The 55315-nt window shown below is 71.5% G+C and carries 54 protein-coding genes and 1 pseudogene (1 of these 55 cut by a window edge); 33 read left to right on the top strand and 22 right to left on the bottom strand.

What is annotated here, in order from left to right; genetic code table 11:
• Positions 1-426, top strand: a pseudogene (locus AB0P24_RS18615) (glucose-6-phosphate isomerase); the annotation flags it as partial.
• 60 nt (positions 427-486) lie between these two features.
• Here the strand turns inward: AB0P24_RS18615 and pgl are convergent.
• Genes pgl through tkt form a run of 5 tightly spaced genes read right to left on the bottom strand, consistent with a single transcriptional unit; the run spans position 487 to position 7151 of the window.
• Positions 487-1269, bottom strand: a complete 783-nt coding sequence (pgl, locus tag AB0P24_RS18620; protein WP_365795226.1) for a 6-phosphogluconolactonase — start codon at positions 1267-1269, stop codon at positions 487-489.
• Positions 1266-2372 carry a glucose-6-phosphate dehydrogenase assembly protein OpcA gene (gene opcA / locus AB0P24_RS18625; RefSeq protein ID WP_365795228.1) on the bottom strand — a complete coding sequence of 369 codons (1107 nt, stop codon included), beginning with the start codon at positions 2370-2372 and terminating at the stop codon, positions 1266-1268. Before opcA ends, pgl begins: the two co-directional genes overlap by 4 nt.
• Positions 2369-3907: a glucose-6-phosphate dehydrogenase gene (gene zwf / locus AB0P24_RS18630; RefSeq protein WP_365795230.1), complete on the bottom strand. Its 1539-nt coding sequence runs from the start codon at positions 3905-3907 to the stop codon at positions 2369-2371. The genes opcA and zwf overlap by 4 nt, the downstream gene beginning before the upstream one ends.
• Positions 3908-3911: 4 nt before the next feature.
• The gene (gene tal, locus AB0P24_RS18635) at positions 3912-5030 is read right to left on the bottom strand and encodes a transaldolase (RefSeq protein WP_365795232.1); all 1119 of its coding nucleotides are present in this window, start codon (positions 5028-5030) and stop codon (positions 3912-3914) included.
• 33 nt (positions 5031-5063) lie between these two features.
• Complete coding sequence (tkt, locus tag AB0P24_RS18640) at positions 5064-7151, bottom strand: transketolase (RefSeq protein ID WP_365795234.1); 2088 nt, start codon at positions 7149-7151, stop codon at positions 5064-5066.
• Positions 7152-7528: 377 nt separating this feature from the next.
• On the opposite strand from tkt, the gene AB0P24_RS18645 reads away from it, so the two are divergent.
• The 4 genes from AB0P24_RS18645 (at position 7529) to AB0P24_RS18660 (ending at position 10905) form a co-directional block, all read left to right on the top strand.
• Positions 7529-8482, top strand: a complete 954-nt coding sequence (locus tag AB0P24_RS18645; RefSeq protein WP_365795236.1) for a heme o synthase — start codon at positions 7529-7531, stop codon at positions 8480-8482.
• 60 nt (positions 8483-8542) lie between these two features.
• The gene (locus tag AB0P24_RS18650; RefSeq protein ID WP_365795237.1) at positions 8543-8869 is read left to right on the top strand and encodes a hypothetical protein; all 327 of its coding nucleotides are present in this window, start codon (positions 8543-8545) and stop codon (positions 8867-8869) included.
• Positions 8870-9036: 167 nt separating this feature from the next.
• Positions 9037-10143 carry an amidohydrolase family protein gene (locus AB0P24_RS18655; protein WP_365795238.1) on the top strand — a complete coding sequence of 369 codons (1107 nt, stop codon included), beginning with the start codon at positions 9037-9039 and terminating at the stop codon, positions 10141-10143.
• Between the two features lie 18 nt (positions 10144-10161).
• A complete protein-coding gene (locus AB0P24_RS18660) occupies positions 10162-10905 on the top strand; it encodes a nucleotidyltransferase (RefSeq protein ID WP_365795239.1) in 744 nt (247 codons plus the stop codon).
• Here AB0P24_RS18660 and AB0P24_RS18665 read toward each other — a convergent pair.
• The 4 genes from AB0P24_RS18665 to AB0P24_RS18680 form a co-directional block, all read right to left on the bottom strand.
• Positions 10860-11879: a COX15/CtaA family protein gene (locus AB0P24_RS18665; protein WP_365795240.1), complete on the bottom strand. Its 1020-nt coding sequence runs from the start codon at positions 11877-11879 to the stop codon at positions 10860-10862. The genes AB0P24_RS18660 and AB0P24_RS18665 overlap by 46 nt on opposite strands.
• Positions 11880-11970: 91 nt before the next feature.
• The gene (locus AB0P24_RS18670; RefSeq protein WP_365795241.1) at positions 11971-12747 is read right to left on the bottom strand and encodes an ABC transporter permease; all 777 of its coding nucleotides are present in this window, start codon (positions 12745-12747) and stop codon (positions 11971-11973) included.
• An 88-nt stretch (positions 12748-12835) separates the two neighbouring features.
• On the bottom strand, positions 12836-13759 hold the full coding sequence (locus AB0P24_RS18675) for an ABC transporter ATP-binding protein (RefSeq protein WP_365795242.1): 924 nt from the start codon (positions 13757-13759) through the stop codon (positions 12836-12838).
• A 46-nt stretch (positions 13760-13805) separates the two neighbouring features.
• Entirely contained in the window at positions 13806-14609 is an 804-nt protein-coding gene (locus AB0P24_RS18680; RefSeq protein WP_365795244.1) for an AAC(3) family N-acetyltransferase, read from the bottom strand.
• Positions 14610-14815: 206 nt separating this feature from the next.
• Here AB0P24_RS18680 and AB0P24_RS18685 point away from each other — a divergent pair, with 206 nt between their 5' ends.
• From AB0P24_RS18685 to AB0P24_RS18720, 8 genes are read left to right on the top strand one after another with little or no spacing between them, the layout of a single operon-like run.
• Positions 14816-15550, top strand: a complete 735-nt coding sequence (locus tag AB0P24_RS18685; protein ID WP_365795246.1) for a metalloregulator ArsR/SmtB family transcription factor — start codon at positions 14816-14818, stop codon at positions 15548-15550.
• Positions 15547-16968, top strand: coding sequence for a Fe-S cluster assembly protein SufB (sufB, locus tag AB0P24_RS18690; RefSeq protein ID WP_181804579.1), 1422 nt, complete (start codon positions 15547-15549; stop codon positions 16966-16968). Before AB0P24_RS18685 ends, sufB begins: the two co-directional genes overlap by 4 nt.
• 55 nt (positions 16969-17023) lie before the next feature.
• On the top strand, positions 17024-18208 hold the full coding sequence (gene sufD / locus AB0P24_RS18695; RefSeq protein ID WP_365795248.1) for a Fe-S cluster assembly protein SufD: 1185 nt from the start codon (positions 17024-17026) through the stop codon (positions 18206-18208).
• The gene (locus AB0P24_RS18700) at positions 18205-18531 is read left to right on the top strand and encodes a non-heme iron oxygenase ferredoxin subunit (protein ID WP_234539748.1); all 327 of its coding nucleotides are present in this window, start codon (positions 18205-18207) and stop codon (positions 18529-18531) included. Before sufD ends, AB0P24_RS18700 begins: the two co-directional genes overlap by 4 nt.
• 7 nt (positions 18532-18538) lie before the next feature.
• A complete protein-coding gene (sufC, locus tag AB0P24_RS18705) occupies positions 18539-19303 on the top strand; it encodes a Fe-S cluster assembly ATPase SufC (RefSeq protein WP_365795251.1) in 765 nt (254 codons plus the stop codon).
• Positions 19300-20556, top strand: coding sequence for a cysteine desulfurase (locus AB0P24_RS18710; protein ID WP_365795253.1), 1257 nt, complete (start codon positions 19300-19302; stop codon positions 20554-20556). The genes sufC and AB0P24_RS18710 overlap by 4 nt, the downstream gene beginning before the upstream one ends.
• A 50-nt stretch (positions 20557-20606) precedes the next feature.
• Complete coding sequence (gene sufU / locus AB0P24_RS18715; protein WP_234539743.1) at positions 20607-21077, top strand: Fe-S cluster assembly sulfur transfer protein SufU; 471 nt, start codon at positions 20607-20609, stop codon at positions 21075-21077.
• Complete coding sequence (locus tag AB0P24_RS18720) at positions 21074-21406, top strand: metal-sulfur cluster assembly factor (protein WP_181804573.1); 333 nt, start codon at positions 21074-21076, stop codon at positions 21404-21406. Before sufU ends, AB0P24_RS18720 begins: the two co-directional genes overlap by 4 nt.
• Before the next feature lie 60 nt (positions 21407-21466).
• On the opposite strand, the gene AB0P24_RS18725 is transcribed toward AB0P24_RS18720, so the two are convergent.
• The gene (locus AB0P24_RS18725) at positions 21467-22315 is read right to left on the bottom strand and encodes an AbfB domain-containing protein (protein WP_365795256.1); all 849 of its coding nucleotides are present in this window, start codon (positions 22313-22315) and stop codon (positions 21467-21469) included.
• 240 nt (positions 22316-22555) lie between these two features.
• Here AB0P24_RS18725 and AB0P24_RS18730 point away from each other — a divergent pair, with 240 nt between their 5' ends.
• The 4 genes from AB0P24_RS18730 to dapD all read left to right on the top strand — a co-directional run bounded on the left by AB0P24_RS18730 (position 22556) and on the right by dapD (position 25578).
• Positions 22556-23557: a sulfotransferase gene (locus tag AB0P24_RS18730; RefSeq protein WP_365795258.1), complete on the top strand. Its 1002-nt coding sequence runs from the start codon at positions 22556-22558 to the stop codon at positions 23555-23557.
• Between the two features lie 61 nt (positions 23558-23618).
• Positions 23619-23939: a multidrug efflux SMR transporter gene (locus AB0P24_RS18735; protein ID WP_365795260.1), complete on the top strand. Its 321-nt coding sequence runs from the start codon at positions 23619-23621 to the stop codon at positions 23937-23939.
• Positions 23939-24475: a TetR family transcriptional regulator gene (locus AB0P24_RS18740; protein ID WP_365795262.1), complete on the top strand. Its 537-nt coding sequence runs from the start codon at positions 23939-23941 to the stop codon at positions 24473-24475. Before AB0P24_RS18735 ends, AB0P24_RS18740 begins: the two co-directional genes overlap by 1 nt.
• Positions 24476-24588: 113 nt before the next feature.
• Positions 24589-25578, top strand: a complete 990-nt coding sequence (dapD, locus tag AB0P24_RS18745; RefSeq protein ID WP_365795264.1) for a 2,3,4,5-tetrahydropyridine-2,6-dicarboxylate N-succinyltransferase — start codon at positions 24589-24591, stop codon at positions 25576-25578.
• Positions 25579-25628: 50 nt separating this feature from the next.
• Here the strand turns inward: dapD and AB0P24_RS18750 are convergent, their stop codons facing one another.
• A complete protein-coding gene (locus AB0P24_RS18750) occupies positions 25629-26138 on the bottom strand; it encodes a hypothetical protein (RefSeq protein ID WP_365795265.1) in 510 nt (169 codons plus the stop codon).
• A gap of 140 nt (positions 26139-26278) precedes the next feature.
• Between AB0P24_RS18750 and AB0P24_RS18755 the strand changes: the two genes are divergently transcribed.
• Positions 26279-26839: a SigE family RNA polymerase sigma factor gene (locus AB0P24_RS18755; RefSeq protein ID WP_365795529.1), complete on the top strand. Its 561-nt coding sequence runs from the start codon at positions 26279-26281 to the stop codon at positions 26837-26839.
• The gene (locus AB0P24_RS18760) at positions 26836-28056 is read left to right on the top strand and encodes a WD40 repeat domain-containing protein (protein WP_365795267.1); all 1221 of its coding nucleotides are present in this window, start codon (positions 26836-26838) and stop codon (positions 28054-28056) included. The genes AB0P24_RS18755 and AB0P24_RS18760 overlap by 4 nt, the downstream gene beginning before the upstream one ends.
• Here AB0P24_RS18760 and dapA read toward each other — a convergent pair whose 3' ends face one another.
• Positions 28057-28968: a 4-hydroxy-tetrahydrodipicolinate synthase gene (gene dapA / locus AB0P24_RS18765; RefSeq protein WP_365795269.1), complete on the bottom strand. Its 912-nt coding sequence runs from the start codon at positions 28966-28968 to the stop codon at positions 28057-28059.
• Positions 28969-29472: 504 nt separating this feature from the next.
• Here dapA and AB0P24_RS18770 point away from each other — a divergent pair.
• From AB0P24_RS18770 to AB0P24_RS18780, 3 genes are all read left to right on the top strand, one after another.
• Entirely contained in the window at positions 29473-29922 is a 450-nt protein-coding gene (locus AB0P24_RS18770; protein WP_365795271.1) for a circumsporozoite protein, read from the top strand.
• Positions 29923-30017: 95 nt separating this feature from the next.
• Positions 30018-30626: a helix-turn-helix domain-containing protein gene (locus tag AB0P24_RS18775; RefSeq protein ID WP_365795273.1), complete on the top strand. Its 609-nt coding sequence runs from the start codon at positions 30018-30020 to the stop codon at positions 30624-30626.
• Between the two features lie 17 nt (positions 30627-30643).
• Positions 30644-31381: an SRPBCC domain-containing protein gene (locus AB0P24_RS18780; RefSeq protein WP_365795275.1), complete on the top strand. Its 738-nt coding sequence runs from the start codon at positions 30644-30646 to the stop codon at positions 31379-31381.
• A 39-nt stretch (positions 31382-31420) separates the two neighbouring features.
• On the opposite strand, the gene AB0P24_RS18785 is transcribed toward AB0P24_RS18780, so the two are convergent.
• The gene (locus AB0P24_RS18785; protein ID WP_365795277.1) at positions 31421-33247 is read right to left on the bottom strand and encodes an endonuclease/exonuclease/phosphatase family protein; all 1827 of its coding nucleotides are present in this window, start codon (positions 33245-33247) and stop codon (positions 31421-31423) included.
• Between the two features lie 342 nt (positions 33248-33589).
• Here AB0P24_RS18785 and AB0P24_RS18790 point away from each other — a divergent pair, with 342 nt between their 5' ends.
• From AB0P24_RS18790 to AB0P24_RS18805, 4 genes are all read left to right on the top strand, one after another.
• Entirely contained in the window at positions 33590-35020 is a 1431-nt protein-coding gene (locus AB0P24_RS18790) for a hypothetical protein (protein ID WP_365795279.1), read from the top strand.
• 494 nt (positions 35021-35514) lie between these two features.
• On the top strand, positions 35515-36954 hold the full coding sequence (locus AB0P24_RS18795; RefSeq protein WP_365795281.1) for an alkaline phosphatase PhoX: 1440 nt from the start codon (positions 35515-35517) through the stop codon (positions 36952-36954).
• Positions 36955-37109: 155 nt separating this feature from the next.
• Positions 37110-37766: a GntR family transcriptional regulator gene (locus tag AB0P24_RS18800; protein WP_365795283.1), complete on the top strand. Its 657-nt coding sequence runs from the start codon at positions 37110-37112 to the stop codon at positions 37764-37766.
• Between the two features lie 23 nt (positions 37767-37789).
• Positions 37790-38797: a 1-aminocyclopropane-1-carboxylate deaminase gene (locus tag AB0P24_RS18805; RefSeq protein ID WP_365795285.1), complete on the top strand. Its 1008-nt coding sequence runs from the start codon at positions 37790-37792 to the stop codon at positions 38795-38797.
• A gap of 182 nt (positions 38798-38979) precedes the next feature.
• Here AB0P24_RS18805 and AB0P24_RS18810 read toward each other — a convergent pair whose 3' ends face one another.
• Positions 38980-40428 carry an MFS transporter gene (locus AB0P24_RS18810; RefSeq protein ID WP_365795287.1) on the bottom strand — a complete coding sequence of 483 codons (1449 nt, stop codon included), beginning with the start codon at positions 40426-40428 and terminating at the stop codon, positions 38980-38982.
• A gap of 152 nt (positions 40429-40580) precedes the next feature.
• Between AB0P24_RS18810 and AB0P24_RS18815 the strand changes: the two genes are divergently transcribed.
• Complete coding sequence (locus tag AB0P24_RS18815) at positions 40581-41147, top strand: helix-turn-helix domain-containing protein (protein ID WP_365795289.1); 567 nt, start codon at positions 40581-40583, stop codon at positions 41145-41147.
• Positions 41148-41180: 33 nt separating this feature from the next.
• Here AB0P24_RS18815 and AB0P24_RS18820 read toward each other — a convergent pair whose 3' ends face one another.
• The 7 genes from AB0P24_RS18820 to AB0P24_RS18850 all read right to left on the bottom strand — a co-directional run bounded on the left by AB0P24_RS18820 (position 41181) and on the right by AB0P24_RS18850 (position 48507).
• Positions 41181-42338 carry a TerD family protein gene (locus AB0P24_RS18820; RefSeq protein ID WP_365795291.1) on the bottom strand — a complete coding sequence of 386 codons (1158 nt, stop codon included), beginning with the start codon at positions 42336-42338 and terminating at the stop codon, positions 41181-41183.
• Between the two features lie 71 nt (positions 42339-42409).
• Positions 42410-43399 carry a zinc-dependent alcohol dehydrogenase family protein gene (locus AB0P24_RS18825; protein ID WP_365795293.1) on the bottom strand — a complete coding sequence of 330 codons (990 nt, stop codon included), beginning with the start codon at positions 43397-43399 and terminating at the stop codon, positions 42410-42412.
• Positions 43396-44232 (bottom strand): carbohydrate ABC transporter permease, encoded by an 837-nt coding sequence (locus AB0P24_RS18830; RefSeq protein WP_365795295.1) that lies wholly within the window; start codon positions 44230-44232, stop codon positions 43396-43398. The genes AB0P24_RS18825 and AB0P24_RS18830 overlap by 4 nt, the downstream gene beginning before the upstream one ends.
• Positions 44229-45170 carry a sugar ABC transporter permease gene (locus AB0P24_RS18835; protein WP_365795297.1) on the bottom strand — a complete coding sequence of 314 codons (942 nt, stop codon included), beginning with the start codon at positions 45168-45170 and terminating at the stop codon, positions 44229-44231. The genes AB0P24_RS18830 and AB0P24_RS18835 overlap by 4 nt, the downstream gene beginning before the upstream one ends.
• The gene (locus AB0P24_RS18840) at positions 45167-46537 is read right to left on the bottom strand and encodes a sugar ABC transporter substrate-binding protein (RefSeq protein ID WP_365795299.1); all 1371 of its coding nucleotides are present in this window, start codon (positions 46535-46537) and stop codon (positions 45167-45169) included. Before AB0P24_RS18840 ends, AB0P24_RS18835 begins: the two co-directional genes overlap by 4 nt.
• A 105-nt stretch (positions 46538-46642) precedes the next feature.
• Positions 46643-47413 carry a DeoR/GlpR family DNA-binding transcription regulator gene (locus AB0P24_RS18845; protein WP_365795301.1) on the bottom strand — a complete coding sequence of 257 codons (771 nt, stop codon included), beginning with the start codon at positions 47411-47413 and terminating at the stop codon, positions 46643-46645.
• Positions 47414-47697: 284 nt separating this feature from the next.
• The gene (locus tag AB0P24_RS18850) at positions 47698-48507 is read right to left on the bottom strand and encodes an NAD(P)-dependent oxidoreductase (protein ID WP_365795303.1); all 810 of its coding nucleotides are present in this window, start codon (positions 48505-48507) and stop codon (positions 47698-47700) included.
• 255 nt (positions 48508-48762) lie between these two features.
• Between AB0P24_RS18850 and AB0P24_RS18855 the strand changes: the two genes are divergently transcribed.
• Positions 48763-49704: a 5-dehydro-4-deoxyglucarate dehydratase gene (locus AB0P24_RS18855; RefSeq protein WP_365795305.1), complete on the top strand. Its 942-nt coding sequence runs from the start codon at positions 48763-48765 to the stop codon at positions 49702-49704.
• Positions 49705-49733: 29 nt separating this feature from the next.
• Entirely contained in the window at positions 49734-50891 is a 1158-nt protein-coding gene (locus tag AB0P24_RS18860; RefSeq protein WP_365795531.1) for a hypothetical protein, read from the top strand.
• Here the strand turns inward: AB0P24_RS18860 and AB0P24_RS18865 are convergent.
• Complete coding sequence (locus tag AB0P24_RS18865) at positions 50834-52063, bottom strand: MFS transporter (RefSeq protein WP_365795307.1); 1230 nt, start codon at positions 52061-52063, stop codon at positions 50834-50836. The genes AB0P24_RS18860 and AB0P24_RS18865 overlap by 58 nt on opposite strands.
• A 205-nt stretch (positions 52064-52268) precedes the next feature.
• Here AB0P24_RS18865 and AB0P24_RS18870 point away from each other — a divergent pair, with 205 nt between their 5' ends.
• The 4 genes from AB0P24_RS18870 to araD all read left to right on the top strand — a co-directional run.
• Positions 52269-53021, top strand: a complete 753-nt coding sequence (locus AB0P24_RS18870; RefSeq protein WP_365795309.1) for an MBL fold metallo-hydrolase — start codon at positions 52269-52271, stop codon at positions 53019-53021.
• Between the two features lie 325 nt (positions 53022-53346).
• Positions 53347-54003: a GntR family transcriptional regulator gene (locus AB0P24_RS18875; RefSeq protein WP_365795310.1), complete on the top strand. Its 657-nt coding sequence runs from the start codon at positions 53347-53349 to the stop codon at positions 54001-54003.
• On the top strand, positions 54000-54911 hold the full coding sequence (locus tag AB0P24_RS18880) for a dihydrodipicolinate synthase family protein (RefSeq protein ID WP_365795312.1): 912 nt from the start codon (positions 54000-54002) through the stop codon (positions 54909-54911). Before AB0P24_RS18875 ends, AB0P24_RS18880 begins: the two co-directional genes overlap by 4 nt.
• Positions 54899-55315, top strand: partial view of an L-arabinonate dehydratase gene (gene araD / locus AB0P24_RS18885; RefSeq protein ID WP_365795314.1) — the start only. The gene runs 1314 nt beyond the window's last position; only the first 417 of its 1731 coding nucleotides appear in the window; its start codon is at positions 54899-54901; its stop codon lies beyond the right edge, outside the window. Before AB0P24_RS18880 ends, araD begins: the two co-directional genes overlap by 13 nt.

Raw genomic sequence — 55315 nt, forward strand, 5'->3', positions numbered from 1 at the left:
AGCGGCGAACTCAGGGCGCAGCACGACCTGCTGATGGCGAACTTCTTCGCCCAGACCCAGGCGCTGGCCTTCGGCAAGACCGCCGACGAGGTCCGTGCCGAGGGCGTGGCCGAGGAGCAGGTGGCGCATCGCACCTTCCGGGGCAACCACCCCACGACAACCATCCTCGCGAAGGAACTCACCCCGTCGGTCCTCGGCCAGCTCGTCGCCCTCTACGAGCACAAGGTCTTCACCCAGGGCGCCGTCTGGAACATCGACTCCTTCGACCAGTGGGGCGTGGAACTGGGCAAGGTGCTCGCCAAGCGCATCGAGCCCGCGCTGACCGAGCCCCGTACATCAGCCGCTGCCGCGGCGGGCTCGGTACCCGGCCTGGATGCGTCGACGGCGGCCCTGGTGGCCAAGTACCGGGAGCTGCGCGGTCGTTAGGCCGGTCATGAAAGAACCCGTACGGCCGCCGAGGCCGTACGGGTTGTTTTCAGCACTTCGTCAGGCCGAAGCCGGCGGATACAGCGACCGGGGCAGTTGGGAGGCCGCCGTCGCGTCCAGGAGCCACAGGGTGCGTTGGCGGCCCTGGGCGCCCGCTGCCGGGGCCTGGATCTCGCCCGCGCCCGAGAGGGCGATGGCGACGGCCTCGGCCTTGTCCTCGCCCGCCGCCAGGAGCCAGACCTCGCGGGCCGAGCGGATGGCGGGGAGGGTGAGGGAGACGCGGGTCGGCGGGGGCTTGGGCGCGCCGTGGACGCCGACCACCGTGCGTTCCGTCTCGCGGACCGCGGGAAGCTCCGGGAAGAGCGAGGCCACGTGGGTGTCCGGGCCGACGCCCAGCATCAGGACGTCGAAGGTGGGCACCGAACCGTGGTTCTCGGGGCCGGCCGCGCGGGCCAGTTCCGCCGCGTAGGCCTCGGCCGCCGCGTCCACGTCCGTACCCCAGGGGCCGTCCGAGGCGGGCATGGCGTGCACGCGCTTCGGGTCCACCGGAACCTGGTCGAGCAGGGCGTCGCGAGCCTGGGTGACGTTGCGCTCCGGGTCGCCCTCGGGCAGGAAGCGTTCGTCGCCCCACCACAGGTCGAGCCGGCTCCAGTCGATGGCGTCCCGGGCCGGGGCCGCCGCCAGGGCCGCCAGCAGGCCGTTGCCGTTGCGGCCGCCCGTGAGGACCACGGACGCCTCGCCCCGGGAGGCCTGGGCGTCCACGATCTTCGTGATCAGGCGGGCCGCGGCGGCCTGCGCCATCAGCTCCTTGTCGTGGTGCACGACCAGCTGGGGGGTGCTCATGTCGTCTTCGCCCTCTTCTTCAGCGGCGCCCGTTCCTGCGACGCCGCTTCTGTCGTGGGAGCCTCGGCAGCGGCTTCGGGGGCTGCCGCGTGGGTGACCGGTTCTCCTTTGGGCGCCGGGTCCGCCGTGGCGGCGGCCGGGGCCTGAAGGGGAGCCGGGGCCGGGGCCGGTGCCGACGACGCGTTCAGGCGGTCCACGCCGAAGCGCAGGGCCGACGCGTAGGTGTCGTCCGGGTCGAGCCGGCGCAGCTCCTCCGCGATCAGCTCGGCCGTGTCGCGCCGCTTCAGTGCCACCGCGCGGTCCGGCTGGCCGTCGATGGACAGGGTGGCCAGCGAGCCGTCCGCCCGGCCCAGCGCGATCGCGCCCGCGCTGGTGGCGAGCCGCACCGCGGTCAGACCGGGGCCGGCCGACAGGGAGCGTCTGACGGGGACGTCCAGCCGGTCCGCGAGCCACATCGCCAGCAGCTCGCAGCTCGGGTTGAACTCCTCGCCCTCCACCTCGACGGCCTTGACCTCGCAGGCCACCTGGTCCAGGGCCGCCGCCAGCATCGAGCGCCAGGGCGTGATCCGGGTCCAGGACAGGTCCGTGTCGCCGGGGGTGTAGGCGTTCGCGCGGGCGGACAGCTCCCGTACCGGCTGCTCGGAGGAGTAGGTGTCGGTGACCCGGCGCTGGGCGAGGGCCCCGAGGGGGTCCTTCGCCGGGTCGAGCGGGGCGTTCACCGGCCACCAGACGACCACCGGGGCGTCCGGCAGCAGCAGCGGCAGCACGACCGAGTCGGCGTGGTCGGCGACCTCGCCGTACAGCCGCAGCACCACCGTCTCGCCGGTGCCCGCGTCCGCGCCCACCCGGACCTCGGCGTCGAGGCGGGACGCCGTACGGTCGCGCGGGGAGCGGGAGACGCGCTTGATGACGACCAGGGTGCGCGAGGGGTGCTCGTGCGAGGCGTCGCCGGCGGCCTTGAGGGCGTCGTAGGCGTTCTCCTCGTCGGTGACGACGACGAGGGTGAGCACCATGCCCACGGCGGGAGTGCCGATGGCCCGGCGGCCCTGCACCAGCGCCTTGTTGACCTTGGCGGCCGTGGTGTCCGTGAGGTCTATCTTCATGGCCGGCGCCAGCTCCGTCCGTCTCGTGCCAGCATCTCGTCGGCCTCGGCCGGACCCCAGGTGCCGGACTTGTACTGCGCGGGCCTGCCGTGCTTGTCCCAGTACTCCTCGATCGGGTCGAGGATCTTCCAGGACAGCTCGACCTCCTCCGTGCGCGGGAAGAGGTTGGCGTCGCCGAGCAGCACGTCCAGGATGAGCCGCTCGTACGCCTCCGGCGAGGACTCGGTGAACGACTCGCCGTAGGCGAAGTCCATCGACACGTCCCGGATCTCCATCGAGGTGCCCGGCACCTTGGAACCGAAGCGGACGGTGACGCCCTCGTCGGGCTGGACGCGGATGACGATCGCGTTCTGCCCGAGTTCCTCGGTGGCCGTCGTGTCGAAGGGGGAGTGCGGGGCCCGCTGGAAGACCACCGCGATCTCGGTGACGCGGCGGCCGAGCCGCTTGCCGGTGCGCAGGTAGAAGGGGACGCCCGCCCAGCGGCGGTTGTCGATCCCCAGCTTCACGGCGGCGTAGGTGTCGGTCTTCGACTTGGTGTCGATGCCGTCCTCTTCGAGGTAGCCGATGACCTTCTCGCCGCCCTGCCAGCCGGCCGCGTACTGGCCGCGCACGGTCGACTTGCCCAGGTCCTTCGGCAGCCGTACCGCGCCGAGCACCTTCTCCTTCTCCGCCGCGAGCGCGTCCGCGTCGAAGGAGGCCGGCTCCTCCATGGCGGTCAGGGCCATCAGCTGGAGCAGGTGGTTCTGGATGACGTCCCGGGCCGAGCCGATGCCGTCGTAGTAGCCGGCGCGGCCGCCGATGCCGATGTCCTCGGCCATGGTGATCTGCACGTGGTCGACGAAGGACCGGTTCCAGATCGGCTCGTACATGGTGTTGGCGAAGCGCAGCGCCAGGATGTTCTGGACGGTCTCCTTGCCGAGGTAGTGGTCGATCCGGAACACCTGGTCCGGTTCGAACACCTCGTGGACGACCTTGTTGAGCTCCTCGGCCGACTTCAGGTCGTGACCGAAGGGCTTCTCGATGACCGCGCGCCGCCAGGAGCCGCCGGACTGGTCGGCCAGCCCGTGCTTCTTGAGCTGCTGGATGACCACCGGGAAGGAGCGCGGCGGCACGGAGAGGTAGAAGGCGAAGTTGCCGCCCGTGCCCTGCGCCTTGTCCAGTTCGTCGATGGTGGAGCGCAGCCGCTCGAACGCGTCGTCGTCGTCGAAGGTGCCCTGGACGAAGCGCATCCCCTGGAGGAGCTGCTGCCAGACCTCCTCGCGGAACGGCGTGCGGGCGTGTTCCTTGACGGCGTCGTGGACCTCGGCGGCGAAGTCCTCGTGGGCCCACTCGCGGCGGGCGAAGCCGACCAGGGAGAAGCCCGGCGGCAGCAGACCCCGGTTGGCGAGGTCGTAGACGGCGGGCATGAGCTTCTTACGGGAGAGGTCGCCCGTGACGCCGAAGATGACCAGGCCCGACGGCCCCGCGATGCGCGGGAGCCGTCGGTCTGCGGGGTCACGAAGCGGGTTCGCTCCGGAACCGGAAAGGGGTGACAAGTGATCAGCCCTCCGAGGGGGCCAGGCGCTCCAGCTCCGCCTGGGTCGACTTGAGCAGGTCGTTCCAGGACGCCTCGAACTTCTCGACGCCCTCGTCCTCCAGTACCCGGACCACGTCGTCGTACGAGATCCCGAGCGCCTCGACGGCGTCGAGGTCGGCGCGGGCCTGCTCGTACGTGCCGGTCACGGCGTCGCCGGTGATGTCACCGTGGTCCTCGACCGCGAGGAGGGTGGCCTCCGGCATGGTGTTCACCGTGTTCGGCGCCACCAGGTCGACGACGTACAGGGTGTCCTTGTACGCCGGGTCCTTCACGCCGGTGGAGGCCCACAGCGGACGCTGCTTGCGGGCGCCCGCGCTCTCCAGAGCCTGCCAGCGGTCGGAGGAGAAGACCTTTTCGTACGCCTGGTAGGCGAGCCGGGCGTTGGCGACGGCGGACCTGCCGCGCAGCGCCTTGGCCTCGTCGGTGCCCAGCTCGTTCAGGCGCCGGTCGATCTCGGTGTCCACGCGGGACACGAAGAACGACGCCACCGAACGGATGAGCGACAGGTCCAGGCCGCGCTCCTTGGCCTTCTCCAGGCCGGTCAGGTAGGCGTCCATGACCTTGCCGTACCGCTCCAGCGAGAAGATCAGCGTGACGTTGACGCTGATGCCGAGGCCGATGACCTCGGCGATCGCCGGCAGACCCGCCTCGGTGGCCGGGATCTTGATGAGCGTGTTGGGGCGGTCCACCAGCCAGGCCAGCTGCTTGGCCTCGGCGACCGTCGCCTTGGTGTTGTGCGCGAGGCGCGGGTCGACCTCGATCGACACCCGGCCGTCCTGGCCGTCGGTCGCGTCGAACACCGGGCGCAGGATGTCGGCGGCGTCGCGGACGTCCGCCGTGGTGATCATGCGGATGGCCTCTTCGACGGTGACCTTGCGGGCGGCCAGGTCCGAGACCTGCTGCTCGTAGCCGTCACCGGAGGAGATCGCCTTCTGGAAGATCGTCGGGTTGGTGGTGACGCCCACGACGTGCTGCTGGTCGATCAGCTCGGCGAGGTTGCCGGACGTGATCCGCTTGCGCGACAGGTCGTCCAGCCAGATCGCGACGCCTTCCTCGGAGAGGCGCTTGAGTGCGTCTGTCATGGAATTACATCTCCTACGTGTCGTATATGAGCGTCAGCGCTGGGCGGCGGCGAGGGATTCCCTGGCCTTGGCGGCCACGTTCTCGGCAGTGAAGCCGAACTCCTGGAAGAGCACCTTGCCGTCGGCGGAAGCACCGAAGTGCTCCAGGGAAACGATGCGGCCGGCGTCCCCGACGTACTTGTGCCAGGTGAGGCCGATGCCCGCCTCGACCGACACCCGCGCCCGGACGGACGGCGGCAGGACGCTGTCCCGGTACCCCTGGTCCTGCTCCTCGAACCACTCCACGCACGGCATGGACACGACCCGCGTGGGCACGCCGTCGGCCTCCAGCCGCTCGCGCGCCTCGACGGCCACGTGCACCTCGGAACCGGTCGCGATGAGGATGACCTCGGGGTCCTGGTCCGACGCCTCGAAGAGGACGTATCCGCCCTTGACCGCGTCCTCGTTGGGCTCGTACACCGGCACGCCCTGACGGGTCAGCGCCAGGCCGTGCGGGGCGCCCTTGCCGAAGACCTTCGTGTAGCGCCTGAGGATCTCGCGCCAGGCGATCGCGGTCTCGTTGGCGTCGGCCGGGCGGACCACGTTCAGGCCCGGGATGGCGCGCAGCGAGGCGAGGTGCTCGACCGGCTGGTGGGTGGGGCCGTCCTCACCCAGACCGATGGAGTCGTGGGTCCACACGTACGTCACCGGCAGGTGCATCAGCGCCGACAGCCGCACGGAGTTGCGCATGTAGTCGGAGAAGACGAGGAACGTACCGCCGTAGACACGGGTGTTGCCGTGCAGGGTGATGCCGTTCATCTCCGCGGCCATGGAGTGCTCGCGGATACCGAAGTGGATGGTGCGGCCGTAGGGGTCCGCGCCCGGCAGCGGGTTGTCCGCCGGCAGGAAGGAGCTGTCCTTGTCGATGGTCGTGTTGTTCGACCCCGCCAGGTCGGCGGATCCGCCCCACAGCTCGGGGATGACCGCGCCGAGGGCCTGGAGCACCTTGCCGGAGGCCGCGCGGGTCGCGACGCCCTTGCCGGGCTCGAAGACCGGGACCTTCTCCTCCCAGCCCTTGGGCAGCTCACCCGCGGCGATCCGGTCGAATTCGGCGGCCCGCTCGGCGTTGTTGTCCCGCCACAGCTGGAACGACTTCTCCCACTCGGCCTTCGCCGCCGCACCGCGCTCACCGGCCCGGCGGGTGTGGGCGATGACCTCCTCGGCGACGTCGAAGCTCTTCTCCGGGTCGAAGCCGAGGACGCGCTTGGTGGCCGCGACCTCGTCCGTGCCCAGCGCCGAGCCGTGCGCGGCCTCGGTGTTCTGCGCGTTCGGGGCGGGCCAGGCGATGATCGAGCGCATCGCGATGAAGGACGGCTTGTCCGTCACCTTCTTCGCGGCCTCGATCGCGTTGTAGACGGCGTGCGGGTCCAGGTCGCCGTCCGGCTTCGGGGCGATCCGCTGGACGTGCCAGCCGTACGCCTCGTACCGCTTGACGGTGTCCTCGGAGACGGCCGTCTCGGTGTCGCCCTCGATCGAGATGTGGTTGTCGTCCCACAGCAGGATGAGGTTGCCGAGCTTCTGGTGGCCGGCCATCGAGGACGCCTCGGCGGAGATGCCCTCCTGGAGGCAGCCGTCACCGGCGATGCAGTAGACGTAGTGGTCGAACGGCGACTCGCCCTGCGGCGCGTCCGGGTCGAACAGACCGCGCTCGTAGCGGGCGGCCATGGCCATGCCCACCGCGTTGGCGACACCCTGGCCCAGCGGACCGGTGGTGGTCTCCACGCCCTTGGTGTGGCCGTACTCCGGGTGACCGGGGGTCTTCGAGCCCCAGGTGCGGAAGGCTTCGAGGTCTTCCAGCTCCAGACCGAAACCGGCCAGGTAGAGCTGCGTGTAGAGGGTCAGCGACGAGTGACCGGCGGACAGCACGAAGCGGTCGCGGCCCACCCAGTCGGGGTCGGACGGGTCGTGCCGCATCACCTTCTGGAAGAGGGTGTACGCGGCCGGCGCCAGGCTCATCGCCGTACCCGGATGGCCGTTGCCGACCTTCTGTACGGCGTCGGCGGCCAGGACGCGGGCGGTGTCGACGGCCCGCTGGTCCAACTCGGTCCAGTCGAGGTCTGTGGTGGTCGGCTTGGTGCTCACCCTGGGTCAGGGCTCCTCTCCACATGTTCGGTTACCGGTCCACGGGCACACGCCCACACCGGCTGCCGGTGCACTGGGTGCCCACCGGCCGTTGTCGAGCCTACCCCCGTAAAGACGTGCGTTTTTTCGAGTGTTTCCAGACTGCCGGGACTCTCGGGCATCCGCCTCCCGACTGGCCGAGAAGGCATTCGGCACATGAATACGGAACCGCTCATCTGACTGCTCAACCGAACCCCGTCCCCCTCTTCCGAGACGCCCCCCAACACGACCCCACCCCCGCGAAGGTCGGGGTATGGGCAACGTCTAAAGTGGCGTGGTACGCGCGAGCCTTTACCGTGAGTTCACACGGCGGAGCTCGCTGGGAGTCTCTGTCAGGGGTGTGCGTGACGGCCGTCGAATCCCGTCCAGCGGGGGTACTCGGTGCGAGCGAGAGCCCGAGCCACCGGCCGTTCGGGGCCCGTGTCCAAGCTTTCGTGGCACTGACCAAGCCGCGGATCATCGAGCTGCTGCTCATCACCACGGTCCCGGTGATGTTCCTGGCGCAGCAGGGCGTGCCCGACCTGACGCTGGTGCTGCTCACCTGTGTCGGCGGCTATCTCTCGGCCGGCGGCGCCAACGCGCTGAACATGTACATCGACCGGGACATCGACGCGCTGATGGACCGCACCTCGCAGCGGCCGCTGGTGACCGGCATGGTCAGCCCGCGCGAGTGCCTCGCCTTCGGTGTCACCCTCGCGGTCGTCTCCACGCTGCTGTTCGGGTTCACCGTCAACTGGCTGAGCGCCTGGCTGTCACTCGGAGCGCTGCTCTTCTACGTCGTCGTCTACACGATGCTCCTCAAGCGGCGTACCTCGCAGAACATCGTGTGGGGCGGCATCGCCGGCTGCATGCCGGTGCTGATCGGCTGGTCGGCCGTCACCGACTCGCTCTCCTGGGCACCGCTCGTCCTCTTTCTGGTGATCTTCTTCTGGACGCCGCCGCACTACTGGCCGCTCTCCATGAAGGTGAAGGACGACTACGCGCGCGTGGGCGTGCCGATGCTGCCGGTCATCGCCTCCAACAAGGTGGTCGCCAGGCAGATCGTCATCTACAGCTGGGTGATGGTCGCGGTCTCCCTCCTCCTCACCCCCCTCGGCTACACCGGCTGGTTCTACACCCTGGTCGCTCTCGCGGCGGGCGGCTGGTGGCTGTGGGAGGCGCACGCGCTCCAGCACCGCGCGAAGGCGGAGGTGACGGGCGGGAAGCTCAAGGAGATGCGGCTGTTCCACTGGTCCATCACGTACGTGTCGCTGCTGTTCGTGGCGGTGGCGGTCGACCCCTTCCTGCGCTGACGCCCAGGTCACACCGCCCTGCCCTCGCCAGTCGATCTACCCGTGAGTAGCATCCTGTCCATGGCAGACACGCAGCAGGTTGAGGTGGACCAGAAGGCCGAGCGCAGGGCGGCGCGCCTCGCCAAGCAGATCGGCGCCTTCGCCAAGGCCCACGGCGGTGCCGAGGGGCAGGTGGCCTACATCGGCGAACGCGGCGCCCGCATCGTCCTCGTCGGCGCCGACGGCGGCTGGGGCGACCTGGTGGCCCCGACGTACGGGATCGCCGAGCAGGCGGTCGCCAAGTCCGGCATCACGGTCCACGAGTCCTTCGACGGCGAGTTCGCGGCGAAGGTACGGACGGGCCCGTACGAGTGGAAGCGGATGGCGGGCATCCAGGTGGGCGGCTGAGCGACGCGCCCCCGACGGGGCGCGGGGCGGTATCCGAGAGGCGGCTCCGCCGCGTGGGCGCGATCGACCCCACCGGCCCGGCGGCCGAAGAACGACCGCACACCGCGACCTCAGTCCCGGTTCACCCGTTAAGACGGTCAAGCAACCGTCGTCCACGGGGAGCCCGGATGATCGACACGCCGTCCTTGGTGGACCAGTACTGCCACGGCGTACTCCGTACGGAGCTCGGCCTCGGCACCTTCGAGGCCCAGCTCGCCCGTACCGAAGGCCCCCCGGCCCCCGGCACCACCCTCTTCGACACCCAGACCGGTTTCGCGGTACGGCGCTGGTGCCCCCCGCTCCTCGGCCTGGAGCCCCACTGCGCGCCGGCCCGCTACCTGGCCCGGCGCCGTGAACTCGGCGTCCTGGAGACCGGCCGCCGTCTCCTGCGCGGCAGCGGCATCACCACCTACCTCGTCGACACCGGCCTGCCCGGCGACCTCACCGGCCCCGCCGAGGTCGCCTCGACCGGCGCCGCCGAGGCCCGCGAGATCGTCCGCCTGGAACTCCTCGCCGAGCAAGTTGCCGACACCTCAGGCACCGTCGAGTCCTTCCTCGCCAACCTCGCCGAGTCGGTGCACGGCGCGGCGGCGAACGCGGTCGCCTTCACCTCCGTCGCCGGTCTCCGCCACGGCCTCGCCCTGGCCCCCGAGCCTCCCGGCCCCGGTGAGGTGAGAGGCGCGGCCGGCCGCTGGCTGGCGGCCCGCGGCGTCGGCGGCGAGCTGACCGATCCGGTCCTGCTCCGGCACCTGCTCTGGATCGCCGTGGCCTCCGGCCTCCCCCTCCAGCTGCACGCGGGCCTCGGCGAGCCCGGCGCCCGGATCGACCGCACCGACCCGGTCCTGCTCACCGACTTCGTCCGCGCCACCGCGGGCCTCGGCACCGACCTGGTCCTCCTCCACGGCTACCCCTACCACCGCCACGCCGCCCACCTCGCCGGCGTCTTCCCGCACGTGTACGCCGACTCGGGCGCGGCCCTGGTGCGCACCGGCGCCCGTGCCGCCACGGTCCTCGCCGAGATCCTGGAGCTGGCCCCCTTCGGCAAGATCCTCTTCTCCAGCGGCGCCCATGGCCTCCCCGAGCTGCACGTGGTCGGCGCCCGCCTCTTCCGCGAGTCCCTCGCCCGGGTCCTCGGCGCCTGGGTCGCCGAGGGCGCCTGGTCCCTGGGCGACGCGCAGCGCGTGGCCAAGCTGATCGCGGCGGGGAACGCGACACGGGTGTACGGACTGGACTGACCTGAACAGACTGGGCGCATGGACACCGAGACGTTACTGGCCCGCTTCGTCCGTGAGCTGGCGGCACTGGACCCCGTCGCCGTCTGGGCGCACGGCTCGCTCGCCGGGGGCGAGGACTACCGGGAAGGCCGCAGCGACCTGGACCTGATCGCGGTCCTGCCGGGCCCGGTGACCCCCGCCGTCGTATGGCGGATCGCCGTGGTGCACGCCCGGCTGCGCGCGCTGCCGCTCGCCGCCGTCCTGCACTGCACCTATCTGACCCCGTCGACCGCGGCCGACCCCGCCCGCCGCCACCCGACCTGGGCGCACCAGCAGCTGTTCAGACGGCCGGTCACCCCGGTGACCCGGCGTGAGCTGCACGCCTTCGGACGGGTGCTGCACGGCCGCGCCCCCGCCGGACTGCTGCCACCCGTGACGGACCGGGAACTCGGTGACTTCGTCGTCCGCGACCAGCGGGACTACTGGCGACCCGCCGTCGACAAGGCCGCACTGTGGACGCGGGACGTCTGGGTCGACCTGGGGCTGATCACCTTCGCCCGGGCCACCGTCACCGCCCGGGCGGGCCGCCTGATCACCAAACGCGAGGCGCTGGACCTGCTGCCCGGTCTCGGCGCCCCCGCCGAGGTCGTCGACGACATCCGAAGCCGCCGCTACGACGATCACCCCGCCCCGCCCACCGAGGAGTGGACGGCGCGCCGGGCCCGGCTGACCCGCGACTACTTGGGCCCGGCGATCGACGCGCTCACCGCGTCGTACGACTGAGCGGGCAGGTCGGCCGTCACCTCGGCGCGCTCCCGCAGGGACAGCAGGACACGCAGCACGCCGATCCACATCAGGCAGGAGCCGAACATGTGCAGGCCGACCAGGACCGTGGGCAGGTGCGTGAAGTACTGGACGTACCCGATCACGCCCTGACCGAGCAGGATCAGGAACAGGTCGCGGACGCGGTCCCGTGGCCCCTGGGGCGCGTCGACGCCCTTGAGGAAGAACCACAGCGCGAAGGTCAGCGACACCACGATCCAGGCGAACACCGCGTGCAGCTCGGCGACGCCCGACCAGCTGACGTGGATGCGCTCGACGTCGCCGGAGTCGCCCGGGTGCGGTCCCGCGCCGGTCACCACCGTGCCCGCGGTGATGAGCAGCAGCGACACGGCCACCAAAGCCCACACCAGCTGCTGCACGGCCCTGCCGACCAGCGGGCGCGGCTCCCCGTCGCCCTCGCGGGTGCGCTGCCACATCACGGCGGCGACCGTGATGAGAGCGGTCGCCAGCAGGAAGTGGGCGGCCACGCTGTACGGGTTCAGACCCACGAGCACCACGATGCCGCCGAGCACGGCGTTGCCCATCACGAGCCAGAACTGCGTCCAGCCCAGCCGGGTCAGACTGCGCCGGTGGGGCTTCTGCGACCGGGCGGCGATGATCGCCCACCCGACCGCCGCGCACAGCACGTAGGTCAGCATGCGGTTCGCGAACTCGATGGCGCTGTGGTAGCTCAGCGCGTCGGTCGGGGTCAGCGAGCCGTCGGTGCACTCGGGCCAGGTCGGACAGCCGAGGCCGGAGCCGGTGAGCCGCACCGCGCCGCCGGTGACCACGATGATCACCGACATGGCGAGCGCGGCGAGAGCCGCCCGCTGGACGGTCCGGGGATCCGGAGTCCAGCGTTCGGCGATGAAGGCGAGCGGGTTGCGCAGCGCCGCTACGAGGTCGGCGGGGGTCAGCTTTGGCACGGGCACCATGGTAGGGGGCTGCTTGTGCACGCTTTCACGAGGGTGGGGTCCGCGCCGCCGACGGGGCCGTCCAGCGGGTTGCGCGTGTCGCCGGGACCTGTCACTCCCACCGGAAGAACTTCCCCGCAGCCCCCAGCGCCACCACCGCCCACACCGCGAGAATCCCCAGGTCGCCCCACGGCATGGCCGCTCCGTGCTGGAGTACGTCCCGCAGGCCGCCCGAGAGGGCGGAGATGGGGAGCAGGCCGAGGGTGTGCTGGGCGCCGCCGAACTTGTCCAGCGGGACGATGACCCCGCCGCCCACGAGCAGCAGCAGGAACACCAGGTTGGCGCCCGCCAGGGTCGCCTCCGCCTTGAGGGTGCCCGCCATCAGGAGGCCGAGGCCGGAGAAGGCGGCCGTGCCGAGGATCAGGAGGAGCAGGACGGCGAGGGGGTTGCCGTGCGGGGACCAGCCGAGGGCGAAGGCGATCACCGTCAGGAGGATCACCTGGAGGAACTCGGTGACCAGGACCGACGCGGTCTTGGCCGTCATCAGGGCCCAACGGGGCAGCGGGGAGGCGGCGAGGCGCTTCAGGACGCCGTAGCGGCGCTCGAAGCCGGTCGCGATGGCCTGCCCGGTGAAGGCCGTGGACATGACCGCGAGGGCGAGGATGCCGGGGGCCAGGAAGTCGACCGGCCTGCCCTTGCCGGTGTCGACGATGTCCACCGAGCTGAAGAGCACGAGGAGGAGTGTGGGGATCACCACCGTCAGCAGGAGCTGCTCGCCGTTACGGAGCAGCATCCTCGTCTCCAGGGCCGCCTGCGCCGCGATCATGCGGGGGAGCGGGGCGGCACCCGGCTCGGGGATGTGGACACCGGTGCCGGTCGCGGTGGTCATGAGCGCAACTCCCTACCCGTGAGCTCCAGGCTGTGCCTTCCCGGGGGGCGACCCCCGGACCCCCGGCCGGTTCCCGTGCGAGCCGGAATCATGAGCGCAACTCCCTACCAGTGAGCTCCAGGAACACGTCTTCCAGGGTGTGCCGTTCGACCGAGATGCGGTCCGGCATGACGCCGTGCTGGGCGCACCACGAGGTCACCGTCGCCAGCAGTTGCGGATTGACCTTGCCGACCACCCGGTAGGAGCCCGGGGTCAGTTCGGCGGCCGTGGAGTCGGCCGGCAGTGCCTTGAGGAGGGAGCCGACGTCGAGGCCGGGGCGGCCGCTGAACCGCAGGGTGTTCTCGGCGCCGCCCTTGCACAGCTCCTCGGGGGAGCCCTGGGCGATCACCCGGCCGGCGTCGATGACGGCCACGTCGTCGGCGAGCTGCTCGGCCTCTTCCATGTAGTGGGTGGTGAGGATGACCGAGACACCGTCGGTGCGCAGGTCCCGGACCAGGTCCCAGGTGGCGCGGCGGGCCTGCGGGTCGAGGCCCGCCGTCGGCTCGTCGAGGAAGACCAGTTCCGGGCGCCCGACCACGGCCATGGCGAGCGCCAGGCGCTGCTGCTGGCCGCCGGACAGGCGGCGGTACGACGTCCGTCCGCAGCTGCCGAGACCGAGCCGCTCCATCAGCGCGTCCACGTCCAGCGGATGCGCGTGCAGCTTCGCCACGTGCCGCAGCATCTCGTCGGCGCGGGCACCCGAGTAGACACCCCCGGACTGGAGCATCACGCCGACTCTGGGGCGCAGCTCGGCGGATTGCCGTACCGGATCGAGGCCCAGGACGCGCACCGTGCCGGAATCCGGCTTGCGGTACCCCTCGCAGGTCTCGATCGTGGTCGTCTTGCCCGCCCCGTTGGGGCCGAGTACGGCCGTCACGCCCGCCTCGGCGGTCAGGACGAGGCCGTTCACAGCGGTCTTGGTGCCGTACCGCTTCACCAGGTCCCGCACCTGGACCACCGGCTCACTTCGCATGGTGACAGAGTCTAAGGACGCCGGCCGTCACCCGGACGGCCGGGTGCTAGATCTCCTCCTCACGGGGTCGGTGCACGGCCAGCCACCCCTCGGCGTAGGCCACGGCCTCCGCCACCGGGAAGAGCCGGGCCTCGGCCGCGCCGACCGTGCCGCGGACGACCACGGGGCGGTCGCGTTCGAAGTCGCAGCCGAGTTCGTCGAAGCGGTCGGAGGTGATCGACACCTCGGTGACCTCCTCCCAGCCGCCGCCGGGTGCGGGGCGGCCGACCCGGACGCGCGGGGAGGGGATCCGGTACTCGGCGAGATGGAAGCTGGTGCAGGTGGCGTAGCCGGTGCCGAGCATGAGCACGCGCGCGTGCAACTGCTCCAGCCTGGCCAGCGGGCTCCGCTCGCCGAGCCGGCAGTCGGGGGCGTGGCCGTCCAGGAGCTCCGCGGCGCGGGGGCCGACGGCGGCGAAGGAGGTCTGCGGGTGGGCGCTGCGCAGGGCACCCGGCCAGGTCCGCAGGGTCTCCGGGAGCACGCCGACCCCGCGGCTGGGAGTGGTCCGGGGATCGTACGGCGGCATGGTCGCCCGGATCGTCGCCCACCACTCCTCGGGCACCGGCGGATTTCCCCACACGGCGGGGTCGGAGAGGTCGCCGGTCTGGGTGGGGACCACCAGGGTGCCGTCCGGACCGAGGGCGTCGAGGAGGGCCTGGACGACGGCCACGGCTCCGCCGTTCACCCAGCCGAGGGAACTGAGCGAGGTGTGTGCGAGGAGGATCTCGCCGGTCCTGACACCCAGCAGGCGAAGCTGCTTCGCGAGGACGTCCCGCGTGACAAGAGGGCCGGTCGGAAGGGGCGTGGGCATGATCCTGGAGTGTTCCGGAGGCGGCCGCCGTGCGCCACCCAATTGGGCGCAGGGGTGATCGCGACGGACCGGAGGATGATCGATCAAAGATCGTTTCCGCAGGTCAGGGCAGGCTTCTGGTTAGGTAACCCTAAGTGATGCAGGGCACCGCTTCCTCGCCCGGACGCCGCTTGCCTGGCTCCGAGGAATTACGCAACAATGGTGTTGTGAAAAACGTCGGCGAGGTTCGGGAGACCCCTCCGGGGGCCCCGCAGGAAGAGTTCGCGACCGGAGAGCGCTCGACGCGCAACCGGGTCGCGCGGTCGATCCTGGACCACGGGCCGTCGACCGTCACGGAGCTCGCCGGACGCCTGGGCCTGACTCCGGCGGCAGTACGCCGGCATCTGGACGCGCTGGTCGCCGACGACGTCGTGGAGGCGCGCGAGCAGCGGGTGTACGGCGCCCGGACGCGCGGCCGCCCCGCCAAGATCTTCGCCCTCACCGACTGCGGCCGCGACGCCTTCGACCAGTCGTACGACAAACTCGCCGCCGACGCGCTGCGCTGGATCGCCGAGCAGGGAGGCGGCCAGGAAGCGGTCGCCGCCTTCGCGCGGGCCCGGATCACCGCCCAGGCGAGCGCCTACCGCCAGGCGATCGAGAGCGTGAGCCCCGACGAGCGCGCCGAAGCGCTGGCCAAGGCCCTGAGCCTGGACGGGTACGCTGCGACGGCGCGCAGCGCACCGGTCGGCGAACAGCTGTGCCAGCACCACTGCCCGGTCGCCCATGTCGCGGAGCAGTTCCCCCAGCTGTGCGAGGCGGAGACGGAGATCTTCGCCGAACTGCTCGGAACACACGTCCAGCGACTGGCGACCATCGCGCACGGCGACGGCGTCTGCACGACGTTCATCCCCAAGATTTCAACTGACGCATCTGCTAGCACGGCCGGGAGGAACCCCGCATGACTCTCCCCACGGAGACTGCCCACCCTGAGCTCGAAGGCCTGGGCAAGTACGAATACGGCTGGGCCGACTCCGACGTGGCCGGTGCCTCTGCCAGGCGCGGCCTGAACGAGGAGGTCGTCCTCGACATCTCCGGCAAGAAGTCCGAGCCGGAGTGGATGGCCAAGCTGCGCCTCAAGGGCCTCAAGCTCTTCGAGAAGAAGCCCATGCCGAACTGGGGATCCGACCTCTCCGGCATCGACTTCGACAACATCAAGTACTTCGTGCGCTCCACGGAGAAGCAGGCGGAGTCCTGGGAGGACCTGCCCGAGGACATCAAGAACACCTACGACAAGCTGGGCATCCCGGAGGCCGAGAAGCAGCGCCTCGTCGCCGGTGTCGCCGCCCAGTACGAGTCGGAGGTCGTCTACCACCAGATCCGCGAGGACCTGGAGGAGCAGGGCGTCATCTTCCTCGACACCGACACCGCCCTGAAGGAGCACCCGGAGCTCTTCAAGGAGTACTTCGGCACCGTCATCCCGGCCGGTGACAACAAGTTCGCCGCGCTGAACACCGCCGTGTGGTCCGGCGGCTCCTTCATCTACGTGCCGAAGGGCGTGCACGTCGAGATCCCGCTCCAGGCCTACTTCCGCATCAACACGGAGAACATGGGCCAGTTCGAGCGGACCCTGATCATCGTCGACGAGGGCGCCTACGTGCACTACGTCGAGGGCTGTACCGCTCCGATCTACAAGAGCGACTCCCTGCACTCCGCGGTCGTCGAGATCATCGTCAAGAAGAACGCCCGCTGCCGCTACACGACCATCCAGAACTGGTCGAACAACGTCTACAACCTGGTCACCAAGCGCGCCGTCGCCTACGAGGGCGCCACCATGGAGTGGATCGACGGCAACATCGGCTCCAAGGTGACGATGAAGTACCCGGCCGTCTACCTGATGGGCGAGCACGCCAAGGGCGAGACCCTCTCCATCGCCTTCGCGGGCGAGGGCCAGCACCAGGACGCCGGTTCCAAGATGGTCCACATGGCGCCGAACACGTCGTCCAACATCGTCTCCAAGTCCGTGGCGCGCGGCGGCGGCCGTACCTCCTACCGCGGCCTGGTCGAGATCGGCGAGGGCGCCCACGGTTCCAAGTCGAACGTTCTGTGCGACGCGCTGCTCGTCGACACGATCTCCCGCTCCGACACGTACCCGTACGTGGACGTCCGCGAGGACGACGTGTCCATGGGCCACGAGGCGACCGTCTCCAAGGTCTCCGAGGACCAGCTCTTCTACCTGATGAGCCGTGGTCTCTCCGAGTTCGAGGCGATGGCGATGATCGTGCGCGGCTTCGTCGAGCCGATCGCCAAGGAACTGCCCATGGAGTACGCCCTCGAGCTCAACCGGCTGATCGAGCTCCAGATGGAGGGCGCGGTCGGTTAAGCGACCGCCGTCACCGTCAAGCCACTCACGTAAGAAAGCGAGCAGACCGACAGCCATGGCTGAGGCTCAGAACATCCCCGTGGGGTCGATGACCGCGGGCCAGATCGCGGTGGCCGCCGAGTCGACCGTCGCCACGCGCATGAGCGCGCCCCCGTCCTTCGACGTCGCGGACTTCCCGGTCCCGCACGGCCGCGAGGAGGAGTGGCGGTTCACCCCGCTGGAGCGCCTGCGCGGGCTGCACGACGGCACGGCGGTGGCGTCCGGCGACAGCCTGAAGGTCGCGGTGGAGGCCCCCGAGGGCGTCACCGTCGAGCTGGTCGGCCGCGACGACGCCCGGCTCGGCCGGGCCGGCACCCCGGTGGACCGGGTCGCCGCCCAGGCGTACTCCGCCTTCGAGCAGGCCGGCGTGGTCACCGTCCCCAAGGAGACGGTGCTCACCGAGCCGATCCGGATCAGCGTGCACGGCCAGGGCGGGGTCGCCTACGGCCACCAGGTGATCGAGCTGGGCGCCTTCGCCGAGGCCGTCGTCGTCATCGACCACACCGGTGACGTGGTCACCGCGGCCAACGTCGAGTACGTCCTGGGCGACGGCGCCAAACTGACCGTCGTCTCCGTCCAGGACTGGGACGACAAGGCCGTCCACGTGGCCCAGCACAACGCCCTGGTCGGCCGGGACGCCAGCTTCAAGTCCGTGGTCGTCACCTTCGGCGGCGACCTCGTACGACTGCACCCGCGCGTCTCCTACGCCGGCACCGGCGGCGAGGCCGAGCTGTACGGCCTGTACTTCACCGACGCCGGCCAGCACCAGGAGCACCGCCTGCTGGTCGACCACAACACCCCGCACTGCAAGTCCAACGTCGCCTACAAGGGCGCGCTCCAGGGCGACAACGCGCACGCGGTGTGGATCGGTGACGTCCTCATCGAGGCCAAGGCCGAGGGCACCGACACCTACGAGATGAACCGCAACCTGGTCCTCACGGACGGCGCGCGCGTCGACTCGGTGCCGAACCTGGAGATCGAGACCGGCGAGATCGTCGGCGCCGGCCACGCCTCCGCCACCGGCCGCTTCGACGACGAGCAGCTCTTCTACCTGATGGCCCGCGGCATCCCGGAGCACGAGGCCCGCCGCCTCGTCGTCCGCGGCTTCTTCGCCGAGCTGGTCCAGCAGATCGGTGTCGCCGACATCGAGGAGCGCCTGCTCGCCAAGATCGAGGAGGAGCTGGAGGCCTCGGTCGCATGACCTCGACTGCGTTCGTACGCGCCTGCGGGCTGAGCGAGCTGGAGGAGGGCACCCCGAAGCGGGTGGAACTCGACGGCACGCCGGTCTCGGTCGTGAAGACCGAGGCGGGGGTGTTCGCCATCTACGACATCTGCTCCCACGCCAACGTCTCGCTCTCCGAGGGCGAGGTGGAGGACTGCCAGATCGAGTGCTGGCTGCACGGCTCCAGCTTCGACCTGCGCACCGGCAAGCCGTCCGGCCTGCCGGCCACGCGCCCCGTCCCCGTATACCCCGTAAAGATCGAAGGGGACGACGTGCTCGTCTCCCTCACCCAGGAGTCCTGAGGCACCCATGGCAACGCTTGAAATCCGAGACCTGCACGTCACCGTCGAGGCCGACAACGCCACGAAGGAGATCCTCAAGGGCGTCGACCTCACCGTGAAGCAGGGCGAGACGCACGCCATCATGGGCCCCAACGGCTCCGGCAAGTCGACCCTCGCCTACTCGCTCGCGGGTCACCCCAAGTACACGGTCACCGGCGGCACCGTGCTCCTCGACGGCGAGGACGTCCTGGAGATGTCCGTCGACGAGCGTGCCCGCGCGGGCCTGTTCCTGGCGATGCAGTACCCGGTCGAGGTTCCGGGTGTCTCCGTGTCGAACTTCCTGCGGACCTCCGCCACCGCCGTCCGCGGCGAGGCCCCCAAGCTGCGCACCTGGGTGAAGGAGGTCAAGGAGGCCATGGAGCGGCTCTCCATCGACTCCTCCTTCGCCGAGCGCAACGTGAACGAGGGCTTCTCCGGCGGTGAGAAGAAGCGCCACGAGATCCTCCAGCTCGAACTGCTCAAGCCGAAGATCGCGATCCTCGACGAGACCGACTCCGGCCTCGACGTCGACGCCCTTCGCATCGTCTCCGAGGGCGTCAACCGCGTCCGCGAGACCGGCGAGGTCGGCACCCTGCTGATCACGCACTACACGCGCATCCTGCGCTACATCAAGCCGGACCACGTCCATGTCTTCGCGGGCGGCAGGATCGTCGAGTCGGGTGGCCCCGAGCTCGCCGACAAGCTGGAGGCCGAGGGCTACGAGGCATACACGAAGGGTGGCGCATCCGAGTGACACAGCTGCCGGGCCTCCTCGACACCGAGGCGATCCGCAAGGACTTCCCCGTCCTGGACCGTCTGGTCCACGACGACAAGAAGCTCGTGTACCTGGACAACGCGGCGACCAGCCAGAAGCCGCGCCAGGTACTGGACGTCCTCAGCGAGTACTACGAGCGCCACAACGCCAACGTCCACCGCGGTGTGCATGTGCTCGCCGAAGAGGCCACGGCGATGTACGAGGGCGCGCGCGACAAGGTCGCCGAGTTCATCAACGCGCCCAGCCGCGACGAGGTGATCTTCACCAAGAACGCCTCCGAGTCGCTGAACCTCGTGGCGAACATGCTCGGCTGGGCCGACGAGCCCTACCGGGTGGACCACGAGACCGAGATCGTCATCACGGAGATGGAGCACCACTCCAACATCGTGCCGTGGCAGCTGCTGGCGCAGCGCACCGGCGCGAAGCTGAAGTGGTTCGGTCTCACCGACGACGGCCGCCTCGACCTCACCAACATCGACGAGATCATCACGGAGAAGACGAAGGTCGTCTCGTTCGTGCTGGTGTCGAACATCCTGGGCACGGTCAACCCGGTCGAGGCGATAGTGCGCCGCGCCCAGGAGGTCGGCGCCCTCGTCTGCATCGACGCCTCCCAGGCCGCTCCCCACATGCCGCTGGACGTGCAGGCCCTGCAGGCCGACTTCGTGGCCTTCACCGGCCACAAGATGTGCGGCCCGACCGGCATCGGCGTCCTCTGGGGCCGCCAGGAGCTCCTGGAGGACCTGCCGCCGTTCCTCGGCGGCGGCGAGATGATCGAGACCGTGTCGATGCACTCGTCGACGTACGCCCCGGCGCCCCACAAGTTCGAGGCGGGCACCCCGCCGGTCGCCCAGGCGGTCGGCCTCGGCGCGGCGATCGACTACCTGAACGCCATCGGCATGGACAAGATCCTCGCCCATGAGCACGCGCTGACCGAGTACGCGGTGCGGCGGCTCCAGCAGGTCCCGGATCTGAGGATCATCGGCCCCACCACGGCCGAGGACCGGGGTGCCGCGATCTCCTTCACCCTCGGGGACATCCACCCGCACGACGTGGGCCAGGTCCTCGACGAGCAGGGCATCGCGGTCCGCGTCGGCCACCACTGCGCGCGGCCCGTCTGCCTCCGGTACGGAATTCCTGCGACCACGCGAGCGTCGTTCTATCTGTACTCCACTCCGGCCGAGATCGACGCTCTGGTCGAGGGCCTGGAGCACGTACGGAACTTCTTCGGCTGAAGGGCGTGAGCTGAGACCGTGCTGCGCTATGGAATGCGAGGTTTGTCGTCGTGAAGCTGGATTCGATGTACCAGGAAGTCATCCTGGACCACTACAAGAACCCGCACGGGCGTGGTCTGAGGGACGGTGACGCCGAGGTGCACCACGTGAACCCGACGTGCGGCGACGAGATCACCCTCCGAGTGAAGTACGACGGCACGACGATCGAGGACGTCTCGTACGAGGGCCAGGGCTGCTCCATCAGCCAGGCCTCGGCCTCCGTGCTGAACGAACTGCTGGTCGGCAAGGACCTGGCGGACGCGCAGAAGATCCAGGAGACCTTCCTGGAGCTGATGCAGTCCAAGGGCCGGCTGGAGCCCGACGACGCGATGGAGGACGTCCTGGAGGACGCGGTCGCGTTCGCCGGTGTCTCCAAGTACCCCGCCCGGGTCAAGTGCGCCCTCCTGAGCTGGATGGCGTGGAAGGACGCGACGGCGCAGGCGCTGGGTGGCGCGGCCGACGCCGAGAGGAAGACGGCATGACCGACACCGCTGAGATGAAGCCCGCCTCGGAGGAAGAACTCCGCGAGGCCCTGATGGACGTCGTCGACCCCGAACTCGGCATCGACGTCGTCAACCTCGGCCTGATCTACGGCATCCACATCGACGACGCGAACATCGCCACCGTCGACATGACCCTGACCTCGGCGGCCTGCCCGCTGACCGATGTCATCGAGGACCAGGCCAAGTCCGCCACGGACGGCATCGTCAACGAACTGCGCATCAACTGGGTCTGGATGCCCCCGTGGGGCCCCGACAAGATCACCGACGACGGGCGCGAGCAGTTGCGGGCGCTCGGGTTCAACGTCTGAGCACCCCGCGAACGTGAAAGCGGCGGCACCTTCCGGGTGCCGCCGCTTTCGTCTGCGCGCTCAGGCCAGCGGGTCCACGAACCGGAACGCGGAGTCCGCCCGGTAGAGGTCGCTGTTCTGGTACGGGTCCAGCTTCAGCTGGAAGTTCTGGTGGCGCAGATAGCGGCCGGGGTAGTTCACCGACTCCAGCATGACCGCGCCGGAGTAGGACGAGGTGCGGGCGCAGAAGGTGGCGTCCTGCCGGAAGAGGGACGAGCCGTCGTCGCTGTCGGCGCGCAGCAGGAAGTCGTGGTGCCGCAGGTACTTCCCGTCCGACGTCCGGAACGAGTAGCAGGAGCTGTTCGCCAGGCCCGTGACCACGGTGAACGTGGAGTCCGTGCGGGACTCCGAGCCGCGCGGCGCGTCCAGCTTCACCAGCCCGTCGCTCAGATGCCAGTAGCGGTCCGGGTAGTTGACCGAGCGGACCGACCTCTGGGCGGTGCTGGGCTGCTGCGCCGAACCGCCCGAACTGCCCTTGGTGGGCGCGGCCGTGGAGGGCATCGCGCTGGAGGGCGCGGCCTTCGGGGTGCTGCCGTGCGCCGCGGCGGTCGCCGTGGCGGACGCGGACGGCGAGGTCGCCGACATCCCCGACGTGCCCTTCGGCGGAGCCGTCGTACCCGAGGCCGACGGTGAGGCGAAGGAGAGCAGACCCGGGCCGTTGTCGGTGTTCCCGGTCGCCATGGGACCAGGTGCCGCCTGGTCAGGGGTGTTGTGGCTGACGGCTATCGCCGTGATGCAGGCCGCGATGGTGGCGATGGCGAGCGTGCCCGCCAGCCAGAGTCTTCGGGTGCCGGGGGCCCGGGAGGTGTCGGGGACCCAGCCGTTCTCCCAGGCGGGATGCGGCGGGGGTGCGGGGGTGGTTTCTGGCATGCGCGTTTCCTCCAGCGGCGCCAGGGCAGCGGCCGGGGATGTGAGGGTGGCGTGGGCGAAGTGTGAAGCAAGGGTGGATCACAGAAGTGCACACACTAGTGGAGTGAGGGGCCCACGGGGAGCCCTTTAGCTAGCGGTTTCTGTGAGCATTAAACGTCTGCGGGTGGCGCAAGGGAGTTCAAACGGCGTTCTCAGTGCCCTCCCCGCTCCGGCTCATCGCCCGACGGCACCCTGGCGCCGATGGCTACCTCAGTGCTTCCCTCCGTGCGCCCCGTCTTCGTCCTCGGCTGTCCCCGCTCCGGGACGACCCTGCTCCAGCTGATGCTGCACGCCCACCCGAGGATCGCCCTGCCACCGGAAACGCGGTTCGTCCTGGCCGCCTATGAACGCAGGCTCGGCTCCGGTGACTTGCGTGAACCGGTGAATCGGGCGGCGCTCGCGCACTGGATCACCGGCCGCAGGGAAACCCGTTTCCATGAACTGGGCCTGGACGCCGAGGACGTCGCCGGCCGGATCGCCGACGGCCCGCCCACCCTCGGCTCGGCCCTCGGCATCGCCCTCAAGGCGTACGCGGACAGCCGCGGCAAGGTGCGCTGGGGCGACAAGCGGCCCGCCTACGCCCTGCACGTAGAGGAGATCCTGCGGCTCTTCCCGGACGCCCAGTTCGTGCACCTCGTCCGCGACGGCCGGGACTGCGTGGCCTCGCTCCTCGGTATGCCCTGGTGGCACCGCGGCTTCCACGAGGCCGTCGCCACCTGGGCCCAGGTGGCGGACGTGACCCGGCGCCACGCCCGACGGCTCGGCCCCGGTGCCTGGCACGAGGTCCGCTACGAGGACCTGATCACCGACCCTGAACACCAACTCCGCATGATCTGCACCTACTTGGGCGAGGAGTACGACCTGCGGACGACCGAACCGCACCGTCTGGCGCGCGCCGCCGTACCGGCCCGCAAGACCTGGCACCGCCGTACCCACGGCGCCCTGGACGCCTCCCGGGCCGGCAGCTGGCAGCGGCGGCTGACGCCGGACCAGATCCGGCTCGCCGAGGCCGCGTTGGGCGACCGTCTGGCGCGGTACGGCTACGCGCCGGGCGGGGCGGTCCGGCCCGACCCGGCCGAACTGCTCCGCTACCGCCGCGTCCTCGCCCTGCGCCGCGCGGCCCTCGCCAAGCGCCGGATGCTCGACCGCGTGACACGGCTGCGCGAACCGGGTCCGGTGGCGGCGGGCCGGCCCCTGCACTGAGGCCAGGACGGCCCGGCACGGTTGTGTACGACCGTACGCAACGGTGCGTACACTCGTACACATGGGATATCTGACGCTCGCCGGCGCCATAGCCGCCGAGGTCGCCGCCACGACGGCGATGAAGTACGCGGACGGCTTCAGCAGACTCTGGCCGTCGCTGCTGACGGCACTGGGATACGTCGTCTCGTTCCTGCTGCTGGCCGAGACGCTGAAGACCGTGTCGATCGGCACTGCGTACGCGATCTGGTCCGGGGTCGGCACCGCCGCCGTCGCCGTGCTGGGCCTGCTGCTGTTCGGGGAGACACTGACCCCGGTCAAGGTGGCCGGGATCCTGCTGATCGTCGGCGGAGTAGTGGTCCTGAACCTGGGAGGCGCGCACTGATGCCCCGCCGTTACGACCCCGATCGACGGCAGCGGATCATCGACGCGGCGATCCGGGTCGTCGGCGAGAAGGGGCTCGCGGGGCTGAGCCACCGCACCGTCGCCGCCGAGGCCGACGTCCCGCTCGGCTCCACCACGTACCACTTCAAGACCCTCGACGAGCTGATGGTCGCCGCCCTGCGCCAGGCGAACGAGTGCTTCGCCAAGGCGGTCGCCGCGTACGGAGGCCTGGACGACTCCTCGGCGGACCTCGCCACCGTCCTCGCCCGGATCCTCGGCGACTGGCTGAGCGGTGACCGTACCGCCGTGGAACTGGAGTACGAGCTCTACCTCGCCGCCCTGCGCCGTCCGGCCCTGCGCCCCGTCGCCGCCGAGTGGGCCGACGACCTCGCCGAACGGCTGGCCCGGCGCACCGACCCGGTCACCGCGCGGGCGCTGGTCGCACTGATGGACGGGATCTGCCTCCAGGTGCTGCTGACCGGGACGCCGTACGACGAGAGGTACGCGCGGGAGGCGCTGGGGCGGGTGATTCCCTGAACGGACGCACCACGAGGAAGCGCGGGCCACCCGGCCCGTCGTCACGGCCCGCCCCCTGAGACGCCCCGCACGCTGGTTCGCCTCCCCGGCCCCCGGCCGGTTAGGTTGCCCTCATGACCGACACCACTGCTCCTCGTTCCACCGGTGCCGCCGCCGTGGGCCTCGCCACGATCGCCGCCGACGGCACCGTTCTCGACACCTGGTTCCCCGCCCCCGAACTCCTGGCCGAGCCCGGCCCGTCCGGCACCGAGCGGCTGTCCGCGGAGAAGGCCGTGGAACTGCTCGGCGAGGGCGCCGGGAAGGCGCTCGGCCCGGACGCCCGCCGCGGTGTCGAGGTCGTCGCGGTCCGTACGGTCATCGCCTCCCTCGACGACAAGCCGCTCGACACCCACGACGCCTACCTGCGCCTGCACCTGCTCTCGCACCGCCTGGTGAAGCCGCACGGCCAGAGCCTGGACGGCATCTTCGGCCTGCTCGCCAACGTCGCCTGGACCTCCCTCGGCCCGGTCGCCGTCGACGAGATCGAGAAGGTCCGGCTGAACGCCCGCGCCGAGGGCCTGCACCTCCAGGTGACCTCGATCGACAAGTTCCCGCGGATGACGGACTACGTCGTCCCGAAGGGCGTGCGCATCGCCGACGCCGACCGGGTCCGCCTCGGCGCGCACCTCTCCGAGGGCACCACCGTCATGCACGAGGGCTTCGTCAACTTCAACGCCGGCACCCTCGGCACCTCGATGGTCGAGGGCCGGATCTCGGCCGGTGTCGTGGTCGGCAACGGTTCCGACATCGGCGGCGGCGCCTCCACCATGGGCACGCTCTCCGGCGGCGGCAACGTCGTCATCGCCATCGGCGAGCGCTGCCTGATCGGCGCCGAGGCGGGCGTCGGCATCGCCCTCGGCGACGAGTGCGTCGTCGAGGCCGGCCTGTACGTCACCGCGGGCACCCGCGTCACCATGCCCGACGGCCAGATCGTCAAGGCCCGCGAGCTCAGCGGCGCCTCCAACATCCTCTTCCGCCGCAACTCGGTCACCGGCGCCGTCGAGGCCCGCCCGAACAACGCGGTCTGGGGCGGCCTGAACGAGATCCTGCACAGCCACAACTGACGCACGACGCCGCGCCGCCGGGCTGAGCGCCCTTCCGGCCGGGAGGGCGCTCAGCCGTCGTACGGCAGGGACGTCCGGAACTCCGCCAGTGCGGCGAAGTCGGCGTCCCGCAGCCCGATCCGGGGATCGACGTGACGGAGCAGGGCCGGGCCGGGATGGTGGGCGCGGACGTACCGGGTGTCCGCCGGGCTCTGCTCGTCGTCCACCCAGGCGAACGGCCGGCCCCCGGCGTAGGCCACGATCGCCTCCGTCTTCCAGTGGACTCCGTCCGGGCGCTCCGCCGGCAGGCCCCGGCCGAAGTCGACGCAGGGCAGCTCGGGCAGGCCGAGGACCGGGCCGATCCAGCGGTTGGCCTCGGCCATCCAGGTGGTCGCCCAGCACAGCTCGTAACCGAGGGCGAGCAGCGCCGGGCCGTGCGACGGGTTCAGCCACACCCGCAGCGGTCGCCCCGGGCGGACGGTCGCCCGGATCGTCGTACAGCCCTCGGGGCGCCGCTCCGGCTTTGCCGCGTACGGGTTGAGGGGGCCGTCGACGTCCAGGAACAGCAGGGGGCGGCTCACGAGGCCAACGTACGGCAGCGGGCACGCGGAGCGCCGGTGAATATTCTCGCGCCGGACAGGCATAGCAGCGCCGCTGCGCACGCGTCACCACGGGTACAGGGCCCGGACATCGGGTGGGCCCGGGGGAAGAGACGGTGACGATGGATGCGGACCTGCAGGAGAGCTTCCGGGATTTCGTGGGCAGCCGGTCCTCGGCACTGCTGAGGACGGCCGTGCTGCTGACCGGCGGCGACCGGCACGCCGCCGAGGACTTGCTTCAGAACGCCCTGATCAAGGCGGCCGGCCGCTGGCAGCGCATCGACGAGCCCGAGGCCTATGTTCGGCAGGTCCTCTACCGGCAGCAGATCAGCCGCTGGCGCCTGAAGTGGCGCCGGCGTGAACTCAGTGTCGCCGAACCGCCGGAGAGTCCACCGGCACCCGACACCGCCGCCACCGCCGAACTGCGCCTCGTCCTGCGCGCGGCCCTGTCCCGGCTCACCGCCCGCCAGCGCACCGTCCTGGTCCTGCGCTACTTCGAGGACCTCCCCGAGGCCGACGTGGCCCGGCTGCTCGGCTGCTCCGTCGGCACCGTACGGTCCACCACCCACCGTTCCCTGGCCAGGCTGCGCGCCCTCGCGCCCGAACTGGCCGCCCTCGCCCCGGACACCGGCCGCGACCAGCCGCCGTCCCGTGACCACTCGCCCGCGGAGGTGCGGCCGTGAACGTCGAGGAACTCCTGCGCGACACGCTGCGCGAACAGGCCGCCGAACAGCTGCCGCTTCGGGCCGGGTTCGCCGACCAGGTGCTGGCGGTCCGCCGGCGCCGCCGGGCCCGCCGGCTCGCCTCCGTCGCCGTGGCCACCGCGGCCGTGGTCGCCGTCGCGGTGGGCGTGCCACTGCTCGACGGCGGCAAGGACGACGTACGTCCCGCCGGGGTCCTCGATCCCGGTGAGACCCGCGCCCACCCCGACCAGTCACCGCCCCGCGAGCTGATCCGGGCGGGCGACGCCACGATGGCCGCGTACTACACCACCGAAAGCGTCGAGCAGACGGCCCGCCGGTCCCACACCACCCGCACCTACTGGCTGCTGGACCAGCGCACCGGCCGCTACGAGAAGGACGCCCGCTGGTCGTTCGTCGCCGTCGCCCCCGGCCTGCGGACGGCCGCCGTCCTGGAACGGAAGATCCCCGCCCGGCGGATCGGCCTGCTCGACCTCACCACCGGCAAGGTGGCCCGCTGGATCCAGGTCGAGCACGGGGTCGGCGGGGTCGCGTTCTCCCACGACGGCCGCGAACTGGTCGCGACGACCTACTCCGCCGACCCCGACGTGGCGACCAGGGCGGCGGACGACAAGGACGGCACCTCCTTCGCCATGCCCGTCACCATGCCGCGCACCGGCTTCTACGTCCTCGACGTGGCTTCCGGGAAGGGCTCCTGGAGCAAGGTCGGCAGCCCGCACGACAGCATGGGACTGCCCACGATCAACGTCCGCCAGGACTTCGCCCCCAGCCGCTTCGGCCAGTACGTCTGGGCGGGCCTGACCAGCGAACCCGGGATGCAGTTCTACGACCGCCACGGCTACGAGGTCCCCGCCCCGGCCGGCGAGCGGAATCTGAAGTGGTACGTCGAAGCGGGACTGTCGCCCGACGGCAAGCGGGTCGCCGGTGACTTCGCGGGCAGGACGATGAAGACCTCCTCCTGGATCACCGACCTCGGTACCGGCAAGAAGACCGAGGTGCACGGGCAGCAGCTCCTCGCCTGGGCCGGCAACAGGTCCCTCATCGCCTGGGACATCGGCAAGGACGGCGGCAGCGAGTTCCACAACCGCCTCGTCCTGGTCACCATCGGCAGCGACAGGACCGTCCCGCTCAGCGGTTTCCGCAAGGGCGCCGGCCGCGACGCCGGCCGCTGGACACCGGTCTTCGCCGAGTCGCGCTGATCAGGCGGCCACGAACTCCTCGTACACCGCCCGCAGTCCGTCGGTCGCCTCCCGGCCGGCGGGCCGCAGGGGTGGCCGCACCGGTCCCGCCGGCAGACCGAGCGCGCCGAGCAGCGCCTTCGAGGTGACCGTGCCCGGCAGGCCCGCGGCCGTCATCGCCTCGATCAACCGGGTCGCCCGCAGCTGGAGTCCCCGCGCGCGGGCGGTGTCGCCGGCGTCGAACGCGTCCAGGATCGCGGCGACATGGGCGGGGACGGCATTGGCCACCGTGCTCACACAGCCGGCCGCGCCCACCGCGTACAGGGCGAGGATGTGCTCGTCGCAGCCCGCGTAGTACGCCAGGTCCGTCCGGGCCAGCACCTTCTGGGCGCCGAGGAAGTCGTACGAGCAGTCCTTCACGGCCACGATCCGGGGGTGCGCGGCGAGCCGGATCAGCGTCTCCGGCTCGATCCGGGTGCCGGTGCGGCCCGGGATGTCGTACAGCATCACCGGCAGCCCGCCGGCGTCGGCCACCTCCAGGAAGTGCGCCTCCAGCGCGTCCTGCGGCGGCCTGCTGTAGTACGGGGAGACCACCAGCGCCCCGTCCGCGCCCGCCTTCTCCGCCGCCCGCGCCAGTTCGACGGTGTGCAGGGTGTCCGCGGTGCCCACGCCGGCCACGAGCGGCACCCGCTCGCCCACCGCCTCCCGGACCGCCGCGATCAGCTCCGCCTTCTCGGCGTCCGAGGTGGTCGGCGACTCGCCGGTGGTGCCGTTCAGCACCAGGCCGTCGCAGCCCCGCGCCACCAGATGTGCGGCCAGCCGCCGGGCGCCGTCGAGGTCGAGCGCCCCCGCGTCGGTGAAGGGGGTGACCATCGCGCAGAGCGCGCGGCCGAAGGGGCGGGAGGGGCTGGTGGTGTCGCCTGCGTTCGTCATGGAGGTAGTCTCGGCAGCCCGACGACTTAGCTCTACTTAATTTTTCTACCCGACATGTCTTAGCAATGCTAAGTTGTCGGCCTTCTGGGTCCCCAGGCCCTGCGTCCGACTCCGCCCCTCATGGGCCCCTATGGGCTCGACGGTCACCGACGGCAGGTCATGGGTCGTGGCAGGCGCCGATGAAGCCGCGGGCCGCCGCCTCGTGCGTCCGTCTCGCTCGCCGGTTCGCCCGGCTGGCGGGGCAGGGGGTGCGGGTGATCGCCGGGGGTGCCGGGGGCGGCTCTGCCGTGCCGGCGCCGGGCGAGCCCTTCGGGGGCCCGAACTCCTGCCGGAGACCGCGCTGTTGCGGGCCCGTCTCGACTGGCTCCAGAGCCGGCCGGCCCGCCTCGGGGCCATGACGCCGAGGCGGGGCACCGGGGCTGACGGTCTGACAGGCGGCTTTCCGGGTACCCGAAGGTTCCGCAACACAGTGCGGATGCCGACGAGACCAGGAGGGGCACAGCGATGACGGACAGGACCGCACACGGAGCGGGGGCTCGACTGAGCGACCGCGCGGGCACGTTGGCGGCCAAGGCCGACCTCAAGGGGCGCGCCCAGGCCCGCGCCGCCGACCTCAAGGACAAGGCCGGCGCACTGACCGTGCACCTGCGCGACGGCGCCACCAAGGCCGGTCACGGGGCCCAGGACCGGGCTGTCAGGGGCGGCCACACCGCTCAGGAGCAGATGACGAAGGCGCGGCACGTCCTCCAGGAGCAGGCGGGGCGGGCCGGTCACCTGGCGTACGACAAGGCCGCCGAGGCGGGGCACGCCGTCGAGAAGCGGGCTCCGCGGCCCGTCGGCCTGGTGGTCCGGGCCGCTCTGCGGCACCCGCGCCCCGCGCTGCTCGCCGCCTCCGCCGCGGTCGCCGTCGCGACCGCGAGCCTGCTGCGACGCCGCCGCGACCGGCGCGGCTGAGCCCCGTCGAGGGGCCCCGCCAGACTCAGGGCCGCCGTCTCACCGAAAACTCCACTTGCCTGGACAAAAAAAGTTTTCGGTGAGACGGTGGAGCCATGCTGGACGTCACCGTGATCGAGGACCCCGAGGCGGCCGCAGCGTCGCTGGACCCCATACGGGCCAGGCTGCTCGCCGAACTGGCCGGCGCGCCCGCGTCGGCCGCCATGCTGGCCGGCCGGGTCGGACTGCCCCGGCAGAAGGTGAACTACCACCTGAAGGCGCTGGAGCGGCACGGCCTGGTCGAGCTGGCCGGCGAGCGGCGCAAGGGCAATGTCACCGAGCGGCTGATGCGCGCGACCGCCGCGTCGTACGTCATCTCGCCGGCCGCCCTGCCCGCCGTGCAGCCGGACCCGGACCGCTTCCGCGACCAGCTCTCCGCGCGCTGGCTGCTCGCGCTCGGCGCGCGCCTGGTGCGCGATGTCGGCATGCTGATCACGGGGGCGGCCAAGGCCCGCAAGCGGCTGGCGACATACGCGCTGGACGGCGAGGTCCGTTTCGCCTCCGCAGCCGACCGCGCGGCCTTCGTGCAGGAGCTGGCGGCGGGTGTGAGCGCGCTGATCCGCAAGTACGACGCACCCGACGCGGAGAGCGGCCGGGACCACCGGATCGTGGTCGCCGTCCATCCCACGGTCAAGGACCGGCCCACCCCCGAGCAGGAACAGTAGGCGGCAGGAGCCCCATCATGTCCAAGGAATTCGAGATCGCCCGTGAGTTCGAGGTCGACGCCACGCCCGGGGAGGTGTGGGAGGCGATCACCAACGGGACCGGCGGCTATCTGTGGCCGATGCAGCCGCCCGAGCCCCGGGTGGGCGGTACGGCGGCCTTCGGCTCCACCGTCACCGCCTACGACCCGCCGCACCACCTGGTCACCCGCAGCGAGGACGTCGGCTTCCCGACGCAGAGCGCCAACCAGCTGGAGCACGTCATCGAGGAGCGCGACGGCGGCCGCCGCGCCTGGGTGCGCTACGTGCACAGCGGGATCTTCACCGACGACTGGGACAACCAGTACGACGGCGCGAACCGGCACACCGACTTCTACCTGCACACCCTGCGCGAGTACCTCACCCACTTCGCGCCCCGCCCGGTGAGCTTCGCCCAGCTGAACGGTCCGGAGGCGTCCCAGGCGCCGGACGCCTTCACCGCCGTGGGCCGCGCCCTCGGTCTGCCGGACGACCTGGCCGCGGGCGCGAAGGCGAGCGTCCGGGGACCCGGCGGGCGGGCCCTGGACGCGGTGGTCGACTACCGCGACCCGTACTTCATCGGGCTGCGCACCGAGGACGCCCTCGTCCGGTTCTTCGGCCGCAACCACTGGGGCGCCCCGGTCGGCATCAGCGTCCACGACTTCGCGCCGGACGCCGACGCCGAGGCGAACGAGACCGCCTGGCAGGACTGGCTGAACGGGGTGTTCAGCCAGTCCTGAGCCGAGCGGGTCTCAGGCGTCGAGCAACTCCGCGGGCCGTCAGGGGCGGAAGCGCAGCACCTGCGGGTCGTGGTCGCTGATCTGGTCGTGGAACTCCGAGTTGATGTGCACGCTGTCGTACTCGAAGTCGCCGGTGCGGCGGATCTCCTTGCTGATCAGGATCTGGTCCAGGACCTGCTCGTTGCCCTGGTAGTCGTAGGTGTAGCGCTCCTTCGTGGGCAGCGACCGGATCGCCGACCAGAGCGCGCCGCCGTTCTCCAGGATCTTGGTGGTACCGGAGAAGTCGAAGTCGTTCATGTCGCCGAGCGCGATGACCTCGGCGTCCTTCTGGACGTCGAGGATGCTCTTGACGAACGCGTTGACCAGCGTCGCCTGCGCGTGGCGCTGGGTCTCCGAGCTGCGCACCACCGGCTGGTACTGCGAGGTCAGCCCCTGGTCGCCGCCCTTGGAGTTGAGGTGGTTGGCGATCACGAAGACCGTCTTGCCGCGGAAGACGAACTCACCGGCGAGCGGCTTGCGGCTGGTCGTCCAGGCGGAGTCCGCCGGGTCGACGCGGCCGGGGGAGGCCGTCAGCTGGGCCTTGCCGTGCACGTCGGTGACGCCCACCGCGGTGGTGGAGTCGCCGCCCGCGCGGTCGACGAAGGACACCCGCTCGGGGTTGAACAGGAAGACCTGGCGGATGTTGCCGCCGGGCTCGCCGCCGTCCCGGTCGTTGACCGGGTTGATGGAACGCCACTGGTACGCCGGACCGCCCGCCGCGACGATCGCGTCGATCAGCTTGTTCACCGTCACGTCGGCGGCGACCGTGCCGTCGTCCGTGGCGCCGTTGTTGTCCTGGATCTCCTCCAGGGACACGATGTCGGGCGACTGGAGGTTGCTCACGATCGCGGCGGCGTGCGCGGCGAAGGTGCCGTCGGAGGGGTCGAGGTTCTCGACGTTGTAGGTCGCCACCGCCAGCTCGCCGTGCGACTGCTTCTTCGTCGTCTCGCGCTGCAGGCCACCGCTCTTCAGAGTGCCCAGCGTGCTCGCGACGAGGGTGTAGCCGCCGTACTGGTTGTAGTCCATCGGTCCGGTCGTGGCGCCGGTCAGGGTGTCGCCGACGTTCGCCACCGGGAAGCCGGCGGTGGGGCCGAGGGACTGGATCTGCAGCCGGCCGGTGTTCTGGTCGCGGTAGGAGCGGTACAGCGAGCCGCCGCGTTCGGTGCGGTTCTCGTGCGGCTTCACCGTGACCCACAGCTCGGCGTACGGGTCGGTGGCGGTGACCACGCGGACGTCCTTGACCTGGACGTTCATGCCCTCCAGGGACTCGTAGTAGTCCAGGGCGTACTTCTCCGGCTGAAGGGGCAGCCCGTTGACCGAGCCGCCCGCGGCCGTGTCGCCGGTGGGGGTGTACGCGCTCGGCACCGACTTCTTGTCGATGACGACCGGCGCCGGGACCGCGTTGCCGGTGGAGACCGTGGTGATCGTCGGCTTGGTGATCTCGGTCAGCGACTGGTTGCCGGAGGAGGCGCCGCCGGGGACGTACTCGGAGACCGTGCCGGTGACCGTGACGGAGTCGCCGACCGCGACCTTCGGGGTGGAGCTGGTGAAGACGAAGACGCCCTCGCTGGTGGCCGGGTTGTCGTCCGGCGTCGGATCCTGGATCCAGAAACCTCTGGAAGAGCCGTAGGTGCGCGTGCCCGTGACGATGCCGGGGACGTCCGTCACCTTCTGGCCGGCGTACGGCGATATGCGCGTGGTGCCCTGGACGTCGTGGATACGCAGCCCGTCGGCCTGGGCGGGCGAGGTGAGGGCGACGGCGGACGCCGCGCTGCAGACGGTGGCGACGGTGAGCGCGGCGAGACGCGCGGAAGACCTGCTCGGCAAGGGAATCCCTCCGGGGACATCGGAAGCGCCGGGACAAGGGCGGTTTATGGAGCGTTCATGACACGTTCATGTATGCCGTGTGACACGGATGTGACACGCGTAGATCCGGAGTGAACAGTTGTCCCACCCGATTTCTACGCGCGTCAATCTCCTGCCTGTTCAGGGCAGTTGTCAAGGTTTCAGCCACGTACGGGGCCCGGCGGAGAGATGAACCGGGCGGCATGGGTGGAAATCCGTCTAGGCTGAGCGGCTGAGCCGTACGGCGTCCAGGTGGCCGTACGACCGTCGATACGGTGTCCAGGTCGCCGTACGACCGTTGAGGCGTCCGAGGAGAAGCAGCCGATGTCTGACAGCGCCCCCCTGCCCCCGGTGCGGTTGCGTTCCGAAGCGGAGCTGGCGCACGCCGCGCTGTCCACGCCGTTGCTCACCCGGGCCGCCCGGCTCGCCCGCTGGGCCGGCCCCGACACCCGCGTGGACGCGGGCGGCGAACTGGTCGAGGAGCAGCTGCCGGCCGCCGCCGAGGCGCTCGGACTCACCGGGGACGACGCCGCCGCCTACGCCGGTGAGGCCTGGCGGGTCGCCGTGGACACCGGGCTCGTCGAGATCGCCGACGAGGAGGCCGGGACCGTGGCCGCGGGGGAGGAGCTGGCGCTGCTCACCGGCGGTTCGCCGCACGACGTCCTCGGGGTCTGGCAGGCGGCCCTGGAGACCGTGATCGCCGACGCGAGCGTGCCCGACCTGGACGGAATCGTCGACGCGCTGGACGAGGGCGGCGAGGTCGATTTCTCGTCACTCGGCTGGGACCCCGAGGCGGAGGCGGAGTTCCTCGACGGGGTCCTCGGCAACCTCTACCTGCTCTCCGTGAGCGAGGGCGGCTCCGGCGAGGCCTCGGTGCCGCTGCCCGCGCTCGCCGCGTCGATGATCGTGCCCAGCGGCATGGGGGAGCCCACCAACGACGTCCTGGAACAGGTCTCCGACGCGATGATGCGGCTCGACGACCAGTTCCGGCTGCTGGAGCCGGTCGGGCTCGTCGAGTACCAGCCGGTCGACGAGACCCTGATGGCCGACGCGGAGGAGGAGCCGGCGGCCGGGCCGGTCGACGAGGCCGACGTCTCCCGGTACGGCATGGTGCGGCTCACCCCGCTCGGCGCGTACGGGCTGCGGGCGCGGCTGCTGGAGGCCGGCTTCGAGGCGCCGGCGGTCGGGGAGCTCGCCGACAAGGGCGCGGACGCGCTGCTCGACGGCACCGCCGCGTTCCCGCAGGCGGCCGCGCAGGCCGAGACCGAGCAGTGGCTGGCCCGCCGCGAATCCCTCGCCGCCGCCCGGGAGCTGCTGGCCGCCGCGCGCGGCGCGGACCCCGGCGCCCCGCTGCGGCGGCTGCGCTGCCAGCAGGCGCTGTCGCTGCTCGGCCCCGAGGCCGAGCCCGCCCTGCGGGAAGTCCTCGGCGACCCCGAGCTGGGCGGCCTGGCGCGGGTCTGGCTGGCCGAACGCGGCGCCGCCGAGGTGCCGGCGCCCTCCCAGGACATGATCTTCTGGCTGACCATCGACACGGTGGCCGCGCAACTGGCCGCCGAGGGCAACTCCGAGGAACTCCAGGCCCTGGTGGAGGGCCTCGCCCGGCAGCACAGCGGATTCTTCGCCCAGGCGTGGCGGGTGGGCCACCCCGACACGGCCGACGTACTGGAGGCGATGGGCCGCCTCCACCCGGACAAGAAGGTGGCCAAGGAGGCCCGCAAGGCGGCGTTCAAGGCGCGGTCGCAGCACGGGGGGTAGGGGGATCGAAGGGGCGGGGGTGCGCGGAGGTCGGGCACCGTCGGACGCGTTGTGCACGGCTGAGCGCCGTCGCGGCGGGAGAAGAGGATGCGGCGGGGCGCGGTGTTGTGGTGCGCGCCGGTGCGATCGGGCGTGCGGGTGGTCGGGCACCGCCGTTTGAACTGAGCGCCGTTGTGGCGGGAAAGAACGAAGCCGAGCGCTGTCGCGGCGGGAACGACGCAGCGGCGAAGGCGTGTGCCGGGAGGGAGTTCGGCCTTGGGAGCGCGGTGGGCTCCGGTGCCGGAGTCGCTTCCGCGGCCGGGGGAGGCCGTTGCCCTCTGCGGGGTGTTCTTGGGGTGGGCTTTTGGGTGGCGTGGGGCGGGGATTGCGCATTCATGGAACACCCGACCGTGATGTCGCCCTGTGTTCAACCGGTGTTCAGAGGTGGACGGGAGCGTGTGCGCCGAGTTGAGATCCGCCACCTCCACGGCAGTCCGACCGTCACAGGAGACACCATGTCGCTCACCCGCAGGGACTTCGCCAGGACGTCCGCGATCACCGGTGCCGGTGTCGCGCTGGCGGGCAGTGTCGGCGCCCTCGCCAGCGCGCCGAACGCCCTCGCCGCCACCGAGACCGACGCGGCCGAGGCGGCGCACGGGCACGGCGGGGTCGGCTACGGGCCGCTGCTGCCCGATCCCGACGGCATCCTCGCGCTCCCCGCCGGCTTCAGGTACCGCGTGATCACGTACAGCGGCAGGACCAAGCTGGAGTCCGGCGAGTTCACTCCCTCCAACCACGACGGCACCTCCGCCTTCGACGGCCCGCGCGGCGCCACCCTCCTCGTCAACAACCACGAGCTGGCGGGCCCCCGCGCCAACTGGAAGTACCCCGTTCCGCTCACCGAGGGCCTCGTCTACGACCCGGCCGCCGCCGGTGGCTGCACCGTCGTCGAGGTCCGCCCCGGCGGCCACGTCGCCGAGTGGGTCGGCATCGCCGGCACCGCCACCAACTGCGCCGGCGGCAACACCCCTTGGGGCACCTGGCTGACCTGCGAGGAGACCGAGGACAAGGCCGGCGCAGGCGGTTTCACCAAGGACCACGGCTACGTCTTCGAGGTCGACCCCGAGGACCGCCGGGCCAACCGCGACCCCAAGCCCGTCAAGGCGCTCGGCCGCTACGCCCACGAGGCCGTCGTCGTCGACCCGGGGCGCGGCCACCTCTACCTCACCGAGGACGCCTCCAACCCCAACGGCCTGCTCTACCGCTGGACCCCGCCCGAGCACTTCCACCACGGCCGCGGCAAGCTGCGCACCCTCGCCGACGACGCCGGCACCCTCCAGGCGTTCAAGTGCTTCGACTCCGGCGGCCGGTTCGTCGACGACCTCTCCCGCGCCACGAAGACCGGCACCGTCTACGGCGTCGACTGGGTGGACGTCCCGGACCGCGACGCGAGGACCACGTCCGTCCGCAAGCAGTTCACCACCGGCCAGGTCACCCGCGCCCGCAAGCTGGAGGGCATGTGGTGGGGCGACGGCGGCGTGTACATCGTCTCCTCCTACGCCCGCGCGGAGAGCCCCGTCCAGCACGACGGCTCGGTCTGGTTCTACGACCCCAAGCGCCGCACCCTCACGCTCAAGGTCCGCATCGGCGTCAACCCGGACCCGTCCGTGGAGGGCGCCTTCGACGGCCCGGACAACATCACCGTCTCGCCGTACGGCGGTCTGGTCATCGCCGAGGACGGCGAGGGCCTCCAGCACCTGTTCGGGGCCACCGACAGCGGCCGCACCTACCCCATCGCCCGCAACGAACTGAACATCGGCACCGAAGAGGCGCCCGAATACAGCGAGTTCACCGGCGTCACCTTCTCGCCCGACGGCCGGACCCTCTACGCCAACATCCAGACCCCGGGCATCATGCTCGCGATCACCGGGCCCTGGAAGCGCCAGCGGCGTTAGAAAGCCGAGTCACCCGTGCGGGCGGGGGCTGTCCGATGCGGCGGACGGCCGGCAGCCCTGGACCTGCCGGTCCACCTGCGCGGGTGACCCGCACCGCAAGGGATCGCGGCGCACGGCCTTGCCCGCGCGGTCACTGATATCTAACATTTCAGTTCATGGAGGCTCTACGACCCGTCCCCCGCACCCTGCTGCGCGACCGCGCCTACGCCGCGATCCGGGACGCCATCGTCGCCGGGGAGATCGAACCCGGCGCGGTGGTGCGTGACGCCGAGTTCGCACAGCGGCTCGGGCTGTCCCGGGCGCCGGTGCGGGAGGCGTTCGCGCGGCTCGTCGACGAGGGGCTCCTGGAGAGCAAGCCGCAGAGCTACACCCGGGTCACCCCGGTGGTGGCCGCCGACGTACGGGACGCGGCGGCCGTGGTCGGTGCCATGCACGAGCTGGTCACCCGGGCCGCCGTACCCCGGCTGCGGGACGCCGACCTCGACCTGATGCGCGCGGCCAACGACCGGTTCGCCGCCGCCGTACGCGCCGGTGACGTGGACGAGGCCCTGAGGGCCGACGACGCACTGCACGACGTCCTGGTCCGGGTGGCCGGCAACGGCGCGGCCGCCGCCACCGTCGCCCGCTACACCCCCCTCATCCGCCGCCTGGAGCGCCGCCGTTTCGGCGAGGGCGGCTCCTGCCGCTCGGCCGGCCTGCACGAGCGGCTCATCGAGGCCTGCGCGGCCGGCGACACCCAGGCGGCGGTCCGGATCACGGCCGACATCTGGCTCACCCTCTCCGACCTGGTCGATGCCGACCCGGTCGACTGACCCACGCCACCAGGAGGCACTCCATGTCCCTTTCCTCCTACGACCGTTACCCCCTCCTCTTCGGCCCCTCGCCCGTGCATCCCCTGGAGCGCCTGACCGCCCACCTCGGCGGCGCCGCGCTGTGGGCCAAGCGGGAGGACTGCAACTCCGGGATCGCGTACGGCGGCAACAAGACGCGCAAGCTGGAGTACCTGGTCGCGGACGCCCTCGCCAAGGGCTGCGACACCCTCGTCTCCATCGGCGGGGTGCAGTCCAACCACACCCGCCAGGTCGCCGCCGTGGCCGCCCGCGCCGGACTCAGGTGCGTGCTGGTGCAGGAGAGCTGGGTGGAGTGGCCGGACTCCGTGTACGACAAGGTCGGCAACATCCTGATCAGCAGGCTGGCCGGCGCCGATGTGCGCCTGGTCCGGGCCGGGTTCGGGATCGGCTTCAAGGAGAGCTGGGAACTGGCGCTGCGCGAGGTCGAGGAGTCGGGCGGCAAGCCGTACGCCATCCCGGCCGGCGCCTCCGACCACCCGCTCGGCGGGCTCGGCTTCGCGGGCTGGGCGTACGAGGTCGCCGAGCAGGAGCGGCAGTCGGGGGTCTTCTTCGACACGGTGGTCGTCTGCTCGGTGACCGGGTCGACGCAGGCCGGCATGGTGGCGGGGTTCGCCGCGCTGGAGGAGGCGGGCGGCCGCGGGCGCCGGGTCATCGGCATCGACGCGTCGGCCAAGCCCGCCGAGACCCGCGAACAGGTCGCCCGGATCGCCCGGCGGACCGGCGAACTGATCGGGGTCAAGGGTGAGCTGACCGTGGAGCTGGACGACCGCTACCACGCGGGGACCTACGGCGTTCCGGACGAGACCACCCTGGCGGCGATGCGCCTGGCCGCCCGCACCGAGGGCATGGTCACCGACCCGGTGTACGAGGGGAAGTCGATGGCGGGGATGATCGACCTGGTCGAGCGCGGCGAGATCGGCGCCGACTCCACGGTGCTCTACGCCCACCTGGGTGGCCAGCCTGCGCTGAACGCGTACAGCGCTCTGTTCTAGACGGTTTGCCGATCGTTCCGCCGTGTGCGCCGGTGGTCGGCTGCGGCGCCGTCGTGGCTGGTCGCGCAGTTCCTCGCGCCCCTACGGGGGCGCTGTCGGCAGCGCTTGGAAGGGGCGCGGGGAACTGCGCGACCAGCCCCCACGCACCGGTGGCCGACGCACGATCCCGACGACGCGTGCGGCTAAGCCGCCTGCTTCCGCGGCGCCGTGATGACGAACCCCGCCACCAGCAACGCGGCCACCGCGACCACCGCCCCGATGCCGAAGGCACGGGCCGCGCCGTGGGTGAGGAGCTCGGCCGGGGTACCGGAGGCGTGCCGGGTCGCCGTGCCGTACACCGTGACCAGGACGGCGAGTCCGAGGGTGCCGCCCAGCCACTGCAGCGTTTGCAGCAGCCCGGACGCGGCACCCGCCTCCCGTGGTCCGATGCCGGCCAGGATGGTCGCGTTGAGCGGCATGAAGCTCAGGCCGACTCCCACGCCGAGCAACAGCAGCGGGCCGAGCAGCCCGGTGGTGTATCCGTCGCCGGGCCGCAACCGCCACAGCCAGCCGCCGGCGGCGATGAGCAGGACGATGCCGGTCAGCAGCACCGCCTTGGCCGAGAAGCGGGCCAGCAGTCTCGGCAGCAGCCGCACCATCGTGAACATGGCCAGGGTCATGGGCAGGAACGCGAACCCGGCGCGCAACGGGCTGTACCGCAGGACCTGCTGGCAGACGAGGGTGAGGAAGTAGAAGGCGCCGAACATGCCGGCGGGCAGCAGCATGATGGTGAGGTAGCCGCCCGCCCGGTCCCGGTCGGCGAACAGCCGCAGCGGCATGATCGGCTGGCCGGCCCGGGACTCGATCAGGGTGAAGCCGGACAGGAGCGCGCCGGCGCAGCTGAACCCGAGCAGGGACAGGGTGTCGGTCCAGCCCTCCTCCGAGACCCGGATGAACGCGTACACCAGCGAGGTCATCCCGGCCGTCCCGGTCAGCGCGCCCGCGAGGTCGAAGCGGCCCGCGTGGCGCGGGGTCTCGGCGACGAACCGGGGCAGGGCCAGGAACAGGGCGATGCCGATGGGCACGTTGATGAGCAGGGCCCAGCGCCAGGAGGCCCACGAGGTGAGCATGCCGCCGAGGACCAGGCCGACGGAGCCGCCGATGCCGGCCATGGAGGAGTAGACGCTCAGGGCGTGATGCCGGCGCGGGCCCTGGGGGAAGTTGGTGGTGATCAGGGCCAGGGTGCTGGGCGCGATCAGCGCGGCGCCGACGCCCTGTAGCGCGCGTGCCGCGAGCAGCCAGCCGCCCTCCGCGGCGAGCCCGCCGAGCAGCGAGGCCAGTGCGAACAGCAGCGCTCCGGCGCCGAGCGTACGGCGGCGGCCGACGATGTCGCCGACCCGCCCGCCGAGCAGCAGCAGACCGCCGAAGGCGAGGGTGTAGGCGTTGAGCACCCAGGACAGGCCGGTACGGCTGAACCCCAGGCCCTGCTGGATGCCGGGCAGCGCGACGTTGACGACGGTGGAGTCGACGCCGACCATCATGTAGGCGGCGACGATGACGAGGAGGGCGGAGCCGAGCCTGGCGGGGTGCGGGGAGCCTGGCGGGGCGTCGGCGGCGGTGGACGGGACGGACGGGCTGGACGGGGCGGACATGAGGTTCTCCCGGTCTGTGCGTCCCCGGCGCGGGCATGGAGAAGTACGGGCAGGCGGACTGCCCGTGGAGCGCACGACGGTAACCGGGGACTGTCTCCGTTTAGTCTTCGATAAGATACGGAGAGAGTCCCCGGTTCGCAAGGAGTAACTGGATGACGCAGGTCAGGCCCATGCGCGCGGACGCTCGGCGCAACTACGAGCGGCTGCTGGCGGTCGCCGTCGAGGCCTTCGCCGAGCAGGGGGAGAACGCGTCGCTGGACGACATCGCCAAACGGGCGGGCGTCGGCTCCGGCACGCTCTACCGGCACTTCCCGACCCGGCAGGCGCTGCTGGAGGCCGCGTTCGTGGACCGGCTGGAAGGGCTGGCGGCGAAGGCCGACGAGTTCGCCGCCCAGCTGCCGCCGGGCGCCGCGCTGACGGAGTGGCTGAACGAACTGTGCGTCGCCACCATCCAGGTACGCGGCCTGAAGGCGCTGCTGGGCTCGGCCGTCACGGACGGCAGTTCGGCCACGGTCGCGGCCTGCGGGGTGACGGTCCGCGGCGCGGCGACCCGGCTGGTGGACGCGGCGAAGAAGGAGGGCACCCTGCGCCCCGACATCGAGCCGATCGAAGTCCTGCGCCTCGCGCACGGACTGGCCACGGCCTCCGAACTGGCCAACGGGCAGGGCAAGGAGATCCGGCGCTATCTCACACTGCTCACGGAGGGGTTGCGGCCGTAGCGCCCACGGCCGCACACCCGTCGCGATGCGGCGTCAGAGCGCCTCCGCCCCCGGCTTGACCATGTTCCGTACCGTCCGGGCCTTCACGAACGAGCCGATCGCCGTCATGTCCCACTCCCCGGAGAACTGCCGGACCAGCTTCGCCATCATCACGCCCGTCTGCGCCTCGGCGCTCGTGAGGTCGAAGCGGACCAGTTCCTCGCCGCTCGCGGCGTCCAGCAGGCGGCAGTAGGCCTTGGCGACCTCGGTGAACTTCTGGCCGGAGAACGAGTTGACCGTGAAGACCAGTCCGGTGACCTCCGGGGGGATCCGGCCGAGGTCGACCACGATCACCTCGTCGTCGCCGCCGCCCTCGCCCGTGAGGTTGTCGCCGGAGTGCTTGATCGCGCCGTTCAGGATGGACAGCTTGCCGAAGTAGCAGCTGTCGACGTGGTTGCGCTGCGGGCCGTAGGCGATGACCGAGGCGTCCAGGTCGATGTCCTTGCCGCGGAACGCCGGCTCCCAGCCCAGGCCCATCCTGACCTGGGAGAGCAGCGGGCTGCCGCCCTTGACCAGGGACACGGTCTGGTTCTTCTGGAGGCTGACCCGGCCCTTGTCGAGGTTGATCTTCCCGGTGCCCGGGGCGGGCGGCGCGGGCGGGACCGGGGGAGCCGCCGGGGCCGCGGGCCGGGCGGCGGGGGCGGCCGGGGCGGGCGCGGGCTCCTCCACGGTCACGCCGAAGTCCGTCGCGATCCCGGCCAGCCCGTTGGCATACCCCTGGCCCACCGCGCGCGCCTTCCACGCGCCGCCCCGCAGATAGATCTCGACGATCACCAGGGCCGTCTCCGTGCCCAGCTGCGGCGGCGTGAACGTGGCCAGCACCGAGCCGTCGTCGGCGTCGCGGATCGTCGCCGTCGGCTCGATGCCCTGGAAGGTCTGGCCGGCGGCGTCGGGGCTCGCGGTGACCACGATCTTCTCGATCCCGGGCGGCACGGCGGCCGTGTCGACGATGATCGCGTCCGGGGACGTACCGCCGCCGGAGCGGTACGTCACACCGGGCCCGTTCGGCTGGTTGTAGAAGATGAAGTCGTCGTCGGAGCGCACCTTGCCGTCGCCCGTGAGCAGCAGGCCCGAAACGTCGAGCCGCACCGGGGCGGCGACGTCCACCGCCACCCGGGGGGCGGGGAGAGGGATGTTCGAGCCAGGGGTCATAGCTGTCATGCCCCGTGAACGAACAGCACCGCTTTACCGTTCCCTTACCCAGGAAGAGGCCCCCGATCGGCTCAGGGGACCACCACGATCTTCCGCCCCAACCCCGCCGCGAACTGCTCCAGCGCCTGCGGGTAGCTGCCCAGCGGAAGGCGGTCGCTGATGAAGACGTCCGGGTCCAGGACGCCGTTCGCGAACAGCTCCGCCGCCCGCTCGTAGCTGCGCAGGACGGCCATGGAGCCGGTGATGGTGATCTCCTGGTTGTAGATGCGGTACGGATCGATCGTCACCCGGGTCGCGTAGTCGGCGACTCCGAACTGGAGGAACGTGCCCGCCTTGGCGACCCGCTCCAGGCCGTCCTGGATCGCCGCCGCGTTGCCGGTCGCGTCGATCACGACGTCCCAGCCCCGGGGGCGGTCCAGTTCGTCGGCGTTCGCGGCGGAGCCGGAGACACCGAGCAGGCGCGCGGTCTCCAGGCGGGCCGGGTTCAGGTCCACCACGTCCACGCTCGCCGCGCCGGTCCGCTTGGCGAGCTCCAGCATCATCAGGCCCATGGTCCCGGAGCCGTAGATGAGGACGTGCGCGCCGAGCCGGGACTGGAGGATGTCGTAGCCGCGCACCGCGCACGACAGGGGCTCGACCAGCGCAGCGTCCTGGGGGTGGACGTGCTCGGGGAGCTTGACGCAGTTGGCCACCGGGGCCACCGCGTACTGCGCGGCCCCGCCCGGCACGGTCACGCCGATCGCGGCCCACCGCTCGCAGAGGTTGTTGTGGCCGTTACGGCACTGCCGGCACTCGTGGCAGTACAGGGACGGGTCGACCGCCACCTGGTCGCCGATCGCCACCTCGGTCACCTGGGAGCCGACGCCGACCACCTCGCCGGCGAACTCGTGCCCCGGCACGATCGGCAGCTCGGGGGCGAACTCGCCCTGGAGGATGTGCAGGTCGGTGCCGCACAGGCCGCAGGCGGCCACCTCCACGACGACCTCGCGGGGGCCCGGTGCCGGGTCGGGGACCTCGGTGACGACGGCGCGGCCCACGGACTCGATGACGGCGGCCTTCATTTCACGGCTCCCAAGGACAGGCCCTGGACGAGTTTGTCCTGGGCGGCGAACCCCGCGGCGAGCACCGGCAGGGAGACGACGAGCGACGCGGCGCACACCTTGGCCAGGAACAGGCCCTGGCTGGTGATGAAGCCGGTCAGGAAGACAGGGGCGGTCTCGGCGACCACGCCCGTCAGCACACGGGCGAAGAGCAGTTCGTTCCAGCTGAAGATGAAGCAGATCAGGGCGGTCGCGGCGATGCCCGGGAGGGAGATCGGGGCCACCACGCGCGCGAGGATCGTCGGCAGCCGCGCGCCGTCCACCCGAGCGGCCTCGATGACCGCGGCCGGGACCTCGGCGAGGAAGGACTGCATCATCCACACCGCGATCGGCAGGTTCATGGAGGTGTACAGGATGACCAGGAGCCAGACGTTGTCGAGCATCCCGGCGTTCTTGGCGAACAGGTAGACCGGCAGCAGGCCCGCCACGGCGGGCAGCATCTTCGTGGAGAGGAAGAAGAACAGGACGTCCGTCCACTTCCGCACCCGGCGGATCGACAGCGCGTAGGCCGCCGGGAAGGACAACAGGAGGACGAAGAGCGTCGAGGCCACCGACGCCGTCGCGGAGTTGATCAGGGCGGGCCACGGGCTCGCCCCGCCGCCGACGCCGAAGAACTCGCGGTAGCCGTCCAGGGTGAGGGCGGCGGTGAAGGAGGGCGGGTTGGTCGCCGCGTCCGACTCGGAGTGGAAGGACGTCAGCGCCATCCAGGCGATGGGCAGGAAGAACACGATCCCGGTCAGCCAGGCGACCAGCCCGGGTCCGCCTCGCCGTACGGCGCTCAGGGCGGTGTTCATGCGCGGGACACCTCCTCGCGGAACAGCGACGACACCACCCGCAGGGCGAAGGTCGCGATGATGATCGAGCCGATGACCACCACGACGCCGGCGGCCGAGGCGAGGCCGTTCTCGTGCGCCTGGTAGAAGCTCTGGTAGACGGTGTAGGGGAGGTTGGCCGTGCCGAGCCCCCCGGAGGTGATCGTGAAGACGGCGTCGAAGTTCTGCACGATGTAGATCGAGCCCAGCAGGGCGCCGAGTTCGAGGTACCGGCGCAGGTGGGGGAGGGTCAGGTAGCGGAAGATCTGCCAGTCGCTCGCGCCGTCCACCCGGGCCGCCTCCAGCTGCTGCTGGTCGCGGCTCTGCAGCCCGGCCAGCAGGATCAGCATCATGAACGGCGTCCACTGCCACACCAGGGCGGCCTCGACCGCGAGCAGCGGGGTGTCGGAGATCCAGTCCGGCTGCGGGCCGCCGACGTAGTGCAACAGGCCGTTGAGCAGGCCGTATTCGGGGTTGTAGAGGACGTGCTTCCACAGCAGTGCCGCCGCGACCGGGACGATCAGGAACGGCGCGATCATCAGCGTGCGGACCACGCCGCGGCCCCGGAACCTCCGGTTGAGCAGCAGTGCCACCACCAGTCCCAGGAGCAGACTGACCAGCACCACGGTGACCGTCAGCAAGACCGTCGTCCACACCGAGTGGCGCAGGTCCGGGTCGGTCAGGACCTGGCGGTAGTTGTCGATGCCGGTGAAGTGGCGTTCCTTCGGGTAGAGGGCGTTCCAGTCGAAGAACGAGATCACCACGGTCGCCACGAACGGCAGCTGGGTCACCACGATCATGAAGACCAGCGCGGGCAGCAGCGGGGCCCGGGTGGCCCAGGCCCGCAGACGGCCGGAGGGCGGCCGGGGCGCCGGCCGCGCGGTGGCGGCGGCGACCCGGGGGGTGGCGGTGGCGGTCATGATCCCTCGTACTTCTTGCCGACGGCCTCGGCGAGCTTCTGGGCCTTCTTCAGCGCGTCGTCCACGGACTGCTGGCCGGCGACGGCGGAGCTGATCTCCTGGGAGACCTTGGTGCCCAGGTCGGTGAACTCGGGGATGTCGACGAACTGGATGCCGGGGGCGGGCCGGGGCTGCACGCCCGGGTCGTTGGGCTTGGCACCGGCGATGGCGTCCCGGGTGACGTCCGCGAAGGCGGCCGCCTCCTTGCGGTACTGCGGGATGTCGTACGTCGACGTGCGCTTGCCGGCCGGCACGTTGGCCCAGCCCGCTTTCTCACCCACGAGCTTCTCGTAGTCCTTGCCGGACGCCCACGAGATGAACTTCCAGGCGTCGTCGGGGTTCTTGGACGCCTTCTGGATGCCCCACGCCCAGGTGTAGAGCCAGCCGGAGCTGCCGGTCTTCTCGACCGGCGCCGGGACGTATCCGATCTTGCCCTTGACCGGGGAGCCGGCGGCCTCCAGCGAACCCGCGCCGGAGGTGGCGTCGTACCACATCGCGGTCTTGCCCTGCGTCATGTCGTTCAGGCACTCGGCGAACCCGGACTGGGCGGCGCCGGCCTCACCGTGCTTGCGCACCAGGTCGACGTAGAACTGCGTGGCCTGCTTGAACGCCGGGGCGTCCAGCCGGGCCTTCCAGTCCTTGTCGAACCAGGTGCCGCCGAAGGTGTTGACGACCGTGGTCAGCGGGGCCAGCATCTCGCCCCAGCCGGGCAGCCCGCGCAGACAGATGCCCTTCATGCCGGACTCGGCGCCGTCCGCCTTGGCGGCCAGGTCGGCGACCTGCTGCCAGGTGGGACGGGCCGGCATGGTCAGGCCCTTCTTCTGGAAGACGTCCTTGCGGTACATCAGGAAGGACGACTCGCCGTAGAACGGCTCACCGTAGAGCTTGCCGTCCGCCGCGGTGAGGGCCTGCCGCATCGGCTTGAGGATGTCCTGCTGGTCGAAGGCGGTGTCCTTCTCGACGTACGAGTCGATCGGCTCCAGCCAGCCGTTCTTGGCGTAGATCGGGATCTCGTAGTTGGAGAGGGTGGCGACGTCGTACTGACCGGCCTGGTTGGCGAAGTCCTGGCTGATCTTGTCCCGGACGTCGTTCTCGGGCAGGACGGTGAAGTTCACCTTGATCCCGGTGTCCTTGGTGAAGGTGGCCTTGGTGAGCTTCTGCAGCTCCACCATCTGCGGGTTGTTCACCATCAGGACGTTGATGGAGTGGGCGGAGGAACCACCGCCCGCGCCGGCGCCCGAGCAGCCGGCGAGCAGCGGGGTGATCAGCGTTCCTGCGGCGGCCACCGCACACAGGGCACGGGGCGTTCGTCGGCTCTGGGTTCGCATGGGGTGCTCCTGGAGAACGTATGGGGACATAAGGGGCCTGCGGGGGCGTGGGTGTGCCGTTCGGGGGCTGGGTGCGGTGTGCAGGACGGTTCGGTCGGCTCGATGTCAGACGCGGATGACCTGGGGGCCCTGGAGCGAGTAGCGGTGGGCCTCGGAGGCGGGCAGCAGGGTGCTGGTGACGATGGCTTCCAGCTCGCCGATCTCCGCGAACCGGCAGAAGCTGACCGCCCCGAACTTGGTGTGCACGCCCGCGAACACCGTGCGGCGCGCGGCCCGGATCGCCTGCGCCTTCACCTCGCTGACCGCCGGATCGGGGGTGGTCAGGCCGTGTTCGCGGGTGATGCCGTTGGCGCCGATGTAGGCGAGGTCGACGACGAAGCCGGCGAGCATCTTCGTCGTCCAGTGGTCGACGGTGGCGAGGGTGCCGGAGCGGACCCGGCCGCCGAGCAGCAGTACGGAGACGTTCTCGGCCTCCGCGAGCGCGCCCGCCACCGGCAGGGACGCGGTGACCACGGTCAGCGGCCGGTCCCCGGGCAGCGCCTCGGCGATGAGCTGGGGGGTGAAGCCCTCGTCGACGAAGACGGTCTCGGCGTCGCCCAGCAGCTCGGCGGCGGCGGACGCGATCCGGCGCTTCTCCGGGACGTGGCTGGTCGACCGGAACGCGAGCGTGGTCTCGAAACCGGCGCTCTCCACCGGGTAGGCGCCGCCGTGGGTGCGCCGCACCAGCCCGTGGTCCTCCAGGGCGCGCAGATCGCGCCGGATGGTCTCCTTGGCCACGCCCAGCTCGGCGGCGAGCGCGGTGACGTCCACGGAGCCGGTGGCCCGGGCGGCCCGCACGATCTCGCGCTGGCGCTCTTCCGCCGTCCTGGTGGTCATGTCGTCACCCGCTTCCCTGTGGAGCTGCCCGTTCGGGCCATGGGGGAAGTTGTACCGCCGGCGTACGGCGCTGACCAGGCCTGTTGCCGGCCCGATGCTGCCCGTATGCGCCCGGTTGCGCTCGGGCGTGCCCGTCTCGGACCTGGGGCGCTGCTGTGGGCGACGTGGGATCGGGCATGATCCGTGCCCGAACACCGCGGCGGGCGGGCCCGTTCGGTGCCCGCCCGCCGTCGTGAGCGATCGTTTTCGGTACGGCCGTCGGGTACGACCCTCGGCGCGGCCGTTCAGTACGGCCAGATCGGCGGGTCGTCGACGAAGCGGCCGCCGAGGTGGGTGTGGGCGGGCTTGTGCGGGTCCAGCTCGCCGTGCTCGGCGATCAGCTTGGCGGCGAACTGCTCGGAGTCGTCCTGCGGCTCGTAGCCGAGCGCCCGCGCGGTGGTCAGGTCCCACCACAGCCGGGTGTTGGCGGAGGAGCCGTAGACGACGGTGTGGCCGACGTCCTCGGCGGTCAGGGCCGCGTGGAAGAGGCGGGCGCCGTCGGCGGGGCTCATCCACACCGAGAGCATCCGCACGTCGGCCGGCTCCGCGAAGCAGGAGCCGATGCGGACGGAGACCGTCTCCAGGCCGTGCTTGTCCCAGTAGAGCTGGGCGAGGTCCTCGCCGAACGACTTGGACAGGCCGTAGAAGGTGTCCGGGCGGCGCGGGGTGTCGATCGGGACGAGGGGGGCACCGGCCCGCGGGGCCGGGGTGAAGCCGACGGCGTGGTTGGAGGAGGCGAAGACGATCCGTGGCACGCCGGCCTCGCGGGCGGCCTCGTACAGGTTGTAGGTGCCCTCGATGTTCGAGCGGAGGATCTTCTCGAACGGCGCCTCCAGGGAGATCCCCGCGAGGTGGAGGACCGCGTCCACGCCCCGCACCGCCGCCCGCAGCGCGTCCTGGTCGCCGAGGTCGGCGGTGACGGCGTCCGGTTCGCCCTCGATCGGGCGCACGTCGAAGAGGCGCAGTTCGTAGCCGTACTCCGGGAGCAGGGACCGCATCAGGGTGCCGAGTCCGCCGGCGGCACCGGTGAGCAGCAGTGTGCGGGGAGTGGGCATTCACGGTCTCCTTGATCAGCGCCGGTCGTGTCCGTGTACGGCATTCACATTCATGGACACGCTAGGGAGCCGGGGCGCATGGAGTCAAGTGTGCCGTGGAGTGGGGTAATCCGCCCGTGTCTTGCCCGTTTCGCGGCTTGACCGGCACCGATGGGGCCTCGTACCGTGGTCGCGTTCATGAATATGGACATCGATCAGAAACATGCATTGATGGAGAAGTGCATTGACAGACCCATGCATCAACAGGGAGCGCCCGTGACGCCAGCCCCTCTCGCCGCCCGGCTTCGTGACCCGCGCGGGCCGCTCTTCTTCCCCGTGACCGCCTACGGTCCCGACGGCTCCCTCGACCTCGACGCCTACCGCGAGCACATCCGCCGGGGCGTCGAGGCCGGCGCCGCCGCGGTGTTCGCCGGCTGCGGCACGGGGGAGTTCCACGCGCTGCTGCCGGAGGAGTTCGAGGCCTGCGTGGCCGCGGCCGTGGCGGCGGCCGACGGACGGGTGCCGGTGGTCGCCGGCGCCGGCTACGGCACCGCGCTCGCCGTACGCTACGCGCGTCTCGCCGAGGCCGCGGGCGCCGACGGCCTCCTCGCCATGCCGCCCTACCTGGTGGTCGCCGGCCAGGAGGGCCTGCTGCGGCACTACCGGGAGGTGGCGGCCGCGACCGGCCTCCCCGTGATCGTCTACCAGCGCGACAACGCCGTGTTCACCCCGCCGACGGTCGTCGAACTCGCCCGCACCGAGGGCATCATCGGCTTCAAGGACGGCCTCGGCGACCTGGACCTCATGCAGCGCATCGTCAGCGCCGTCCGCACCGAGGTCCCCGGCGACTTCCTCTACTTCAACGGCCTGCCCACCGCCGAACAGACCCAGCTCGCCTACCAGGCCATCGGCATCGACCTCTACTCCTCGGCCGTCTTCTGCTTCGTCCCCGAGATCGCCCTCGCCTTCCACGCGGCCCTGCGCGAGGGGGACAGGGCGACGGCGGAACGACTGCTCGACGGTTTCTACCGCCCGTTCGTCGAACTCCGCGCCCAGGGCCGGGGATACGCCGTCTCGCTCGTCAAGGCCGGGGTACGGCTGCGCGGCCTGGACGTCGGCGAGGTCCGCCCCCCGCTGCACGAACCGACCGAGGACCATGTGAAGCAGCTCGCCCAGCTGATCGAGCGCGGATACGCACTGCTGGAGGAGGGGGCGTGACGACGTCGGGAGGAACCGGGGCGGGGCGGCTGAGGACGTCGGCCTTCCTCTACCCCTGGGACGTCAACGGCGACCCCGAGGCCCCGGACCGCGTCGCCGCGCTCGGCGTCGCCCAGGTGACCCTGGCCGCCGCCTACCACTCCACCCGCGCGCTGACCCCCCGCCACCCCCGCCACCGCATCGTCACCGCCGGACACGCGGCTGTCTACTACCCGGTGGACGACCGCTGGACGGGCCGCGAGCTGCGCCCCTACCCGGCCGGCGACTGGGCCCCGGGCGACGCCTTCGGCGAGGCGGCCGAAGCCCTGCGCGGCGCCGGCCTCGACGTCCACACCTGGGTGGTCCTCGCCCACAACTCCCGCCTGGGCGCCGACCGTCCGGACACCTCGGTCGTCAACGCCTACGGCGACCGCTACCCCTGGGCGCCCTGCATCGCCCAGCCCGCCACGCGCGCGTACCTCGCCGAACTCGCCGCCGAGGCCGCCGTCCGTCCCGGCGCGGCCGGCACCGAACTGGAGTCCCTTGGCTGGTACGGCCTCCAGCACCTGCACGCCCACGACAAGACGGCCGGGGTCGTCCTCGGGGACGCCGGCCAGTACCTGATGGCGCTCTGCTTCTGCCCCGCCTGCCGGGCCGGGTACGGCGAACAGGGCCTGGACGCCGACCAGTTGGCCGCCGCCGTGCGGGAGGCGCTGGAGCCGCTGTGGCGGGGCGCGGCAGACGACGCCGGCTGGCCGACGGTGGAGAAACTGCTCGGCGAGCCGGTGGCGGCGGCCACGCGCGCGTGGCGCGACGGGCAGGCCCGCACGCTCCAGGAGACGGCCGTGGCCGCCGTACGCGCCGCGGCGCCCGCGGGCTTCCAGGTCCTGCTGCACGCGGACCCGGTGACCTACCACTGCGGAGCCAACGCCGGAGTGGACCCCGCCCGGATCCTGTCCGTCGCGGACGGCGTCGTGGTGCCCTGCGCGGGCGGTACGGCCCTGCTGACGCCCTTCGCCGAGCACGCGCGAAAGGACACGGTCCTCGCCGCCAACTTCACGGTGGTCTCCGGGATGGGCGGCAGCCCCGGGACCCTCGCGGCGGACGCGGAGCGCGCCCGGGCCCGGGGCGCGACCGAACTGCGGCTGTATCACGCCGGGTTGGCGTCCGACGGCGACCTGGCCGCGGTGCGGGAGGCACTGCGCTGAGCCAGTGACCCGGCGGTGGCGAGCAGCGCACCGCCGAAGACCGGCAGCAGCAACCGGTGGTCGACGAGTTCGACGAGGGCGGCCCCGACGGCCAGTCCGAGCACGTTCGGTGTGAACATCAGCGTGTCGGCCGTCGCGGTCGCCCGCCCCAGCGCCGCGGCCGGGATCTCGCGCTGCACGGCGGTGTGGGCGGCGATCAGCACACAGGGGAGGCCGAGACCGCCGGCGAGGCCGCAGGCGAGCAGTGCCATGTCACATGGCATCGCACGGCCGGCCGCCGCCACCCCCGTCAGCGCGATCCCGTACGCCGCGAACCGCCGCTCCCCGAGCCGCCGCAGCGCGGGTCCCGCGACCAGCCCGGCGCCGACCGAGCCGACGCCCTGGACGGCGTACAGCACCCCCGTGTAGGCGGGGGAGTGGCCGAGGGCGGCCACGACGGCGTAGTTCAGGCTGCTGCCGAGGGAGGCGAGGCACATCGTGACGCCGCCGGCCCGGACCAGCGGCCGCAGGGCCGGATGCGCCCGGAGCAGCCGGACCCCCTCGGCGGTCTGCCGCCGCCAGGTGCCGCGGGCCCGCTCGGGCCGCTCCTCACGCACCCGCAGCAGCGCGCACAGCCCCGCCGCCAGCACGAAGGTGCAGGCGTCCAGCAACGCCACGCTCGGCCCGCCGTACGCCGTGTACAGCGCGGCGCCGGTCAGCGGGGCGACCAGCTTCATGCCCTCGCGCGCGGTCGTCCGCAGCCCGTTGAAGTCGCCGAGGAGAGCGGGGTCGACGGCGGTGACGACCAGGGCGGAGGTGGCCGCGTCCTCGACCACGCCCGCCGCGCCGTAGAGGACGAGGACGGCGAAGAGCAGCCACACGGAGGCGGGGGAGGCGACCGTCCACAGGGGCAGCAGGAGAAGTGCGAGGGCGAGGTTCGTGAGAATCACCAGGGGTCTGCGGCGGACGCGGTCGGCGAGGGTGCCGAGGGCGGGGCCGAGGAGCGTGGGGGCCCAGAGGGCGGCGGTGCACAGGGCGGCGAGGCCGTCGGAGCCGGTGAGGTCCTTGACCCAGACGCCGGACACGAGCCAGAGCGCGGAGGTACCGAAGCCGGACACCACGACGCCGGTGAGGTACAGGACGGCGTCACGGTCGCGCAGCAGGCGGACCACGGCCCATGAGGAGGTCGTCATGCCTGGTCATCGTGGATCTAAGGCCGGGGTGCGGGGATCGGGAAGACGCCTTAGAACGACGGCGGAAGGGCGCAGGCCACGGCGCGGGTTCTCCGTGCGGCCTGCCCGGCGGGGACATGTCCCGAGCGGCCGGTGTCCGGGGTGGAAGCCGTAAAAGGACGCAAAGGGTGAGCGGGCGGGGACCCGGATCCGTACTCTCCTCGCCATGCCCCTGAGCCTCACCGTCCTCGGCACCGCCTCCCCCCACCCCCGGCCCGGCCGCCCGTGCTCCGGCTACCTGGTGCGGGGCGGAGGCGCCGAGGTGTGGGTGGACGCGGGGACGGGGACCTTCGCGGAGTTGCAGCGGCACACGGACCCGGCCCGGCTGACGGCGATCTGGCTCTCGCACCTGCACGCGGATCACAGCGCGGACCTGCTGGCCGCCGCGTACGCCTACGCCTTCGGCGGACTGGCACCGGCCGCACCGATCCCGGTCTACGCGCCGCAGGAGTGCGCCCAGCGCCTGGCCGGCTTCTTCGGCCGGCCGGACCTGGCCTTCCTGAGCGGGGTGTTCGACTTCCGGCCGCTGTACGACGGTCTCGCCGTGCGGCACTGGAACCTGCGGCTCATCACCCGGGCGGTGGCCCATGGCACGGAGGCCTACGGGCTGCGCGCCGAGTGCCAGGGGAGCGTGCTCGCGTACTCCGGGGACAGCGGCCCGTGCGCCGCACTGACCGAACTGGCCGCCCTGGCGGACGTCTTCCTGTGCGAGGCCGACCTCGACAGGCATCGCGAAGGCGAACGGGTGCACCTGACCCCGGAGGACGCCGGACGGACAGCCCGGGAGGCGGGAGCGCGGGAACTGCTCATCACCCATGTGGGCCCGACCCTGACCCGGGAGACGGCGGCGGCCCGGGCGGAGGCGGTGTCCGGCCGCCCCACCGGCGTGGCGCGGGAGGGGGAGGCCAGGAGCTTCTGAACCGGCGGCGGCCCGACGGGGCGGGGCCCGGCCGCGTTCGCCGTCACGGGCTGCCGCGGCCTCGCCCGGCCCGGTCCTCCGTGAAGCGCCGGCCCGCCCGCTCCGGGCGACGCTCCCCACCCGGTGCCCGGAACCGCCCCGGCTGCCGGGTCCGTTGAGCCAGGCTCCCTCCCCGCAACCGCTTTTGCCGGAAGCATTGACGAAACACGGCCGTCCTCCTACCTTCATCCGCGTCGTACTTCGTACGTCATATATGAGACGCGATACGCGAGATCAGATACGTCAGATCAGGCCCAGGCCTGGTACGTGACCCCGAGAGGCGCGCATGACCTCTGTGCCCATGCCGATTCCGTCGCGCACGCAGTTCGTGCTGGACGCGGTCAAACACCGCATCCTCACCGGCCAGCTGACGCCCGGTCAGGCCTTGGTGGAGACCGAGCTCGCCGCCCAGTTCGGGGTGTCCAAGACCCCCGTGCGGGAGGCGCTCAAGACCCTGGCCGGGACCGGGCTGGTCGTGATGAGCCAGTACAAGGGCGTCACGGTGCGCATGGTGGACGCGGACATGGCGCGTGAGGTCTACGACGTACGGCTGCTCCTGGAACCCGAGGCGCTGCGCCGGGCGGTGCGGCGAGGCGCCTCCCTGGACGCCGCCCGCTCCGCCCTCACCCGCGCCGACAACGCCACCGACACCGCCGAACGCTCCCTCGCCAACCGCGACTTCCACCGCGCCCTCTACCTCCCGTGCGGCAACCCGCTCCTCGGCCGGATGCTCGACGAGGTCCGCGACCAGGCCGCCCTCGTCTCCGCCGTCGCCTGGGCCGCCTCCCCCTCCTGGGAGCAGGAGGCCGGTGAGCACCGCGAGATCCTGCGGCTGGCGCTGGACGGCGACGCCGACGGCGCCGCCCGCGCCCTGCACACCCACATCGCGTCCTTCGTCGAGCGGGCGTTCCCCCAGGCAGCCGAGCAGGAAGGCCAGGAATGAGCAGCGTGGCGTTCGAGACCCAACGGGCGGCCCTGGCCGACGTGGTGGCCATCCCGGTGACCCCCTTCGCCGAGGACGGCGGCGTCGACCAGGACGCCCACCGGGCCCTGCTGCGCCGGCTCCTGGACGGCGGCGTCCGCACCCTCACCCCCAACGGAAACACCGGCGAGTTCTACGCCCTCGCCCCCGAGGAGCGGCGACTCGTCACCGAGTCGACCCTCGACGAGGTCGGCGGCCGGGCGGTCGTCCTGGTCGGGGTCGGGCACGACGTCGCGACCGCCGTCTCCGCCGCCCGGCACGCCCGCGAGCACGGCGCGCAGATGGTGATGGTCCACCAGCCCGTCCATCCCTACGTCTCCCAGTCCGGCTGGGTGGACTACCACCGGGCCATCGCCGCGTCCGTCCCCGAACTCGGCGTCGTCCCCTACGTCCGCAACGCGCAGCTCTCCGGCGCCCGCCTCGCCGAACTCGCCGACGCCTGCCCCAACGTGGTCGGCGTCAAGTACGCCGTCCCGGACGCCGCCAAGTTCGCCGCCTTCGCCCGCGACGCGGGGCTCGACCGCTTCGTCTGGGTCGCCGGGCTCGCCGAGCCCTACGCGCCCTCCTACTTCTCGGCCGGTGCCACCGGCTTCACCTCCGGCCTCGTGAACGTCGCCCCGGCGGTTTCGCTGAACATGATCGAAGCGCTTCGAGCAGGGGACTACCCGGCCGCCATGAAGGTCTGGGAACAGATCCGCCGCTTCGAGGAACTCCGTGCCGCGAACGGCTCCGCCGACAACGTCACCGTCGTCAAGGAGGCCCTCGCCTCCCTGGGCCTGTGCCGCCGCGACGTCCGCCCGCCCAGCAGGCAGCTGCCGGAGGCGGAGCGCGCCGAGGTCGCCGCCATAGCCGCCGGATGGCCGCTGTGAAGAAGCCGGAGGAACTCAGAAGCCACCAGTGGTACGGCACCGAAGGGCTCCGCTCCTTCAGCCACCGCGCCCGCACCCGCCAGCTCGGCTACCTCCCCGAGGAACACCTCGGCAAGCCGGTCATCGCGATCCTCAACACCTGGTCGGACATCAACCCCTGCCATGTGCACCTGCGTGACCGGGCGCAGGCGGTCAAGCGGGGCGTCTGGCAGGCGGGCGGATTCCCGCTGGAGTTCCCCGTCTCCACCCTCTCGGAGACCTTCCAGAAGCCGACCCCGATGCTCTACCGCAACCTCCTCGCCATGGAGACCGAGGAGCTGCTGCGCTCGTACCCGGTGGACGGGGCGGTGCTGATGGGCGGCTGCGACAAGTCCACCCCGGCCCTCCTCATGGGCGCCGCCTCC

It is taken from the genome of Streptomyces sp. NPDC086519 (genome assembly GCF_040686075.1).
GTDB lineage: Bacteria > Actinomycetota > Actinomycetes > Streptomycetales > Streptomycetaceae > Streptomyces > Streptomyces shenzhenensis.

Bases quoted from the DNA above. Each gene is read 5' to 3' on its own strand.
- pgl (WP_365795226.1), bottom strand. From the start codon at position 1,269: ATGAGCACCCCCCAGCTGGTCGTGCACCACGACAAGGAGCTGATGGCG.
- opcA (WP_365795228.1), bottom strand. From the start codon at position 2,372: ATGAAGATAGACCTCACGGACACCACGGCCGCCAAGGTCAACAAGGCG.
- tal (WP_365795232.1), bottom strand. From the start codon at position 5,030: ATGACAGACGCACTCAAGCGCCTCTCCGAGGAAGGCGTCGCGATCTGG.
- AB0P24_RS18650 (WP_365795237.1), top strand. From the start codon at position 8,543: ATGGCAGACACGCAGCAGGTTGAGGTGGACCAGAAGGCCGAGCGCAGG.
- AB0P24_RS18655 (WP_365795238.1), top strand. From the start codon at position 9,037: ATGATCGACACGCCGTCCTTGGTGGACCAGTACTGCCACGGCGTACTC.
- AB0P24_RS18660 (WP_365795239.1), top strand. From the start codon at position 10,162: ATGGACACCGAGACGTTACTGGCCCGCTTCGTCCGTGAGCTGGCGGCA.
- AB0P24_RS18665 (WP_365795240.1), bottom strand. From the start codon at position 11,879: ATGGTGCCCGTGCCAAAGCTGACCCCCGCCGACCTCGTAGCGGCGCTG.
- AB0P24_RS18670 (WP_365795241.1), bottom strand. From the start codon at position 12,747: ATGACCACCGCGACCGGCACCGGTGTCCACATCCCCGAGCCGGGTGCC.
- AB0P24_RS18675 (WP_365795242.1), bottom strand. From the start codon at position 13,759: ATGCGAAGTGAGCCGGTGGTCCAGGTGCGGGACCTGGTGAAGCGGTAC.
- AB0P24_RS18680 (WP_365795244.1), bottom strand. From the start codon at position 14,609: ATGCCCACGCCCCTTCCGACCGGCCCTCTTGTCACGCGGGACGTCCTC.
- sufB (WP_181804579.1), top strand. From the start codon at position 15,547: ATGACTCTCCCCACGGAGACTGCCCACCCTGAGCTCGAAGGCCTGGGC.
- sufD (WP_365795248.1), top strand. From the start codon at position 17,024: ATGGCTGAGGCTCAGAACATCCCCGTGGGGTCGATGACCGCGGGCCAG.
- AB0P24_RS18700 (WP_234539748.1), top strand. From the start codon at position 18,205: ATGACCTCGACTGCGTTCGTACGCGCCTGCGGGCTGAGCGAGCTGGAG.
- sufC (WP_365795251.1), top strand. From the start codon at position 18,539: ATGGCAACGCTTGAAATCCGAGACCTGCACGTCACCGTCGAGGCCGAC.
- AB0P24_RS18720 (WP_181804573.1), top strand. From the start codon at position 21,074: ATGACCGACACCGCTGAGATGAAGCCCGCCTCGGAGGAAGAACTCCGC.
- AB0P24_RS18725 (WP_365795256.1), bottom strand. From the start codon at position 22,315: ATGCCAGAAACCACCCCCGCACCCCCGCCGCATCCCGCCTGGGAGAAC.
- AB0P24_RS18730 (WP_365795258.1), top strand. From the start codon at position 22,556: ATGGCTACCTCAGTGCTTCCCTCCGTGCGCCCCGTCTTCGTCCTCGGC.
- AB0P24_RS18735 (WP_365795260.1), top strand. From the start codon at position 23,619: ATGGGATATCTGACGCTCGCCGGCGCCATAGCCGCCGAGGTCGCCGCC.
- AB0P24_RS18740 (WP_365795262.1), top strand. From the start codon at position 23,939: ATGCCCCGCCGTTACGACCCCGATCGACGGCAGCGGATCATCGACGCG.
- dapD (WP_365795264.1), top strand. From the start codon at position 24,589: ATGACCGACACCACTGCTCCTCGTTCCACCGGTGCCGCCGCCGTGGGC.
- AB0P24_RS18755 (WP_365795529.1), top strand. From the start codon at position 26,279: ATGGATGCGGACCTGCAGGAGAGCTTCCGGGATTTCGTGGGCAGCCGG.
- dapA (WP_365795269.1), bottom strand. From the start codon at position 28,968: ATGACGAACGCAGGCGACACCACCAGCCCCTCCCGCCCCTTCGGCCGC.
- AB0P24_RS18770 (WP_365795271.1), top strand. From the start codon at position 29,473: ATGACGGACAGGACCGCACACGGAGCGGGGGCTCGACTGAGCGACCGC.
- AB0P24_RS18775 (WP_365795273.1), top strand. From the start codon at position 30,018: ATGCTGGACGTCACCGTGATCGAGGACCCCGAGGCGGCCGCAGCGTCG.
- AB0P24_RS18780 (WP_365795275.1), top strand. From the start codon at position 30,644: ATGTCCAAGGAATTCGAGATCGCCCGTGAGTTCGAGGTCGACGCCACG.
- AB0P24_RS18790 (WP_365795279.1), top strand. From the start codon at position 33,590: ATGTCTGACAGCGCCCCCCTGCCCCCGGTGCGGTTGCGTTCCGAAGCG.
- AB0P24_RS18795 (WP_365795281.1), top strand. From the start codon at position 35,515: ATGTCGCTCACCCGCAGGGACTTCGCCAGGACGTCCGCGATCACCGGT.
- AB0P24_RS18800 (WP_365795283.1), top strand. From the start codon at position 37,110: ATGGAGGCTCTACGACCCGTCCCCCGCACCCTGCTGCGCGACCGCGCC.
- AB0P24_RS18805 (WP_365795285.1), top strand. From the start codon at position 37,790: ATGTCCCTTTCCTCCTACGACCGTTACCCCCTCCTCTTCGGCCCCTCG.
- AB0P24_RS18810 (WP_365795287.1), bottom strand. From the start codon at position 40,428: ATGTCCGCCCCGTCCAGCCCGTCCGTCCCGTCCACCGCCGCCGACGCC.
- AB0P24_RS18815 (WP_365795289.1), top strand. From the start codon at position 40,581: ATGACGCAGGTCAGGCCCATGCGCGCGGACGCTCGGCGCAACTACGAG.
- AB0P24_RS18820 (WP_365795291.1), bottom strand. From the start codon at position 42,338: ATGACCCCTGGCTCGAACATCCCTCTCCCCGCCCCCCGGGTGGCGGTG.
- AB0P24_RS18825 (WP_365795293.1), bottom strand. From the start codon at position 43,399: ATGAAGGCCGCCGTCATCGAGTCCGTGGGCCGCGCCGTCGTCACCGAG.
- AB0P24_RS18830 (WP_365795295.1), bottom strand. From the start codon at position 44,232: ATGAACACCGCCCTGAGCGCCGTACGGCGAGGCGGACCCGGGCTGGTC.
- AB0P24_RS18835 (WP_365795297.1), bottom strand. From the start codon at position 45,170: ATGACCGCCACCGCCACCCCCCGGGTCGCCGCCGCCACCGCGCGGCCG.
- AB0P24_RS18840 (WP_365795299.1), bottom strand. From the start codon at position 46,537: ATGCGAACCCAGAGCCGACGAACGCCCCGTGCCCTGTGTGCGGTGGCC.
- AB0P24_RS18845 (WP_365795301.1), bottom strand. From the start codon at position 47,413: ATGACCACCAGGACGGCGGAAGAGCGCCAGCGCGAGATCGTGCGGGCC.
- AB0P24_RS18850 (WP_365795303.1), bottom strand. From the start codon at position 48,507: ATGCCCACTCCCCGCACACTGCTGCTCACCGGTGCCGCCGGCGGACTC.
- AB0P24_RS18865 (WP_365795307.1), bottom strand. From the start codon at position 52,063: ATGACGACCTCCTCATGGGCCGTGGTCCGCCTGCTGCGCGACCGTGAC.
- AB0P24_RS18870 (WP_365795309.1), top strand. From the start codon at position 52,269: ATGCCCCTGAGCCTCACCGTCCTCGGCACCGCCTCCCCCCACCCCCGG.
- AB0P24_RS18875 (WP_365795310.1), top strand. From the start codon at position 53,347: ATGACCTCTGTGCCCATGCCGATTCCGTCGCGCACGCAGTTCGTGCTG.
- AB0P24_RS18880 (WP_365795312.1), top strand. From the start codon at position 54,000: ATGAGCAGCGTGGCGTTCGAGACCCAACGGGCGGCCCTGGCCGACGTG.